The 57,671-nt window shown below is 62.1% G+C and carries 47 protein-coding genes and 7 pseudogenes (1 of these 54 only partly in view); 27 read left to right on the top strand and 27 right to left on the bottom strand.

What is annotated here, in order from left to right:
* Positions 1 to 228 carry the 5' portion of an IS5 family transposase gene (locus K5658_RS22260; protein ID WP_221063606.1) on the bottom strand. The gene continues 600 nt to the left of window position 1, outside the view, so 228 of the gene's 828 nt are visible here — the first part of the coding sequence; its start codon is at positions 226 to 228; the stop codon falls past the left edge of the window.
* A 583-nt stretch (positions 229 to 811) separates the two neighbouring features.
* Between K5658_RS22260 and K5658_RS22255 the strand changes: the two genes are divergently transcribed.
* From K5658_RS22255 to K5658_RS22235, 5 genes are all read left to right on the top strand, one after another.
* Positions 812 to 1,816, top strand: coding sequence for a glycosyltransferase family 2 protein (locus K5658_RS22255; RefSeq protein ID WP_221067278.1), 1,005 nt, complete (start codon positions 812 to 814; stop codon positions 1,814 to 1,816).
* Positions 1,817 to 1,872: 56 nt separating this feature from the next.
* Positions 1,873 to 3,357 (top strand): NAD(P)/FAD-dependent oxidoreductase, encoded by a 1,485-nt coding sequence (locus K5658_RS22250; protein ID WP_221067277.1) that lies wholly within the window; start codon positions 1,873 to 1,875, stop codon positions 3,355 to 3,357.
* Complete coding sequence (locus tag K5658_RS22245; protein WP_221067276.1) at positions 3,354 to 4,136, top strand: glycosyltransferase family 25 protein; 783 nt, start codon at positions 3,354 to 3,356, stop codon at positions 4,134 to 4,136. Before K5658_RS22250 ends, K5658_RS22245 begins: the two co-directional genes overlap by 4 nt.
* Before the next feature lie 34 nt (positions 4,137 to 4,170).
* Positions 4,171 to 4,995 (top strand): hypothetical protein, encoded by an 825-nt coding sequence (locus K5658_RS22240; RefSeq protein WP_221067275.1) that lies wholly within the window; start codon positions 4,171 to 4,173, stop codon positions 4,993 to 4,995.
* 134 nt (positions 4,996 to 5,129) lie between these two features.
* Positions 5,130 to 5,906 carry a glycosyltransferase family 25 protein gene (locus tag K5658_RS22235; protein WP_221067274.1) on the top strand — a complete coding sequence of 259 codons (777 nt, stop codon included), beginning with the start codon at positions 5,130 to 5,132 and terminating at the stop codon, positions 5,904 to 5,906.
* Between the two features lie 17 nt (positions 5,907 to 5,923).
* On the opposite strand, the gene K5658_RS22230 is transcribed toward K5658_RS22235, so the two are convergent.
* From K5658_RS22230 to K5658_RS22210, 5 genes are all read right to left on the bottom strand, one after another.
* Positions 5,924 to 6,676 carry a glycosyltransferase family 25 protein gene (locus K5658_RS22230; protein WP_221067273.1) on the bottom strand — a complete coding sequence of 251 codons (753 nt, stop codon included), beginning with the start codon at positions 6,674 to 6,676 and terminating at the stop codon, positions 5,924 to 5,926.
* 27 nt (positions 6,677 to 6,703) lie between these two features.
* A complete protein-coding gene (locus K5658_RS22225; RefSeq protein ID WP_221067272.1) occupies positions 6,704 to 7,594 on the bottom strand; it encodes a glycosyltransferase family 2 protein in 891 nt (296 codons plus the stop codon).
* Between the two features lie 23 nt (positions 7,595 to 7,617).
* Entirely contained in the window at positions 7,618 to 8,520 is a 903-nt protein-coding gene (locus K5658_RS22220; RefSeq protein WP_221067271.1) for a glycosyltransferase family 2 protein, read from the bottom strand.
* Entirely contained in the window at positions 8,517 to 10,343 is a 1,827-nt protein-coding gene (locus tag K5658_RS22215) for an ABC transporter ATP-binding protein (protein ID WP_221067270.1), read from the bottom strand. The genes K5658_RS22220 and K5658_RS22215 overlap by 4 nt, the downstream gene beginning before the upstream one ends.
* Before the next feature lie 100 nt (positions 10,344 to 10,443).
* Positions 10,444 to 10,581, bottom strand: a complete 138-nt coding sequence (locus K5658_RS22210) for a hypothetical protein (RefSeq protein ID WP_221067269.1) — start codon at positions 10,579 to 10,581, stop codon at positions 10,444 to 10,446.
* 35 nt (positions 10,582 to 10,616) lie between these two features.
* Here K5658_RS22210 and K5658_RS24270 point away from each other — a divergent pair, with 35 nt between their 5' ends.
* On the top strand, positions 10,617 to 10,910 hold the full coding sequence (locus K5658_RS24270) for a transposase (RefSeq protein WP_221067268.1): 294 nt from the start codon (positions 10,617 to 10,619) through the stop codon (positions 10,908 to 10,910).
* Positions 10,911 to 11,072: 162 nt separating this feature from the next.
* A pseudogene (locus tag K5658_RS24265) lies at positions 11,073 to 11,489 on the top strand (DDE-type integrase/transposase/recombinase); the annotation flags it as partial.
* Positions 11,490 to 11,512: 23 nt separating this feature from the next.
* Here the strand turns inward: K5658_RS24265 and K5658_RS24260 are convergent.
* Entirely contained in the window at positions 11,513 to 11,845 is a 333-nt protein-coding gene (locus tag K5658_RS24260) for a transposase (RefSeq protein ID WP_425515956.1), read from the bottom strand.
* 88 nt (positions 11,846 to 11,933) lie between these two features.
* On the opposite strand from K5658_RS24260, the pseudogene K5658_RS22195 reads away from it, so the two are divergent.
* Positions 11,934 to 13,510, top strand: a pseudogene (locus K5658_RS22195) (IS3 family transposase).
* A gap of 27 nt (positions 13,511 to 13,537) precedes the next feature.
* Positions 13,538 to 13,750, top strand: a complete 213-nt coding sequence (locus K5658_RS22190; protein ID WP_221067267.1) for a hypothetical protein — start codon at positions 13,538 to 13,540, stop codon at positions 13,748 to 13,750.
* A gap of 160 nt (positions 13,751 to 13,910) precedes the next feature.
* Here the strand turns inward: K5658_RS22190 and K5658_RS22185 are convergent, their stop codons facing one another.
* The 4 genes from K5658_RS22185 to K5658_RS22170 form a co-directional block, all read right to left on the bottom strand.
* A complete protein-coding gene (locus K5658_RS22185; protein ID WP_221067266.1) occupies positions 13,911 to 19,967 on the bottom strand; it encodes a non-ribosomal peptide synthetase in 6,057 nt (2,018 codons plus the stop codon).
* 56 nt (positions 19,968 to 20,023) lie between these two features.
* Complete coding sequence (locus tag K5658_RS22180) at positions 20,024 to 21,091, bottom strand: radical SAM protein (protein ID WP_221067265.1); 1,068 nt, start codon at positions 21,089 to 21,091, stop codon at positions 20,024 to 20,026.
* Positions 21,092 to 21,159: 68 nt separating this feature from the next.
* On the bottom strand, positions 21,160 to 22,224 hold the full coding sequence (locus tag K5658_RS22175; protein WP_221067264.1) for a TauD/TfdA dioxygenase family protein: 1,065 nt from the start codon (positions 22,222 to 22,224) through the stop codon (positions 21,160 to 21,162).
* A 203-nt stretch (positions 22,225 to 22,427) separates the two neighbouring features.
* Positions 22,428 to 22,703, bottom strand: coding sequence for an acyl carrier protein (locus K5658_RS22170; RefSeq protein ID WP_221067263.1), 276 nt, complete (start codon positions 22,701 to 22,703; stop codon positions 22,428 to 22,430).
* Positions 22,704 to 22,803: 100 nt separating this feature from the next.
* Here K5658_RS22170 and K5658_RS22165 point away from each other — a divergent pair, with 100 nt between their 5' ends.
* Positions 22,804 to 23,538: an ISAzo13 family transposase gene (locus tag K5658_RS22165; RefSeq protein WP_246628692.1), complete on the top strand. Its 735-nt coding sequence runs from the start codon at positions 22,804 to 22,806 to the stop codon at positions 23,536 to 23,538.
* A 185-nt stretch (positions 23,539 to 23,723) separates the two neighbouring features.
* Positions 23,724 to 24,320 (top strand): type 1 glutamine amidotransferase domain-containing protein, encoded by a 597-nt coding sequence (locus tag K5658_RS22160; RefSeq protein WP_221067262.1) that lies wholly within the window; start codon positions 23,724 to 23,726, stop codon positions 24,318 to 24,320.
* Between the two features lie 24 nt (positions 24,321 to 24,344).
* Here K5658_RS22160 and K5658_RS22155 read toward each other — a convergent pair whose 3' ends face one another.
* Entirely contained in the window at positions 24,345 to 25,172 is an 828-nt protein-coding gene (locus K5658_RS22155) for an IS5 family transposase (protein WP_221067261.1), read from the bottom strand.
* A 488-nt stretch (positions 25,173 to 25,660) separates the two neighbouring features.
* On the opposite strand from K5658_RS22155, the gene K5658_RS22150 reads away from it, so the two are divergent.
* The 3 genes from K5658_RS22150 to K5658_RS22140 all read left to right on the top strand — a co-directional run bounded on the left by K5658_RS22150 (position 25,661) and on the right by K5658_RS22140 (position 28,515).
* Positions 25,661 to 26,260, top strand: a complete 600-nt coding sequence (locus K5658_RS22150; protein ID WP_221067260.1) for a type IV toxin-antitoxin system AbiEi family antitoxin domain-containing protein — start codon at positions 25,661 to 25,663, stop codon at positions 26,258 to 26,260.
* Positions 26,257 to 27,171, top strand: coding sequence for a nucleotidyl transferase AbiEii/AbiGii toxin family protein (locus K5658_RS22145; RefSeq protein ID WP_221067259.1), 915 nt, complete (start codon positions 26,257 to 26,259; stop codon positions 27,169 to 27,171). Before K5658_RS22150 ends, K5658_RS22145 begins: the two co-directional genes overlap by 4 nt.
* A gap of 318 nt (positions 27,172 to 27,489) precedes the next feature.
* A complete protein-coding gene (locus K5658_RS22140) occupies positions 27,490 to 28,515 on the top strand; it encodes a replication protein (RefSeq protein WP_221067258.1) in 1,026 nt (341 codons plus the stop codon).
* A gap of 196 nt (positions 28,516 to 28,711) precedes the next feature.
* Here K5658_RS22140 and K5658_RS22135 read toward each other — a convergent pair whose 3' ends face one another.
* The gene (locus K5658_RS22135; RefSeq protein WP_221067257.1) at positions 28,712 to 29,038 is read right to left on the bottom strand and encodes a hypothetical protein; all 327 of its coding nucleotides are present in this window, start codon (positions 29,036 to 29,038) and stop codon (positions 28,712 to 28,714) included.
* A 98-nt stretch (positions 29,039 to 29,136) separates the two neighbouring features.
* Between K5658_RS22135 and K5658_RS22130 the strand changes: the two genes are divergently transcribed.
* On the top strand, positions 29,137 to 30,192 hold the full coding sequence (locus tag K5658_RS22130; RefSeq protein ID WP_221067256.1) for a transposase: 1,056 nt from the start codon (positions 29,137 to 29,139) through the stop codon (positions 30,190 to 30,192).
* A gap of 361 nt (positions 30,193 to 30,553) precedes the next feature.
* On the opposite strand, the gene K5658_RS22125 is transcribed toward K5658_RS22130, so the two are convergent.
* The 6 genes from K5658_RS22125 to K5658_RS22100 all read right to left on the bottom strand — a co-directional run bounded on the left by K5658_RS22125 (position 30,554) and on the right by K5658_RS22100 (position 33,913).
* On the bottom strand, positions 30,554 to 31,063 hold the full coding sequence (locus tag K5658_RS22125) for a TPM domain-containing protein (RefSeq protein WP_221067255.1): 510 nt from the start codon (positions 31,061 to 31,063) through the stop codon (positions 30,554 to 30,556).
* Positions 31,063 to 31,893 (bottom strand): TPM domain-containing protein, encoded by an 831-nt coding sequence (locus K5658_RS24045; protein ID WP_221067254.1) that lies wholly within the window; start codon positions 31,891 to 31,893, stop codon positions 31,063 to 31,065. Before K5658_RS24045 ends, K5658_RS22125 begins: the two co-directional genes overlap by 1 nt.
* Positions 31,894 to 31,941: 48 nt before the next feature.
* The gene (locus K5658_RS22115) at positions 31,942 to 32,559 is read right to left on the bottom strand and encodes a LemA family protein (protein WP_221067253.1); all 618 of its coding nucleotides are present in this window, start codon (positions 32,557 to 32,559) and stop codon (positions 31,942 to 31,944) included.
* Positions 32,560 to 32,617: 58 nt separating this feature from the next.
* Positions 32,618 to 33,100: a PHB depolymerase family esterase gene (locus K5658_RS22110; RefSeq protein WP_221067252.1), complete on the bottom strand. Its 483-nt coding sequence runs from the start codon at positions 33,098 to 33,100 to the stop codon at positions 32,618 to 32,620.
* A 46-nt stretch (positions 33,101 to 33,146) separates the two neighbouring features.
* Positions 33,147 to 33,572: a hypothetical protein gene (locus K5658_RS22105; RefSeq protein ID WP_221067251.1), complete on the bottom strand. Its 426-nt coding sequence runs from the start codon at positions 33,570 to 33,572 to the stop codon at positions 33,147 to 33,149.
* A gap of 107 nt (positions 33,573 to 33,679) precedes the next feature.
* A complete protein-coding gene (locus tag K5658_RS22100; protein WP_221067250.1) occupies positions 33,680 to 33,913 on the bottom strand; it encodes a hypothetical protein in 234 nt (77 codons plus the stop codon).
* A 120-nt stretch (positions 33,914 to 34,033) separates the two neighbouring features.
* Between K5658_RS22100 and K5658_RS22095 the strand changes: the two genes are divergently transcribed.
* The 4 genes from K5658_RS22095 to K5658_RS22085 all read left to right on the top strand — a co-directional run bounded on the left by K5658_RS22095 (position 34,034) and on the right by K5658_RS22085 (position 39,060).
* Complete coding sequence (locus tag K5658_RS22095; RefSeq protein WP_221063785.1) at positions 34,034 to 35,362, top strand: transposase; 1,329 nt, start codon at positions 34,034 to 34,036, stop codon at positions 35,360 to 35,362.
* An 87-nt stretch (positions 35,363 to 35,449) separates the two neighbouring features.
* Positions 35,450 to 35,935, top strand: coding sequence for a helix-turn-helix domain-containing protein (locus K5658_RS23780; RefSeq protein ID WP_221064728.1), 486 nt, complete (start codon positions 35,450 to 35,452; stop codon positions 35,933 to 35,935).
* Between the two features lie 29 nt (positions 35,936 to 35,964).
* Positions 35,965 to 36,345, top strand: a complete 381-nt coding sequence (locus K5658_RS23775) for a transposase family protein (protein ID WP_221063574.1) — start codon at positions 35,965 to 35,967, stop codon at positions 36,343 to 36,345.
* 456 nt (positions 36,346 to 36,801) lie between these two features.
* Positions 36,802 to 39,060 (top strand): fibronectin type III domain-containing protein, encoded by a 2,259-nt coding sequence (locus K5658_RS22085; protein WP_221067249.1) that lies wholly within the window; start codon positions 36,802 to 36,804, stop codon positions 39,058 to 39,060.
* Between the two features lie 40 nt (positions 39,061 to 39,100).
* Here K5658_RS22085 and K5658_RS23770 read toward each other — a convergent pair.
* Positions 39,101 to 39,313 (bottom strand): annotated as a pseudogene (locus tag K5658_RS23770) (ISNCY family transposase); the annotation flags it as partial.
* A 145-nt stretch (positions 39,314 to 39,458) separates the two neighbouring features.
* Between K5658_RS23770 and K5658_RS22080 the strand changes: the two are divergent.
* Positions 39,459 to 41,020, top strand: a pseudogene (locus K5658_RS22080) (IS3 family transposase).
* Positions 41,021 to 41,064: 44 nt separating this feature from the next.
* On the opposite strand, the pseudogene ltrA reads toward K5658_RS22080, so the two are convergent.
* Positions 41,065 to 42,313: pseudogene (gene ltrA / locus K5658_RS22075) on the bottom strand (group II intron reverse transcriptase/maturase).
* A gap of 1,019 nt (positions 42,314 to 43,332) precedes the next feature.
* Between ltrA and K5658_RS22070 the strand changes: the two are divergent.
* From K5658_RS22070 to K5658_RS23765, 3 genes and pseudogenes are all read left to right on the top strand, one after another.
* A complete protein-coding gene (locus K5658_RS22070) occupies positions 43,333 to 43,551 on the top strand; it encodes a hypothetical protein (RefSeq protein ID WP_221067248.1) in 219 nt (72 codons plus the stop codon).
* A gap of 312 nt (positions 43,552 to 43,863) precedes the next feature.
* Positions 43,864 to 44,364: pseudogene (locus tag K5658_RS24255) on the top strand (LamG-like jellyroll fold domain-containing protein); the annotation flags it as partial.
* Between the two features lie 13 nt (positions 44,365 to 44,377).
* A complete protein-coding gene (locus K5658_RS23765; RefSeq protein WP_246628691.1) occupies positions 44,378 to 45,007 on the top strand; it encodes a hypothetical protein in 630 nt (209 codons plus the stop codon).
* Positions 45,008 to 45,112: 105 nt separating this feature from the next.
* Here the strand turns inward: K5658_RS23765 and K5658_RS22060 are convergent, their stop codons facing one another.
* On the bottom strand, positions 45,113 to 46,147 hold the full coding sequence (locus K5658_RS22060) for a DUF8189 domain-containing protein (RefSeq protein WP_221067246.1): 1,035 nt from the start codon (positions 46,145 to 46,147) through the stop codon (positions 45,113 to 45,115).
* Positions 46,148 to 46,434: 287 nt separating this feature from the next.
* Between K5658_RS22060 and K5658_RS22055 the strand changes: the two genes are divergently transcribed.
* Entirely contained in the window at positions 46,435 to 47,706 is a 1,272-nt protein-coding gene (locus K5658_RS22055) for an MgtC/SapB family protein (RefSeq protein ID WP_221067245.1), read from the top strand.
* Between the two features lie 431 nt (positions 47,707 to 48,137).
* A complete protein-coding gene (locus K5658_RS22050; RefSeq protein ID WP_221067336.1) occupies positions 48,138 to 49,259 on the top strand; it encodes a beta-propeller fold lactonase family protein in 1,122 nt (373 codons plus the stop codon).
* On the opposite strand, the pseudogene K5658_RS22045 reads toward K5658_RS22050, so the two are convergent.
* A pseudogene (locus tag K5658_RS22045) lies at positions 49,232 to 50,808 on the bottom strand (IS3 family transposase). The gene K5658_RS22050 and the pseudogene K5658_RS22045 overlap by 28 nt on opposite strands.
* 141 nt (positions 50,809 to 50,949) lie before the next feature.
* Here K5658_RS22045 and K5658_RS22040 point away from each other — a divergent pair.
* Positions 50,950 to 51,420 (top strand): hypothetical protein, encoded by a 471-nt coding sequence (locus tag K5658_RS22040; RefSeq protein WP_221067335.1) that lies wholly within the window; start codon positions 50,950 to 50,952, stop codon positions 51,418 to 51,420.
* Between the two features lie 171 nt (positions 51,421 to 51,591).
* Positions 51,592 to 53,349, top strand: coding sequence for a choice-of-anchor Q domain-containing protein (locus K5658_RS22035; protein WP_221067334.1), 1,758 nt, complete (start codon positions 51,592 to 51,594; stop codon positions 53,347 to 53,349).
* Positions 53,350 to 53,427: 78 nt separating this feature from the next.
* On the opposite strand, the gene K5658_RS22030 is transcribed toward K5658_RS22035, so the two are convergent.
* From K5658_RS22030 to K5658_RS22015, 4 genes are all read right to left on the bottom strand, one after another.
* Positions 53,428 to 54,471: an IS1595 family transposase gene (locus tag K5658_RS22030; protein WP_425515886.1), complete on the bottom strand. Its 1,044-nt coding sequence runs from the start codon at positions 54,469 to 54,471 to the stop codon at positions 53,428 to 53,430.
* A gap of 154 nt (positions 54,472 to 54,625) precedes the next feature.
* The gene (locus tag K5658_RS22025) at positions 54,626 to 55,786 is read right to left on the bottom strand and encodes an IS4 family transposase (RefSeq protein ID WP_221063449.1); all 1,161 of its coding nucleotides are present in this window, start codon (positions 55,784 to 55,786) and stop codon (positions 54,626 to 54,628) included.
* 656 nt (positions 55,787 to 56,442) lie between these two features.
* On the bottom strand, positions 56,443 to 56,823 hold the full coding sequence (locus tag K5658_RS22020; RefSeq protein ID WP_221063574.1) for a transposase family protein: 381 nt from the start codon (positions 56,821 to 56,823) through the stop codon (positions 56,443 to 56,445).
* A 29-nt stretch (positions 56,824 to 56,852) separates the two neighbouring features.
* Positions 56,853 to 57,338: a helix-turn-helix domain-containing protein gene (locus K5658_RS22015; protein ID WP_221067333.1), complete on the bottom strand. Its 486-nt coding sequence runs from the start codon at positions 57,336 to 57,338 to the stop codon at positions 56,853 to 56,855.
* Positions 57,339 to 57,671: the final 333 nt, after the last annotated feature.

Raw genomic sequence — 57,671 nt, 5'->3', positions numbered from 1 at the left:
CACGCCGGCGGCAACCCATCTCTGAAAGTGCTCGTGGACCGCGCTTTTCGAGCCGTAGCAGGCCGGCAGGCAATCCCATTGGCAACCGGTCTTGAGCACATACAGAATCCCGTTCATGACCGTCCGGAACTCCAGCGGCTTGGAGCCGCCCGGCCTGCGCCGCTTGAACGGCTCCAACAATGGCTCCACGTGCTCCCACAGCCGGTCCGAGATTTCCAGGCAACTCATGGGTCTCCTCCGCTTCCGCTTCGCAAAAGACGGGTCTTTTAAGCGTTCGCCGCGCAAAGCACAAGATGTGCCGGATGTCCTCTAAGCTGGCGTCGCCTAGAAGCCGGGCGTTTTCGATGTGGATAGCCAGGGTCCAGGCGAGCAAGGCACCGCAGGCCAGGACGAGCGGGAGCGGTATCCGCAGGAAGGGAGCCAAGAAAAAAGCGCGTCTAGGCATATATCAGCTCGGGGAAAGAAGCCATAAGGCAGGGTTGTATTGTGTCGGCCATGGAAGCAGGCTTTTTATGGACGCCCTATCGAGCGGCCATTCGCTGCCCGGGGTCCTTGGGTGGCCGGTCGTTGGGGAATGCCGCCCGACCGCGTTGCGGTAGGTCTCCGAAAACGGCGGTGTCGGGCATGGGCTCGATGCGGGAGCATCCGGGAATGCCGGGGTCGGCCTGAATCGAATCCAGCCGGGGTATCCTGGTGGCATAGTACCCGTTCCTCCCGGCCCATGCGCCTGGACACATGACGCCGTACCCAATGATTCCGGGAAATTATTTCCGGCCATGTCCCCAGCGATCCATCGAACCGGATGATACCCATGGAATCCATGCTTCCTACCGTCGCCGTGCTTGTGCCCGTCCACCAAGGCGGCGACGAATTCCGGCAATGCCTGGCGGGCCTGCAATGCTTGGTACCGCCGCCGGACGAAGTAATCGTGGCGGTGGACGGGGCGGACGATGGCTCGGCGGCCAGGGCGGCGGCCATGGGGGCCAAGGTGACGCATTTGCCAGCGCGTTCCGGTCCCGCCGCCGCCCGCAACGCCGCGGCGCGGCTGGCCCGCAGCGATATCCTGTTGTTCCTGGATGCGGATGTGGTGCCCACGCCGACAGTGGTGGCCCAGGTCCGCGCCGTTTTCCACAATGGGCCGGACTTGGCCGCGCTGTTCGGCTCCTACGACGATGCGCCGGGACATCCGGGCTTCCTGTCCCAATACCGCAATCTCTTGCATCATCATGTCCATCAAACCGCACGGGAGGACGCCCATACCTTCTGGACCGCTTGCGGCGCGGTCCGGCGCGGGATATTCACCGCGCTCGGCGGTTTCGATGCCGGGATCGATATTCCGGCCATGGAGGATATCGAGTTCGGCTACCGCCTGGGCGCGGTCGGCCACCGCATCCGCTTGTGCAAGGACATCCAGGTCAAGCACCTCAAGCGCTGGGATGTGTGGACCCTGCTCCGCACCGATATTTTCCAACGGGCCATTCCCTGGACGCGGTTGCTCCGGCGGCATGGAGCGTTGCGGAACGATTTGAACCTGAGCCATGCGGCCCGGCTCAGCGCGGTACTGGCCTGGGTGTTCGCGGGGGGCTTGGGCAGCGCGGCGCTATGGCCCTGGGCGGGGCTTCTGGCCGGGCTGGCGGCGGCGGGGTTACTGGTGTTGAACGCGCCGCTGTATCGGTTTTTCTGGCGTGTCCGAGGCGCTTGGTTCGCGGCGCGGGTAGTGCCATGGCATTGGCTGTATTTCTTGTACGCTAGCGGCGCTTTCGCCTACGTCGCTATCGTGGATGGCGCGGACCACCGCCACAATCGCGTAAAATGAGGTCGCCTACGCCATAGAACACTAAAAATCAAAACCGCTCTCCCTCGTTTAATCCCATGTCTTACCCTCACACCATCGTCATCGGGGCTGGCCCCGCCGGGCTGACCGCCGCCTACGAATTGGGGCGGCAGGGTGCCGCCACCACCGTCCTGGAAGCTTCCGCGGAAATGGGCGGCCTCTCCCGCACCGCCACCTACCGCGATTACCGTTTCGATATCGGCGGCCATCGCTTCTTTTCCAGGCTTCCCGAAATCAACGCCCTCTGGCGCGAGACGCTGGGCGAGGCATTCCTCGAACGGCCCCGCCTCTCCCGCATCCATTACCGGGGGCATTTCTTCGACTACCCCTTGCGGCCTCTGAACGCCCTGTCCGGGCTGGGGGTGCTGGAATCGATGCGGGTGGCCGCCAGTTATGCCCACGCCCATGTTTTGCCCCGCCGCTCACCCGACCGCAGCTTCGAGGAATGGGTCAGCCGGCGTTTTGGCAAACGGCTATTCGAGATCTTTTTCAAGACCTATACCGAAAAGGTTTGGGGCATCCCTTGCGACCATATTTCCGCCGATTGGGCGTCGCAGCGGATCAAGGATTTATCGCTGAAGAAAGCCTTGCTCAACGCCTTGCCCTTCGGGCGCGGGGCGGGGCCGGTGCCGACTTCGCTGATCGAGCGTTTCCATTATCCGCGCCTGGGGCCGGGCTTGATGTGGGAGTGTTTCCGCGACCGCATCCGGGCGCAGGGCAATAGCGTCGCCACCGGCGTCCGGGTCGGCGCCGTCTGCCACCGCCACGGACGGGTGGAATGCGTGCATGGCCGTGGCCCGGACGGCGAGCGGGTGGAATTCGCTGGCAGCCATTTCATTTCCTCCATGGCCCTGCGCGATTTGATCCTGGCCTTGGACCCGCCGCCGCCCGACGAGGTGCTGCGGGCGGCCCATGGCCTGCGCTACCGGGATTTCCTCAGCGTGGTGCTGATCGTGGACCGGGCGGACGTGTTCCCCGACAACTGGATTTACATCCACACCCCGGAAGTCAAGCTGGGCCGCATCCAGAACTACAAGAACTGGAGTCCCCACATGGTGCCCGACCCCTCGACTACGACCCTGGGCCTGGAATATTTCCTGTGGGACAGCGATCCCGAATGGAACTGGCCGGATGAGCGATTGATCGACCTGGGCATCCTCGAATGCGCCCGGCTGGGCTTGATCCGGGCTGGCGAGGTGCGGGATGGCACGGTGGTGCGGGCGGAGATGGCCTATCCGGTCTACGACCACGAATATCAACGGCTGGTCGGCATCCTCCGCGACTACCTGGCCCATTTCGGGAATTTGCAGACCATCGGCCGCAATGGCCTGCACCGCTACAACAACATGGACCATTCCATGCTCACCGGCATCTACGCCGCCCGCAACGTGCTGGAGGAAGCCTGGGATGTGTGGTCGGTCAACACCGAGGACGGCTACCACGAGGAGGATGGCGCGGAATCCAAAGCCAAGGGCGGCGACCGGCTGGTCCCGATACCCCTGGAAATGCCCGTCTCCCCATGAAGCAGGCCGGTTTCCCGCCCATCTGGGTGGTCAATCTGGCCCGCTCCAGCGAGCGCCGCGCCCATATCCACCGTCATTTGCAGGCGCTCGGCCTGCCCTTTGAAATCGTTCCCGCCATCGACGGCGCGACGCTCGGCCCCGCCGACTTGGCAACGGTCTACGATCCCAGGCAGGCGGTCGCCAGCCTCGGGCGGGAGCTGACGCCCGGCGAAATCGGCTGCGCCCTGTCCCATCTGCGGCTATACCGGCGTATGGTGGACGAGGATATCGAAGCGGCGTTGATCCTCGAAGACGACGCCCAGCCCGGCCCCGCCCTGTGCCGCCTGCTGGCGGCGCGGGCGGATCTACCGGACGATTGGGAGGTGGTGATGCTCTACCATGTCGATGGGCAATTGTCGCGTTGGGGACGGCGGCACTGGGTGCCGGGCTACCGGATTGGCCGTTTCGCCCATCCCGCTTTCAGCACGCTCGGCTATTTGGTCCGGCGCGGCGCGGCGCTGAAATTGCTGGCCCAAACCCTGCCGCTCCGGGCACCCATCGACCACTGGACCGGCGGCAGCCTGGCGGCGGGACTGCGGTTGTACGGTGTCGATCCCTTGGGTATCCGGGAAGCCGCGCCGGAGGACACCGGCGGTTCGATCATCGCCGCCGACCGGGAACGTTACTGGAAACAATGGGGCTTGCCGGAACTCCCCGCCGGCCTGGGGCTATACCTTTATCGCCTCAAGGTTTGGATGATCAAGCGCTACCGCAAATACCATCCCGGAAAACGCCTCTAGGCCCGGACCGCCCCCATGCCACGGAATCACGACTATGGGTAAACTCATTATTGGTCTCGGTACTGGCCGCTGTGGCACCCTTTCCCTGGCGCATTTGCTATGCGACCAACCGGGTATCACCATGCTGCACGAAGGTGGAATCGACGACACCACTAAGCGCCCGCTGAAATGGACGGGCGACCACGACAATCTGCTGGCTTGGATCGGGGAATTGCGCTCGCGTTATGGTTCGGGGGAATATTTTGGCGACATCGGCATGTATTACCTCCCTTATGTGGAATTCCTGCTCGGGGAAGTCCCCGAATGCCGCTTCATCTGCCTGGAACGCCCGCGTGAACATATGGTGGCAAGCTATCTCAAGAAAACCGAAAATTTCAACCACTGGTATGAGCATGATGGCGGCGTGTGGCAGAAAAACCCGTTTTGGGATGCGTCGTTCCCCAAATTTCCCGAGCCGGACAAAGCCCGGGCGCTGGGGTTATATTGGGATGCTTACCATGCCGAAATAGAGCGGCTGGTCGCCCAATATCCCCGGCATGTCGCCTGTTTCCAGACGGAGGTTTTGAACTCGTCGGCGGGGATGAATGCCATTTTGGATTTCATGGGTTATTCAGGGCCACGGCATATCGCTGCCAGCTATGCTTTCAACCAAAAGCGCTCCCGGCTGGGCCAATGTATTTCCAAGTTGGCCTTGCAGGCGATGGATATCGCCATGGCCGTCGGCAAGCCGCTCCTGCCGCAACCCCTCCGGCATTTCCTCTGGACTCGGTTCGCCAGCACCATCCATGAAAGACTCCTGCATAAAACCCCCATCCACCCGTATCGCCGGGACGAGCTGGATACCGTGCCCAACGAGTGATTCAAATCCCCATGCCAAGACCGCTCAAAATAGCGTTTACCCGTTTCTGCCCCGGATTCGATGCAAATAAAAAATGCTTTTATCGGGTGGTATTTGCGGTTTCCGATCCACAGCCTGATGAGGGCCGATCGAACATGGCGGTTTTCCCTCCGGTCTGGGTCGTCAACCTGGACCGTTCCCCCGAACGCCGCGCCTGCATGGTGGAGCAACTGGAAGCTTTGGGCCTGCCGTTCGAGATCGTGCCCGCCGTGGATGGCCGCCGGTTGTCCGGGGCCGATTTGGCCGGGGTCTACAGCCTGGAACGGGCGCGGCAGCGCCTGGGGCGGGAATTGGCGGCAGGGGAAATCGGCTGTGCCCTGTCCCATTTGCGGCTGTTGCGGCGCATGGTGGATGAAAACATCGAGTCCGCGCTGATCCTGGAGGACGACGCCGTGATAACGCCCGCTTTGCCCGGGCTATTGGCCAGGCGCGATGGCTTGCCCACCGACTGCGAGCTGTTGTTGCTTTACCACGCCGGGGGGGAATATTCCCATTGGCAGCGGAAAACCCTCGCACCGGGCTGGACGGCGCGGCGGTTTGTCCGTCCGCCTTATTGCACCGTCGGTTATCTCGCCACCCAGGCCGCCGCCCGCAAGATTTTGGCGCGGGCCTATCCATTGCATGTCCCCATCGATCATTGGACCGGCGGGCACGAGGCGGCTGGCCTCGGGCTGTACGGCATCGACCCTGTTTTGGTCCGCCACCGCTATACCTTGGACGACCCCGCGCACAGCACCATGCCGGAACGGGAAGCGCTGCGTCGCCAATTGGTTTATCCGGCCCTGCCCACGGGCATCCGTTTATGGATTTACCGGGCTCGGGTTTGGGGGACCGATCAATACCGGCGGTGGCATCCGGGCAAAATCATTTGAATCCGGGGCGGACGCCGTTACGGGACTGGCCAACCCACCCGGCGTTTGGCGCGGGCGATGGCGTTGCCCAGCCAATGGCGGCTTTTCCAGCGCCACGAGGCGGTGCTGCTGACGTTCATATACTCCTTCTGGAAAGTCGCCAGTGAGGGGCTGTGGGTTTCGATCATCACCACCGGCTCGCGCATGGCCCGGTCCACCGCGAACCAACCCTGGCGGCGGGCATCTTCGATCAAGGCCGCCGCCGCGTGGGGTTGGATGGCGTAGGCATGGCAGCACGGCATGCACACCAACTCCGGCAACTCGGATGGGCTGAATCCCAGCCGATAGATTCCGTGGCCGGTTTCCATGCGGTCGTTCCGCGCCCAATCGGCCCCGAGCCGGGTCAAATTCCCCTCGCACTCCATATGCAATACGTCGCGCCACCCGATGGCAGGGAACGGGGCCAGCGCCAAGGCATCGTGCTCGAACACCACGATGGGTTCGCCCAATTCGACGGACCGCCGCCACAACCGGAAATGCGAGGCATAGCAGCCCAGGGTGCCGGGTTGTTCCAGCCATTCCCGCTGATGGCGGCGCAAGCTGGCCGTTCCACCGCCGGTGGCGGTGATGGGTCGTATCCCCTCCTCCTGTAATACTGCCCGCCCCGTGGTTCCGGTCGAGGCTTCGAAATAGGCCACGTCGTAGCCCTGGGCCAGGGCGCTGGCATGGCAGTTCCGCGCCGCCGCGGCGGAGCTTGGGTTGCCGGACAAGGTGATGATGTAGGCTTTCATGGTCGGGGCGGGGATTCCGGGTCTGGTTCAGGTGGGATCATGGGCCTGCTCGAACAGATAGCCAGCCAGGTTCGCCACGTGGGTCGCGAGGGCCAAGCCAGCCAGGGCCAATTTGCGGCCCGGGCCGGGTTCGGCGCAGGGATAGCGGGACACGCTCGCCCACATCCAAGCCCGGTCGCCGGGCAGGGGCGGCAAACCCCGCCGCCGCCGCGCCAGCCGCAGCCGGTAGGCACCCCGTCCATAGGCGAAATGCTGCCGCCAGAACCGCACCGGATCCAGGTCGTGATAATGCCGGACCATGGCGTCCGGCACATAGCCGAGCGCCCCGCCCGCCGCCAGCCAGCGCCCGCAGAATTCCCGGTCCTCCGAGGCGAACCGCAGGGTCGCGGTGTCGAAGCCGCCCAACTCGCGGAACCGCGCCGTCGATAGGCCCAGGTTGTTGGAGGCGAAGAACCGCAACGGCGAAGCGCAGCCCGCGCAGTGGTCGTAAAACCACGCTTGCAGGGATTGGCTGGCCTCCGAATAAAGATTCCCGGCCAACCCGTTAAGGGTACGGCCACCCAGCAAATCGCCGGGCCGGACGGCGAAACCCACTGCGAAAGCCCGCAGCCAGCCCGGTTCGGGGCGGCAATCATCATCGGTGAAGGCCAGGTATTCGCCATCGGCCACCGCCGCGCCAGCGTTGCGGGCCGCGCCGGGACCGGCGTTGTTCTGGCGGAGCGAACGCAGCCGGAACCGGGTGTCCAGTCCGGCGACGGCCTCATCCAAAGACCCGTGCCCGCCATCGTCCACCACGATCACTTCGTAGCATTCCGCCGGATAATCCAAGGCCGCCAATGCCAGCAGGCATTGCCGGAGCGGTCCGGGCCGGTTGTAGGTGGGGATGACGATGGAGAACCGGGGTAAATCGCTATGCATCGCGGACCCTTACAATCAAAGCGTCAATCAACCGCGCCAAACCACAGCCCCACGGCCTCGCCCAGCGCCCAGGCCAACACCGCCAACGCGGTATAAGGCAAGCTCAGCCAAAAACGGCGGCGGTAGCACCCGGCTTGGGATACCGCCCGCCCGATCCGGTATAGCAGCACCCACGGAACCAGCGGCGCACCCAACGCCTGCCAACGCCGCCGCGCCCATCCCCAACCCTGGGTTTGGGCACGTAGCACCGCGAAAGCCGCGCCATGGCGGAATTTGCGCCGCAGCACGGGACCCAGCGCGTCGATGCCATCGTGGCGGACCCGCAAGCCAGGATCGAGTAACAGCGCATGGCCCGCCGCCTGGATTTGCCAACACAACAGGGTGTCCTCGCAATAGCGGGCTTCCGCGAAAGGCCCGTATCGCTCGAAGGCCCAGCGTTTGATGGAATAACACGGGGTCGCCAAATCGGGCACCGGGATGGGCTCGTCGGCGGGCCGGACCAGCCAGGGGGCGACGCTGGCGAAATAGTAGCCCCAGCCCGCGCCGGTGGCGGTCTCGCCTTGATCGGCACAACCACCGATCACGGGCGCTGCATGCTGGGCATGGCCCGCCACCACCCGCGCCAACCCATCCTTGGCCAAGGCGCAATCCGCATCCAAGAACAAGAAGATATCGCCTCGCGCCACTTGTGCCCCCAGGTTGCGGGCCGCGCCGGGGAACCTGCGCCCGGCGGACAGCAAGAACCGAACTTCGGGGAACCTTGCCGCCAGCGGGGCTTCCGCCGCCACCTCGCCACTGGCCACGACGATGGTTTCAAACGCGACCCCGCCCGACTGCTTCCGCAACGCATCCAGGCAGCGGGGCAAGGCCTCCCAAGCCCGGTAGGCCGGGACGATGACGGAAACGGCTGGTTTGATGCCGGTCATGCCGACACCTCCGCTGCCGGTTCGACCAAGCCCAGCCGGTGGCCCCGGTACAAAGTGGCGAACAAGCCCCCCCGCTCCAGCAATTCGTCGAAACGGCCCTGTTCCGCCACCCGGCCTTGATCCAACACCACGATGCGGTCGGCCCGCTCGATGGTGGATAGGCGATGGGCCACGACCAGCACTGTGCGGCTCCGGCCCAGCGCTTCGATGGCGGCTTGGATATGGGTTTCGGAGACGGCGTCCAGGGCGTTGGTGGCTTCGTCCAAGATCAAAATATCCGGGTCGCGCAAGATGGCGCGGGCGATGGAAATCCGCTGCCGTTGTCCGCCGGACAACAATACGCCCCGGTCGCCCAGCAACGTGTCGTAACCTTGGGGCAAGTCGGCGATGAAATTATGGGCATGGGCGCGGCGGGCGGCGGCGACGATATCCGCCGGGCCGGCTTCCAACCGGCCATAGGCGATGTTGTCCCGCACCGTGGCGTTGAAGATATGCACATCCTGGCCGACCAGGGCGATACGTTCCCGCCAGGAAGCCAGATCGAATTCCGCCAAATCCCGCCCATCGACCAGGATGCGCCCGCCGCTGGGTTCGTAGAAACGGCACAACATATGGATCAGCGTCGATTTGCCCGCGCCGGACGGGCCTACCAAGGCAACGGTCTGGTCGCGCCCGATCCGCAGGTCGATGTCTTGCAGAGCGGGCTGTTCCTTGCCCTGATAGCCGAAACAGACCCGCTCGAAATGGATATCGCGCCGGAATCCCCCGAAACGGGCGCTCCCCGCCTTGGGATAGAGTTTGCCGCGCCCGTCCAGCAAGTCCAATACCGAGCACACCGCCGCGCTCCGCGACAGGATCACCGTGATTTGGGTATTGGCGCTTTGGATGTGCGGCAACAGCCTGAGCAGCATGAATACGAGGGTGGCCAGTATCGGCAAGCTCAGGCCGGTCCGCAACGCTAGGATGACCAAACCCATCAGCACCATGGCGGCCAAACCTTCCGACAAGGGATGGGCCAAGGCCACCATGCGCTCCTGCTTGAACTCCAGGCGGTGGCTGGCGAGGTGCGCCGCCTCGAAGCGCCCCAGCTCGTAGGTTTCCCGGCCAAAGGCGTGGATGGTGCGGAGGCCGGCCAGGGTTTCCTTGATGAGATGGCTGATTTCGTTGTAAAGCCCCAGGTTGCGCTGGCCCAGCGCCTTCACCCCGCCCAGCGCCGCCCGCACCAACTTGGAAAGCAGCAACAGCACGGCCAGGACCGCCAACGTCGTTTTCCAGGCGATGGCCGCCAGCAACAGGGCGAACACCAATACCGCGCTGATATTGAGCGCCAACCACAGCAGGCAAGTTGCCGAGTAAGCGGTTTCCGCCGCGTTGGTGGTGAGGGTCTGCAACAAGGTGCCTGTCGGTGCCGCGTCCAGGTATGCCTGAGATAGCGCCAGGATCTGGCGATACATGCGGATGCGGAGGTCGTAAACCACCCGGCTCCTGATCCAGGCCGCCAAGCCGGTGAACAGGTAGGCCAGCACGATCTTGACCAGGATCGCGGCGAACACCAGCCCCATGAGCGTGGCGCTGCGCGATTCCGCCGGGAAGGCTGCGGCCAGGCGTTCGAGCCCATCCAACAGCGGGCCACCGCCATTGCCTGCGGGGACGGCATAGCCCTGGAGCAAGGGAATCATCAAACCGATGCCCAACCCCTCCAGTAGCGAAGCCAGCAGGCCCAGCACCACGAAGCCGGCCACCGCCCAGCGATAGGGCGCGAGCAAAGGCAGCAAGGCGCGGAAGGTATCCAATTCGCCGGAAAAAACGTTCCGAAATGCCACGGTGACTCATATCCAATGAACAATCCGCCAAGGATACTAAATCTGAAGGTTCTGTTACGTTATTTTCCGCTGAGCGCGGCCGGGCTTTCGGCGGGCGTAATCAGGCCGCCAGGGAATAGAACTGCTCGGCGGCGGACAACGTCCGTCCGCCGGCCTGGATCATCTGGCCCTTCTTGACCAAGATGAGTTTCGAGACCTTCCTGACGACTATAGTGGACCCCGGTTTCCGGACAGTCATTTAAGAGGGTGACGGTGGAGAAATCGGAGCCCAAAGTGAGCGAGAAGAAACGCAAGGTATTCAGTGGGGAGTTCAAGGCGAAGGTGGCCTTGGAGGCGGTCCGGGGGGTGAGTACGGTGAACCAGATCGCCCAGGAATTCGGGGTGCACCCGACCCAGGTGGGCGTGTGGAAGAAGGAACTCCAGGAGCAGGCGGGAAGCCTGTTCGAGGCCAAGCGCGGTCCGAAAGTCGCCGATGAGTCGGCGAGCGCCGAGTGGCTGTATTCGGAGATCGGGCGGCTGAAGATGGAACTGGACTGGCTGAAAAAAAAGTCCGGGATTGGCCGCTGAGGGAGCGCCAGGGCTGGATCGACCGGGAGGAACCGTTGGTGCAGAGCCGCCAGTGCGAGTTGGCCGGGGTGTCGCGCTCGGTGCTGTACGCGCCCCGCCGCGAGCGCGGGCCCAGCGCCCGGGATCTGGAACTCCTGGCGCTGATCGACGCGGAATACACCCGGCAGCCGCCGGATGGTGCGCCACCTGCGCCACCTGCGCGACCTGGGGCACCGGGTCAACCGCAAGCGGGTCCAAAGGCTGATGCGGACGCTGGGGCTGGCGGGCATGGCGCCGGGGCCGGGGCCGGGGCCGGGGCCAGACACCAGCCGGCCGCATCCCCGGCACAAGGTCTATCCCTATCTGCTGCGCGGCATGGAGATCGGCCGTCCGAACCAGGTCTGGTCAGCCGATATCACCTACGTGCGCCTGCCAGGCGGGTTCGTCTACCTGGTGGCGGTGATCGACTGGTATTCGCGCAAGGTGCTGGCGTGGCGGGTCTCGAACACCCTGGACGGCGGCTTCTGCGTGGACTGCCTGGAACAGGCGCTGGGCGCCTACGGTACCCCGGAGATTTTCAACAGCGACCAGGGCTGCCAGTTCAGAAGCTGTCTGGCAAAAATTCAGACGCATTTTGCAAGGGTGGTCCTCAGCATGGCGATGCGGATGACGTTCTCGGCGGTGCCGGTGAGGGTTTCGAAATCCTTGCTCAAGCGGCGGAACGAGCCGAACCAGGCGAACGTCCGCTCGACGATCCAGCGCTTCGGCAGGGCGGCGAAGCCGTCCACGATCCGTTCGGAGATGTGCAGCACCAAGCCCAGCTTCTCGCTCACGAACCGGACCGCCGTGCCGCGATAGCCCGCGTCGCCGGAGAACGCCTCGATGCCGGGAGTGCTTCTCCGCCGCCCGGCGCAGCACCTCGCACGCCCCCACCGTGTCGTGCAGGTTGGCGGCATGGACCTGTACATGCAGCAGCCCCCGGCGTCAGAATAGTTGTCGCCTCTAATTTTCCGAATGTAAGAGGAAAGAAGAGGACAATTGCCCATGATTACGACGTATTCCGCAGAGTTCAAAGAGCAAGCGCTTCGGAAGGTGTTTGCGCGTGGCCGCCGGTCGATAAAAGAGGTGGCCGAGGAACTGAACATGAACCACTTGACCTTGAAGGGCTGGATGAAAAAGAAATTACCCGAGGCGGTACGCGGCGCGGTGAAGCGGGAGAGGCGTCCCGGGGACTGGCGCCCGGAGGAACGGTTGGCGGCGTTGCAGGAGAGCCATGGCCTGGAAGGGGAAGCTCTGAATGCCTGGTGCCGGGAGCGCGGCCTGTTCGCCCACCAGCTGGACGGTTGGAAGCGGGACTTTTGCCGGGATCCAGGGGGCACGGGAGAGGCATCGACGAACGCCCGGGAACTGCGGGTCCTCAAGGAGCGCAACCAGAGCCTCGAACGGGAATTGGCGCGTAAGGACAAGGCGCTGGCGGAGGCGGCGGCGTTGCTGGTCCTTCAAAAAAAGTACCGGGCGCTCTTGGGGGGAGGGGAAGAATGACCCCGCCGCAAGAGCGCGAAACCGTGACCGCCCTGATCGACGAGGCCACCGCCGCCGGCGCGCGCCTGGAGCGGGCCTGCGGGGTGCTGGGGTTGTCCGCCCGCACCGTCCAGCGCTGGCGATCCGGGGACGGCGTCCAGGCCGACCGGCGGCCCGCGCGGGTGTACGTTCCACCCCACAAGCTGAGCGAGGCCGAGCGGGCCAAGGTGCTGGCGGTGGCCAACTCCCCCGAGTTCGGCCATTTGCCGCCGTGCCAGATCGTGCCCCGGCTGGCGGACCGGGGGGAATACCTGGCCTCGGAATCGACCTTCCACCGCATCCTCAAGGCCGAAAACCAGTTGGCGCACCGCCGGGCCGAACGGCCGGGACAGCCGCGCGGCAAGCCCAGGGCCCTGTGCGCCACGGCTCCCAATCAAGTCTACTGCTGGGACATCACCTATTTGCCCGCCGCGATCCGGGGCCAGTTCTTCTACCTCTATCTGTTCCTCGACCTGTTCAGCCGCAAGGTCGTGGGCTGGCAGGTCTACGGCGAGGAAAGCAGCGCCCTGGCCGGCGAACTCCTGCGCGACGTATGTCGGCGCGAGGGCGTGGCCCCGGGCCAGGTCGTCCTACATTCGGACAACGGCGGGCCCATGAAAGGCTCGACCATGCTCGCGACCTTGCAATCCCTCGGCGTCGCGGCGTCCTTCAGCCGGCCCGCCGTCAGCAACGACAACCCCTATGCCGAGGCGGTGTTCAAGACCCTGAAATACCGGCCCGACCATCCGGTCCGGCCGTTCGACGACCTGGCGGCGGCGCGCCGTTGGGCCGAAGGCCTGGTCCGGTGGTACAACCACGAGCACCGCCACGGCGCGATCCGCTTCGTCACCCCCGCCGAGCGGCATGCCGGCCAGGACGCCGACCTCCTGAAGCGGCGCCGAGCCGTCTATGAGGCCGCCCGCGCACGGCATCCGCAACGATGGACCGGTGGCCTCCGCAATTGGCGGCCGATCCCGGCCGTACACCTGAACCCGGAACGATCAGCCGCGCCAGCCAAGACCCAATCCGAGGTTCACGCCACGCCTCCAAAAGCGGCCTGAACCCACAACGGCGAGGCGACAACTACATTGAAATCTTCCGCCCCCAAGTTCAACCCGGCCGAATACCTCATCCGCCTCGTCAGGAAGAACTCCCTCTACCACCTGCCCCATGCCATGACGGTCCAGCAGCGGGCCGAGCGCGTCCATCGGCACTTGGCCCAGGCCACTCCCCAAACACCCCAGCAGGTCAAGAACATTCTCAGCCATATCTACCGCCTGCCAAAAAGTGGGGGGTCTTAGGGCGGGAAGGGAGTAATACGTGAATACCGGAAAAGAATTGGAAACCGCCCGCTCCCTGACTTTGGGTGAAAAGTTTGTTGTTTTCTTCATGGCTCCATACTCTCAAATGTTGGAGCCTCCGAGAAACCCGGGGCGGTTCAAACCGGCTTTCCCTGCAAGCTTACTGAAACTCCGCTCCTTCTGCTAACGCAATACAACTGTTCAGAGCATCTCTGATCCATTTCGTATCAGGACTTATCTCTATGGCCCTCAGCAGGTCTTCTTTCGCCTTATCAAATACCCCGCGTCTTTGCTGTAGCTGTCCACGTTTCGCCAAGAAATGCACTGGTACCCGGTCGCCTAATCCTTCGATCGCCCGGTCGAAAGCCGCTAAGGCATGATCCAGCTCACCTAATTCAGAGAGGCATTCCCCTTTATACCCGTAAAACACGAACCGATGGGGTTCCCGCTTGAGTACGGCGTCACAAAGGCTCAATGTCTTTTTAGCGTCATGGTCTATACGAAGTGTGTAATGGACTAGCAGAAGTAGCACCGCAGGCTCATCGGGCAGCCGTTCCATCAACTCTGTGATCAGCAATCTAGCTTCCGCCAGCATGCGCCGTCCAATGATTTTCCAAATGATCTGCACCACCGGGCCGAATTGGTCAGGACGTAGCGCGATCAGCTTATGAACCGTTGCGACTACGGCATCTGGCTCGTTCGATTGCAATTGCACCTGGGCCACCAGGGCAAGCAATTCCGTATCCTGAGGAGTCTGTTTCAGTGCGCGGTTAACTAAAGCAGCCACCTCGGCGATCCCCTCATGCGCGGATTGCGCCAACTCGAACAGTGGTGTCAACGCCTCCACCGGACGCATCAGGCCTCTCTCGTATGCCGTTTTATAGGCGCTCACGGCCTCATTCGAGTTGCCAAGCGATTGGCAACTCAGCCCCAGTCCCAGCCATAAACGACCGTCATTCTGGTTGAGCGCCAGGGCCTGACGCCAAACTCGCTCGGCCTCATCATAGCGATGTTGACGGTGGAAAGACTCCGCCAGGGCCGGTAGCAAGCGGTTGACCCGGTCCAGAGCCGGGTTCAGTTGTTCGATGGCCCGATCATATTCTCCCCGTTGGAATGCAATGAGTCCTGCATCGTAGAGGTCTGGCTGAGCGGGTAACGATGGGATTCCGTCAACTGGTTTTCCTCCATCCAGATAGCCAAAGCGCGCCAATCCTTCCCGCCCGGCGTGTTCGACCTGTATTAGCCAGTCCTTTGCCTGCTGTCGCCAGCGACCGATACCGGGACTCGGTTGTACCTGTTTGACCAACGCCTCGGCATCTCCCTCCAGACCGAGAAATTTCATCAGGCGTTCGATCTCCACCCTGGGCTGAGCGCACAGGTCCTCGTAGCGTATACGCAAGTATTGTCCCGGCATCTTGGCCTCGGCGTACTCAGCCAACCACAGATTAAGGCGATCCCACAGGCGAATACTGCGTTGCGCCTTGTCCAGCAACAGTTCATCGCTTTGCAGGACCACGGGGGCCAGATAGTTCAACTGCTTCTGGTTGTGAGACAGCGCCATGTCACGCCCGTCCCGCACCACATGGATGCAACGCACGCCCGGCCAGAGCCGGTGCCAGAAGGGTGCGAAAAAGACCGTCGGCGGCAATTTCCACCCCCACTGGCTGTTCTTCGCCACGCCATCCAGAAATACCGCGAGCTTCGCGCCCAGGGCATGGACAATGGCGGATTCGATCTCGATGGGGAGTTCTGCCTTCCAATAGGGCAACAACCGCGCCCACCACTCGCCCGCCAACTCGATGCTGTCGTCGGAGGGATTGAATCGCGTCCCCAGATGTACGCCGAGTTGTTGCAGAATTCGGGATATGACACGGGTGCCTGATCCGCCGGTTCCACCAATGAGGATCGGGGGGCTATATTGGTTTCCCAATTGCGCCACCGACGCCACGGTTGCTTCAGTGTTTGGAACGATTTGAACCGATAGTTGCAGTGGCTCATAATCGTGCCTTAACCAAGTGAACACACCCTCTTCCACCACTTTCAACCGTAGCTGAAGTGCCTCCGATGTCTTCGGAGCGCGAATGGGTAGCCATTGCACCGTCTCCTCGCCACTGGCCAGGGCTGGCAGGGGGATGCCCCCGTCCTTGAGCATCAAAGGCTTGCCATCGCCTTTACACCATTGGTTGACCAGGAACAGCCCCAATTCCCTGCCGTCTGGCCAGGAAAGCGGGCTGGTATTGGTAACCCGTACCGCAATCAGGCACCGTTCTCCCGGCCACATCCGCAGTGGCGGTTCATCGACGGCTATCGTAGCCTTCCTGCCTTCGGCTGGCAGTAGATTCAAAGGGATATTCCGCGCATCATCGATCAGGCGTGAGACCGCCCCCGCCAGGCTCTGCACATTGGGCTCACGGAAGAGTTCACCGTATGCGCCAGGGATAAATTCGACCCGATGCCGGGGCCAAGCCCGCTGCCACATCAATTCTGGTTGCCGGAAATGGCGATATGGATTGGTGACATCGCTTTCACGCCCGAAGATCAGCCCCACTGGGCCGGCATAGGGTTGTGCCGAAAAGGTCCATTCCATGAGGATAAGCAACAGCACATGGCATTCCCGGCGCATCAGGTGCTGGGCAATAGCCATGGTAATAAGGGTTCCCTGGCAGTTACCCCCCAGGACCAGCGCCCCGCGAGGGCGCAGCGCCTGGATCTCCCGCACATAATCGAGTGCCAGGGCTTGAATATTGTCCTCGGTATAATCCATGACCAGGTGCCCGGAGCGCATACCATAGAGGGGTTGATCCACGCCCAGGTAATGGCCAAGTTGGGCAAATTCCTCTTGGCCTTGAAAGACCCAAAACAGCGGCGGGCGGGTGCCTTCCAGATTATGCCCAACAATCAGGCTTTCCGGACCGGCCCGTTCGCCCTGCCAACTCATCACATAGCTTTGTAATTGATGCCAAATAGCTGGATCGAGCAACCTGCGTACTCCAGAACGCAGATGTTGTTCTGCTTGCCCGATCCCATCCCCGTTGGCGGGCTGTTTTAGCAACTCAGCCAGACTGGCAATTGTCGGCGACTGAAAGAAATCCCGCAGGGACAAGGCCAGACCAAAGCCAGTCTTGATGCGGCTGACCAGTCTCGCGGATAACAACGAGTGGCCCCCTAGGTTAAAGAAGTTGTCGTGTATCCCCGGCAACTCATTGAGCATCAGGATTTCCTGCCACAGTTCTGCCAGGGTCTCTTCTATCGGGTTACGCGGCGCGACATAGGCAGTGCCGAGCGCCGCTCGATCAATCTCCGGTGCCGGCAGGGCCGCACGGTCTATCTTGCCATTCGGTGTCAATGGCAGACTGTCCAAAGGCACAATGGCGACTGGGATCATGTAGTCCGGCAACTGTTCCGCCAAGGCACCGCGCAGATCCGGCCCGATTGGATCGCTTTCCTGGTCGAGAACGACGTAAGCGACCAGTCGTCGCTCACCTGGATGATCCTCTCGAACCATCACCACACATTCCTTAATTCCCGACAAAGAGACCAGTGTCGCTTCGATCTCGCCCAGTTCGATGCGGTAGCCGCGCAGCTTAATCTGGTGGTCCAGCCGTCCTAGGAACAGCAACTGTCCGTCCTCCTGCCAGCGCACCCGGTCGCCCGTGCGGTACATCCGCTGCCGCTGGCCAAACACTTCCAACTCGACGAAGCGCTCCGCCGTCAGCTCGGGACGGTTCAAGTATCCCCGCGCCAAGCCCATTCCACCAATGTACAGCTCGCCGGGAACTCCAATGGGCACGGGCTGCCCCTGTGGGTCGAGGACGTAAATCTGGGTGTTGGCGATAGGTCGACCTATGGGCGGAAAGGTTGCCCAACCCTCTGGAATGCCCTCCAATGCATATGTGGTGACAACATGGGTTTCTGATGGGCCATAGTGATTCCAGAAATGACAATCTGGTAGCACTGAAAAGAATTGCTGTATTGATGAAGTAACGCGTAATTGCTCACCGGCCGTGATTACGGCGACAAGACTGCTGGGAGGATTTTTTGCGGCAATTTCCGTTAGCTGCGTCAAGCCCGCATAGGGCAGAAAAAGCCGCTCGATTCGATGTGCTTCCAGGTAACCGCATAGTAATTCACTATCCCGCCGTGTAGCTTCATCGATCAATACTAAACAGCCTCCGGTATCGAACGTGGAAAAGATTTCCTGTAAGGAAACATCGAAACTCAACGATGTCTGCTGTAGCGTTCTATAGGCTTTCCCAAGCCCAGGCTGTTGACGACTATAGGCTATGAGATTGGCTAATACACCATGAGGCAGCATGACACCCTTGGGCCGTCCAGTGGAGCCGGAGGTGTAGATCACGTAGGCCAGATCATTCAGTCCGGCCCATCTGACGGGATTTTCCACCGAGACCGGCCATTCCTCCGTTTCATCCAGGCACAAGACTTCTACGCCCTCACCCTGCGGGATCCACTCCCGCAGGCCCCGCTGGGTCAGCAATATCCGCACCCCGCTGTCTTCCAGCAGATATTTGATCCGCGCCTGCGGATAGTCCGGATCGATGGGTACATAGGCCCCTCCGGCCTTGAGGATGCCCAGCAGGCCCACGATCAGCTCGATCGAGCGCTCGCAGATCAGGCCCACCAGTATATCCGGGCCTACGCCCCGGCCCATCAGGCCATGGGCTACGCGGTTGGCCGCCTTGTTCAGCGCCCGGTAGCTGAGTCGCCGTTCGCCAAACTCCAGGGCCGTGGCCTCGGGACGACATGCCACCTGTGCCTCGAACAGCCCTACCACGGTATGTTGCAGGGGAGCGGTGCGGGGGCCCTGGCCCCAGGCATGTAATTGCGCCACCTCAGACTCGGGTACCAGGGAAATCAGGTCGAGCGTGCTCCTCGGTTGCTTGGCAACGGCCTCCAGCAGATATAACAGATGGCTTTGCATAGCCGCCAACTGTTGGTCGTCGAAGTAGGCCCGATTCGTGACAAAATCCCAACGGGCATCCGAGTGGAGGTGGAAATCTCGAAAATACAACGCCAATGGAATCTGTTCCGCATCATTCTGCACGCCTTCTGTGTAGCTAACGATTTCCCCAAAAGAGGTATCGTAGTCCCGCCTTTCGTAGGAAAGAACGATATCGAATAGTTGCCGGTGAGCCGCGACCGGCCTAACCTCATGGTAGATGGCACCGATGGGATAGCGCTGATAGCGGTAGCGTTGCATAAGCTGCTTAGCAATCCGCTGTAAGAAAACATCGAAAGATTCCCTGATATCGACCTGTAATCTGAAGGGGAAGACCCAGGCAAAGAGTCCCGCAGTTTGCTTGAACTGGACACTGGACCGATTTTGCATCGGAAGACCAATCACCAGTTCATCCACGCCTCTGGTGCGTGTGAAATAGATTGCCAGGACGGCGATCAGAACGTGAAAAAAACTCACCTGATAACCCTTAGCCAAGGTCTCGAGTCGTTGGATCAGCGCTCTCGACACCTGCGCGCTGCGACAATCGCTGGGTGCTGGTAAATGGCTTCCCGACTTGGGTATCAACAAAGGTTCGGGTGGATAAGTGAATTGCCCTTTCCAGAATTCTCCGTGCTTCTGGTATTGATCGGAACATCTGTACTCTTGATCGCTAGCGATAAAATCGAGGTAGGATGGACCCCATAGGTCAGGCGTCTCTCCGCAGGCCAAGGCCGTATAGATCCCTCCAAGCGAGCAAACCAGTAGGGAACTACTCCAACCGTCCGTGATTAGATGATGGTATTGCATCAGCAAATAGTAGTCAGCCTCGGCTACCCGGACCAGGTCGTAGCGGAACAATGGAAAATCGTCGAGTACAAACGGTTCCACGAAACGTCGCTGCATCCACTGCGTTGCGGCAATCAGTGGCTCAGCTTCTTCACGGAAATCATGTAGGGTCACCTCAGGCTCAAAGGGCGGGGCAATGGTCTGTTGGGGGACTCCATATTCATCCCAGCGTTGGGTTAATTGAATACGCAGGCAATCGTGTTTCAATACCAGTAAGCGGACAGACTCCCGAAATCGCGCAACATCCACTGTACCAGGTAGATGCACCTTTACGCCGATGTTGTAGAGTGGCAGTTCCTCATGCAATATTTGATGGAACCAGATATCTTGTTGGGCCTGCGTCAAGGGATAAAGCGGCGTGGGGCTAGGATGAACCAGAAAAGGATGGGTTTGGGGTGCAGATTTATTACCCATAAATTTAGTCAGCCATTCACTAGCATAGAGCGGAATATCCGGAAGCTTCTACTTGCTCAGTCCAGGGTATCCCAGCTTCTAATATTCAATTTGCACCAGGTCTCATAAACCTCCAGCCATTTTTCGAATTGGTTAATGCTGTCAAGATGGTTATGAAATTCGCCCATGATCTTACTGTAATTAGCAACATAATGGCGGCAGGTAGCACAATCGGTATTAGGAATACAGCAATCGGCGTCATCCCAGGTTAGGTCGGTTCGATATTCACGATGATGAGTGGAATTGAGTATGGCACAATTCGTCGCAACACCCGTTTGTGAGTTAATATTGAAAAGGACATCAGGGCTGTTGATGCGCTCGTTGTAATAAGATGAATAAATCAGGGTATTCGGATAACGGATAAGCAGTTCCTGTATGTGATCTTTTATAATTTTCAGGTCTTCGATACGTAAAGCAAGCTGGTCGTCAGGGCCACTGAAACGTCCTTTGCCTCTGAAACGTATTTCGTTGGGCATCTCAGTGCCTGACGATCCGTACCAGCGCGTAGGACTATAGTGATTGAACGAGAGTTTAGTCCCATGCTGGGCGCAGATATCTGTCACCTCCGCCATTTCACCGATATTTTGGCGGTTTATGGTAAAGATAAACACCGCCCGCGCATCCCGAGAGAAGTTATCGAGCGCACTTCTGAAGGCATGCTTCCCCCTCAGGCGCGCATCCGTTTCCTCCGCCCCCCAAAGCGAGATATGCAGCATAAAGGGCAGATCCGGCGCGATGGGCAAGGTGCCATTCGTATAGATAACGCCTCGATTCCAGTATTTGGCGGCTAATGCGAGCCTCTCCGGAACTTTTGCCGGTTCTGCCCCGGCAAAATGGGGCATGGTCACACCACGCTTGACTTCACTGGCAAAAAAAGCGTCGAACTCATCCAGGGTCCGGTCATCATTGAATCTGGAGGAGCGTTCGCCTTCAAAGAAGTAGCACCCTTTGCAGCGGAGATTGCATCGATTAGTAATGTCATAGCCTGAAATGATCAGACGATTGACATGCTTCTTGATTTTCTTATAGCGCCTTTGCAGAGATGGATTGTCCAAAAGGTAATGATCGAGACGGCTTCTTTGCATTTTCAAATATACCTGACACAGATATTACGATGAACGCCCAAGATATATATTTATCTGGAATCGCTTAACTAGCCGACTTGAGGCAACTTAAAACTCTGGATGCCCAGTGTCTCGACAAAGTCTGTGATTGCTTCCTTGTATTTATCCGCAAACTCTTTCTGGAAGTAAGGTTGCCAGAAATCATCCTGCAACTCGCTGTAGTCGTGCTGGATGCGATAGGCGAGACGACCAGTTACATTCCCAAGACGTCTATGCAGTGTGATCGAGTTGTCAAACAACAGGAGGTCGCCGTCATTTTTGTACCAATGATCGTAAATATAGTGATCGACGTACAAATGTTTGTCGATTTCTGCGAAGAGGCTATCGCTTTCGGCCTTATTCATTCCACGAACCCCATAAACCGTATTTAGTGGGTAGTGCAACCCCTTAATGCCCCCAGGACTCATGATGACCATCGGAATCTCCACATCATCGACTGGACACATGTTTAAACGCTCCATATTGTCATTGAGGGCCGGGTTTATCTTTCCCTCCGTATGGCGGTGAGTCAAAACCATCTCATCCAGTTCCGAGCGGAATGATTCGCTGACCGATTCATAATAATCCGCGGTTTGCAAAAAACCCGTTGACGAACCCACCATGCACTTCCCACCCAGCAACGCCACGCCGGGGGCAAAGGTCAGGGTAGCCGCCTCATTAGAATGCCAAAGCAATTCACCATCATTAAATAGTCCGATCGACCTCCCATTGTCATCCTTGATCCCACTAACCCGCGTGACGCCCGAACCTTCGGAGGAAGGCTGGTGATATCGGATATGTTCCCGTATCACGCTTTTATCTTCTTCATCCATCGGGCTACTCGCGCTCAGACCCAGTCGAACAATAAGCCCCAATGATGTTATGCCGTATTTCCTCATCAGCCTGTAATACAGGCCATGTCTGGGTTCGCCAAACTTCCTGATCCATCCCAGTTGGTTCTCGCAGGTTAGATTGCAGTCACGAATAATGGTGACCAGACTCTTCATGTGGATATGGCCGATCTCTCTCCACTGCTCGTCGGTTAGATACTCAAAATCCACGCCATCTATATAAACGCCATAGCTGCCCATTCCATCAATGCTAGTAACCTTCATCGGAATATCCTTAGATTGTGTTGACGACCAGTTGCAGGATGCTGCATGTTATATAAAGCCAGAATTGCATTAAAAATGCTCCCTCACGCTGTATATCTTCTCAATACGACTACTAGCCCCTTGGGCCACGTTGTCCCAGATCATGGGGGCCGAGTGCCCATTGTGGTCAATCGCTCCCACACCGGTAATGACAACCCTGCGTTTCATCCGTTGGTTGGAATGCTGTGATAATCGATGGATACCACATAGCTTTCCATGAATTCGGCGAGCTTGGCAGGTGTACCCAGGAGTGCAATCGTGTCGTCCTCAAACCGGACGCCCAGTTTGTCTTCAATTCTGACCAGAATCTCCGTCATTTCTAGGGAGTCGGCACCCAGATCTTCAATGAGATCGGTGTCATCACTAATCGCATCGAGTGGTTTTTCAAAGCGATCAGCGATTTCTTGCTTAATAAAATAGGTCAATTCGGATTTCGTCATGATGTTCTCTGAGTGGGGTAGAGAGTTGCCAAGTTTTGTTAATAGTAGTGCACTCGGGCGTTTTCGTTCAGGTCTGCGTACCGCTTTGACGCACACGGAGATGGGAAGCCCGGCGAGCCGCCACACGGTCCGCAAGCTGATGAGGCGGCACGGCCTGGGGCAGCGCAAGGCGCGCAAGAAGAAGTCGCTGGGGGCCCATCCCGACCGCGACGCGCAGTTCCGCAACATCGCCAAGCTCAAGGCGGGATACTTGGCGGCGGGCGACCCCGTGATCAGCATCGACACCAAGAAGAAGGAACTGGTCGGCAACTTCGCCCGGGAGGGCCATACCCATACCCAGGTGCCCGTCGACGTTCTGGACCATGACACCAGCGAGTTCTGTTGCGACAGCATCGCCCATTGGTGGGAGCGGCACGGTCGCCGGAACTATCCCGGCCGCCGCCGGTTGCTGCTGCTGTGCGATGGGGGCGGCAGCAACGCCTCCAACCGGCATGTGTTCAAGGACGCCCTGCAACGGCTCGCCGACCGGCTGGGCCTGGAAATCCGCGTGGCGCACTACCCACCGTATTGCTCGAAGCACAACCCCATCGAGCACCGGCTGTTCCCGCACATCACCCGCGCCTGCCAGGGCGTGGTGTTCCATTCCGTCGCCATCGCCCGGCAATTCATGGCGCGGGCCAAGACCTCCAAGGGATTGAGGGTGACGGTGGATATCCTGGCCGGGACCTACGCCACGGGGAAGAAGTGCTCCGCCGACTTCCTCGAAACCATGAGGATCGTCTTCGACGACTTCCTTCCCCGATGGAACTACCGCGCCATTCCCATGGCTATCTGATTCCGGGAAGTTATTCCTGGCCAAATCCTTAGACGGCTAGCTGCGCAATTGCGTGAGCGGACTTTAACGCACGCTGTGATGCCCGTCCAAGGCAATCCCTCCCCGAAAATTCCCCCGGGTGGGTGGGACATATCCGGCTAATCCGCAGTCCTAAGTCAGACATACCCCACCCAAGGAGAAACGCCATGGCCCAGCCACTGCAAGGAAAGAGGGTCGCCATCCTGGTCGAGAACGGCTTCGAGCAATCCGAATTGATGGAGCCCCGCCGGGCGCTCGAACAAGCGGGCGCGGAGGCTTCTGTGGTCTCGCCCACGGCGGGCCGGGTCAAGGGCTGGCGCGCCGCCGACTGGGGCGAGGAAGTCCCGGTCGATGTGCCGCTAGATCGGGCCAGCCCGGACCAGTTCGACGCGCTGCTGCTGCCCGGCGGGGTCATCAACCCCGACAAGCTGCGGATGAACCCGGAGGCCGTCGCCTTCGTCCACGGCTTCTTCGACGCCGACAAGCCCGTGGCGGCGATCTGCCATGGGCCGTGGACGCTGATCGACGCGGGCGTGGTGCGGGGGCGGCGGCTGACTTCCTGGCCCTCGCTCAAGCGGGACCTCCAGAACGCCGGGGCGGAATGGGTGGACGAGGCCGTGGTCGTGGACCGGGGCTTGGTGTCGAGCCGGAAACCGGACGACCTCCCGGATTTCAACCGGAAAATGATCGAGGAGTTCGCGGAGGGACGGCATCCCAGACAGGCCCGGCCCGCCGGGGCCACCGAAACCCGTGCGACCCATTAAGAGGACATCCGGCACATAAACTGCTTACACGGTTTTGGCCTCGATCCGTCTTCCCAGGATCAGGGCGCACGCCAACTGAAGGAAGGCCAGATAGTTGGCTCCCCGGCAGGTGTAGCGGGTTCGGATGGCCCGGAAGCCCTTGAGCCAGGCGAAAGCGCGCTCGACCACCCACCTCCGCGCGGGGTGGGTTGGCTCGGAGTCGCAGGAACGCTTCTCCTCGCCGATCTTGCGGATATGGGGGGTGTAGCCCAGTCCCGCGACTTCCCGCTCGACCCGTTCGTAGCCATACCCTTTGTCCAGGCAAAGATGCCTGGGACTTTGCCCGGCGTCGGCGGGTGCCTCGATCACGGCCGCCTCGACGGTGACCGTCACCAGGCGGCTGTCGTGCACGTTGGCCCCGGCCTGCGCGACGGCGAAAGGCATCCCCTTCCCGTCCACCTGAAGGTGGATCTTGCCACCGCTGCGCCCACGATCCGTGGGATTGCGCCCCAGGCCCTCGTCCTTCTGGCAGCGGGCTTGGCGGACCGGGGCCTGCACCAGGCTGCCGTCCATCGACTGCCAAGCCAGGTCGAACCCCTCGAGTTCCTCGTACTCCGCCGCCGACCAGCGGAACATCTCCTTGAACACGCCGGCGGCAACCCATCTCTGAAAGTGCTCGTGGACCGCGCTTTTCGAGCCGTAGCAGGCCGGCAGGCAATCCCATTGGCAACCGGTCTTGAGCACATACAGAATCCCGTTCATGACCGTCCGGAATTCCAGCGGCTTGGAGCCGCCCGGCCTGCGCCGCTTGAACGGCTCCAACAATGGCTCTACCCGCTCCCACAGCCGGTCCGAGATTTCCAGGCAACTCATGGGTCTCCTCCGCTTCCGCTTCGCAAAAGACGGGTCTTTTAAGCGTTCGCCGCGCAAGGCACAAGATGTGCCGGATGTCCTCTTAAGATTTTTTTCCCAGATAAGCCGCCGTCTGGAGCCATAGGCTTGGGACGTTCCTCGATGATGCCCGCCCCAAAAGGGCAACCCGAAATCCATTGCCAACGGGAGGCAGCATTTATTTCTGGCGGGACAGCACCCGGCGCGGGGTGGATTTGTTCGGGAAAGGCGGGAAGGCTCCTCGCCCTGGAAATCAAATCCGGCACCACCTCTGGTGGGCGGAGGCCTTGCGCAAGCGGCGTTCCCCGCAACTGGCCTGAAGGCCGCGATACGGCGCCATGCAGTCAATGGATTGCGCACGGACGGATCAAGCGGTTGGATCGCGGCATCGGCGGGCAAGGGCAATCATACCGGTTGTATTTTGTCGGCGGTCATTGACATCTACCGACGTAAGACAACATCATGGCGGCATGCAAAGCTCGCATCAGACCATTCTGGACCTGGCCGATGAGCGCGGCCTGATCCGCCCGCGCGACCTCGCTGCGCTTGGGCTGCCCAGTGTCGCCCTCACCCGGCTGGTCCGGCAGGGTCGGCTCGCCCGGGTGGGGCGCGGCCTGTATGGCCGTCCCGACCGCGCCGTGTCGGAGCATGGCACGCTGGCCGGGGTCGCGCGCAAACACCCGCAAGGCATCGTCTGCCTGCTGTCGGCGCTGCGCGTGCACGACCTCACCACGCAGTCACCGTCCGAGGTCTGGTTGGCCATCCCCAACAAGGCGCGCGCGCCGAGGATGGACTATCCCCCGCTGCGCATCGTTCGCTTCTCCGGCGCCGCGCTGACCGAAGGGATCGAAGAACACGTCATCGACGGCGTGCCGGTGCGGGTGACCAACGTCGCCCGGACGGTGGCCGACTGCTTCAAGTTCCGCAACAAGATCGGTCTCGATGTCGCGCTGGAGGCGCTACGGGAGGCGTGGCGGGCCAGGCGGTCCAGCATGGACGAACTGTGGCGGTTCGCGGCGCCGTGCAGGGTGGCCAATGTGATGCGCCCCTACCTGGAAAGCCTGCCATGAGCGAACGGAACCTAGCGGCATCCGTGCGGGCACGCCTGCTCAACCGCGCCCGCGAAACCCGGCAGGACTTCAATCTGGTCCTGACCCGCTACGCGCTGGAGCGCCTGCTGTACCGGCTCAGTGTTTCCCCCCACGCCGACCAGTTCCTGCTCAAGGGTGCCTTGCTGTTCGACCTGTGGTTCGACATCCCGCACCGCCCGACCAGGGACGCCGACTTCCTCGGATTCGGCCCGGCCGAGTTGCCAAGCCTCGAAGCCGTCTTCCAGGAAGTCTGCGTGGTCGACGCCGACGACGGGATGATGTTCCGGCCGGACACCGTCCGGGCGGCGGAGATCCGGAAGGAGGCCAACTACGCCGGCGTGCGCGTCACCTTGCTCGGGCTGATCGACGGCGCGCGCTGCCCCATGCAGATCGACATCGGTTTCGGCGATGCCGTGACGCCGGGGCCGGAGGACGCCCAGTACCCCGTGATGCTCCCGGAGTTCACGGCACCGAGGCTGCGCGTCTATCCGCGCTATACCGTGGTGGCTGAAAAGGTGGAGGCATTGGCCTCGCTCGGGATCGCCAACAGCCGGATGAAGGATTATTTCGACCTCTGGATCCTGTCGCGCCACACCGGATTCGACGGCGACACCCTGCGCCGCGCCCTCCGGGCAACCTTCGATCGCCGCAAGACGGGGTTGCCCCCGGGCGCCCCCTTGGGCCTGACCGACGGTTTTGCGCGGGACGCGCAAAAGCGGACGCAGTGGCGGGCGTTCCTGGGAAAGAACAGGCTGGAAGCGCCGCCCCTGGAGGACGTCGTGGCATCGCTCCGGGATTTCTTGCTTCCGGTCATCGCGGCGGCGAGCGCCGACGCCCACCCCCCGCGACACTGGCCGGCTGGCGGGCCCTGGACTCCGGTGGTGGGTTGAAGCGGGTCGAAGCCCCTTCGAGCAGCGCCCGAAAGCCGCCTTTCAAGGAAATCATCGGTTATCGAAGCGGCAGGCCCACCCGAGGGCACCCGCTTATCGGCCGACAGATAAGAGTTCTTGCTTCGCGCTTTCGAGAACTTGACAGTGCCCTCCCGGGCGTATTGGTGCCTCCACGCCACGCAAGGGTAAGGGCAAGGATGAGGAATGATTGTCCCAACCGACGGATAACGGCATGGATCCATGCCGAAATAAAAGGACATGAACATGATCAAAAATAAACCAAACAGCATCGTCCCCCGGCCATCCGAAGGCGCCCACATGGACCCTCAACTGGAACTTTTCCAAAATTTCCTCTGCAACACCGAGCTTGAACGCGACCATTTGTCGAATACCATCGACCTGTGGGACAGCATCCCGCGCTACTCCCTCTCACGGCAGGCCATGATCAAGCTCCGCTCCGAGAAAGGTTTCCTCGACTTATTGGAGATCGACTTCAATTACCGGGGAACGGGCTTAAAGGCCATCATCCAGCCTGCCCGTATCCGCGAAGAGGAGGGAACGACCCAGGACTACTATCCCAGCGCCAACGAGGAATTGGTCGAAGACGCCCTGCGCAAAATCGCGACCGACCAGAACCACGGCTATTTCGACCGGGCCAACTACCGCAGTGGCGTGGTGTTCTCGCTCTATATGCTGCGCGAGGAACTCAACAAACGTGGGCATACGCGCTCTTATCAGGAGATCATCAAAAGCCTGCGGATCCTGTCGGGCAGCCTCATCGAAATCCGAACCGACGACGGATCCTCCATGGAAGGCTTCTCGCGCACCAACTACCTACCGTCGCTCACCGCCGTTTCCCGCAAGAAATTGCGCGACGATCCCAAGGCGAAATGGTCCGCCCAGTTCCATCCCCTGGTCACCCAAAGCATCGACGCGCTGACCTACCGCCAGTACAACTACCACCAGATGATGGCCCACAAAACCCAGCTAGCCCGCTGGCTGCATAAGCAACTGAGCCTGAAGTTCACCTTTGCCAGCATGTTGACCCATTTCGAGATGCGCTACAGCACGGTCAAGCGCGACAGCGCGCTGCTCAACTACGCCCGGGAACGCGACTGCATGGACGCGCTCGGCAAGGCCCTCATGGAACTCCAGGACCAAGGCGTCCTGCAAAGCTGCACCAAGCAAAATATCACCGGCCTACGCGGCAAGATCGAAGACATCAATTACGTCCTCACGCCGACACCCGAGTTTGTCAAGGAGATGAAAGCCGCCAACAAACGCTACGCCCTGGCTGTGGATAAACCTGTGGATAAGTTGGGGAATGCGCCCAAGGTTCGGTAGGTATAGGTCGCGGGTTATATTTGCAACAGTTTGTTTTTAAAGAAAAAAACATCGGTTTTTCCATCCCTATTCTTCTATTCTTTGTTTTAATCTTCTTTGTATTATTCTTGCCGAAGCCAAGCGGACCCTGTAGGCGCGGATCCCGGCGAGGAAGGGCTGGGTCTCCTCCGCTTCCGCTTCGCAAAAGACGGGTCTTTTAAGCGTTCGCCGCGCAAAGCACAAGATGTGCCGGATGTCCTCTAGGTGGTCGATGAGGTCGTGGCCGGGGTAGCCCCGGTCGAACAGGATGACGCCGCCGGGCGGGCGGGATGTGGGGGAGCAGGGCCTTGGCCTCCTCCCGCTCGTCGGCCCGCGCCATCGGCTGGACGGTCCGGGCGATGGGTATCCGGCGGAACATGTCGTGGGCGGTCGAAACCAGGCAGAGCGGATAATGCCCCCGGCCCGGCCGGTCCAGCCCGCCGTCGGGGTCGAAGGCGGGCAGGCGGTACTTGGAGCCGTCGATGGCGAACACGGACAAGCCCATCCAGGTATCCCCCTCGGCACGCGGCCAGGCCTCGTCTCATCACCTAATCAATTTTCGGGTAGGCTTGAAGGCCGGAACGAATTTCGACTGACGAAGCGATGGGAACTGTAAAGAAACTGGCCGAGGAAGTAGGGCGTGGGCTGGAACAGGCCCTTCCTGGACTGCGCAAGACGGTGGTCGGGAAGCTGGCGCTGGCGGTGGGGGCGATGATCGAGGGGCGGACGCCGAACACGGTGGAGTTGGCGAACCTGCTGCCCTTGCCGACGGAGAGGCAGGACATGCGCGAGCAATGGCTGAGGCGCTTGTTGAAGAATCCGCTGCTGGGGTCGGCGGTGGTGATGGAGCCGTTCGCGCGGGCCGAACTCGCCCGGGCCGCGCGGAACGGCCAGACCGTGCAGTTGAGCCTGGACCAGACCGACCTCGGGGACCGGATGGCGGTGCTGATGGTGGGCGTGCGGGTCGGCGACCGGGCGCTGCCCTTGGCCTGGGTGGCGGAAGAGGGGCCGGCCAATATCGGTTTCGAGGGCCAGGAGCGGGTGTTGGAGCGGGTCCTGGCCTGGCTGCCGCCGGGGGCGGACGTATTGCTCTCGGCGGACCGGTTCTACCCCTCGGTGGCCTTGTTCGATTGGCTGGGCGCGCGGGGCTGGGGCTATCGGCTGCGGTTGAAAGGCAATGTGCTGGCGGACACCGGCGAAGGGGAGGAAACCACCACGGGCGGACTGGCGCGGGGCGCGGAGGAACGCTATCTGCCGGGAGTGCGGCTGTTCGCGCACGGGGTGATGACCCACGTGGGCATCCTCCACGAACCCGGCCATCCCGAGCCCTGGATCATCGCGATGGACTGCGCCCCCACGCGGGCGGCGGTGTTGGACTACGCGGCGCGCTGGTCCATCGAGCCCATGTTCTCGGATTTCAAGGGCCGGGGCTTCGGGTTGGAGGATTCGCAACTGGAACACGCCGACCGTTTGGAACGCCTGATCCTCGTCATGTCGCTGGCCATGTGGTGGTGCGTCCAGGTCGGGCGGGACGACGCCTCCAACCGCCCGACGCCGCTCGAAAAAAAGCCTGGTCGCAAACCGATGCCGGACACTGGAGCTTCAGGAAGCTCCGCCGCAGCTTGGTCTCCTGGTTCACCCGGGGCTTGCGCTACCTAAAGCGACGCCTACAAAACGACATGCCTTTGCCCGCCTTTTGCGCGGCCATGCGAAATTGATAGGTGATGAGGGGCGGCTTGGCAATAGCTTGCTATTTTGGTAACGGCATGGTGGGACCGAAGTTCGGCCATAACGGTCACCCAGCTTTCGCGGAGATCAGGCGTCGGGAATGACTGCTTTCACGCGTTCAAAATTATTGCCGCCGCACCTGAGCGGTCATTGAAGCCATGTCGTAAAGGCGATGGGCTTCGCTGCCACGAAATCGGTTCCTGATAGCTCTTCAGGTTTCCCGGTCGACGGGGGAGCAAGGCGCGAGCGGATTCACGCTGGGAATTGACCGCCCATCGCGTATATCCGGAGGTTACCCTTCGACGATGCTCGGCCGGTCGGGCAATTCGTTACCCTGGACATCCGCGCCGCCAAAGTGCCGGATCATATGGATGCCCACCGCCTCGACGCCGGCAATGATGCCCGCTTCGAAGTCGCCTTCCCGGAAGGCCGATTCCATCCTCCGGCAAATCCCTTCCCAGTCGCCCGGTTCGACCCGCCGATCGATGCCCCGGTCGGCGACGATTTCCACGCTCCGGTCGGCGAGCAGGAGATAAATCAGCACGCCGTTGTTTTGCTCGGTGTCCCAGACCCTCAATTGGGAGAACACCTCGACCGCCCGTTCCCTCGCCGACAATCCGCGCAGCAACCGATGCCAGTCCAGCCCGGTTTCGACGGCGAAATGGATTTCCCCGGCATGATGCCGCTCGCTGTCCCGAATTGCCCCCGTGATGGCTTCCAGGGACCGCCGCGGCAGAACCCTCCGCAGCCGCCAGGTCGGAAAGCAGAGGTGTTTGAGGGCGCGGACGGGATTCCCGTGCATCACCACCGACCCGAGGCGCCGCCGCCGGCGAACCCGCCTCCGCCTCCGGAGAAGCCGCCGCCCCCAGGGCCGCCCGAGAACCCACCGGAGCCTCCGTACCAGCCGCCAGGGGAGGAACGTCCGCCCCCCGCGGCCACCGCGAAGAACACACATGCGCCCACGAATAGCGAAAACAGCGCTGGCAGGCCGAACCACAGGGCCGCTGCGGCCGCGCCCACGGAGGCAATCAATCCACCCAGAAAGGCGCCCAACATCGCGCGGAGAATTCGGCCGCCGAATAGGCCTCCGACGAGCGACAACGACAATCCCGTGGCGGAATCCGGGGTTTGCTCCCGACCGTTGGCGGGCGACGGCAATGGCTCGCCGCGGATGAGCCCGGCGATCCGGTCAAAACCCGCGGAGAGTCCGCCGTAGAAATCTCCCCGTCTAAAATACGGAATCATTCCGTCCTCCACTATATCCTTGGCAACGGCATCCGGGATCACGCCCTCGAGTCCGCGACCAACCTCGATCCGAGCGGCGCGGTCCTCTTTGGCGAAGATCACGAGGACGCCGTCGTCAACGCCTTGACGGCCTAGTTTCCAGGCATCCGCCACCCTCATGGAATATTGCTCGAGGGTTTCCGGTTGCGTGGTCGGAACCAGCAGCATGGCGACCTGGCTGCCCTTCTCGGCTTCCAAGGCGGCCAGAAAGCCCTCCAGGTGGGCGCGCTGATCGGGCGTGAGCGTGCCCGTCTGGTCCGTGACCCGGTTCGCCAGCGGCGGCACAGCGACCTCCGGGCGTAGCGGCGGGGCGGTTGCCGCCACCAGGAAAACCAAAATCCAGATCATTCCATACCAGGATGAGCGGCCGCGATTCGACGCCGTTCTCATGGCCGCTTACCGGATCGGTGCCGTGGCGGGAGTCGGCGAGCCGAAATCCACCTTGGGCGCGCCGGAAATCTCCTTTTCGTTCTCCACCGTGAAGTTCGGCTTCACGTCCAACCCGAACATCTTGGCCGTAAGGTTGGTCGGGAACGAACGCACGGTGATGTTGTATTCACGCACCGTCTGGATATAACGATTCCGGGCCACGGCGATGCGGTTCTCGGTCCCCTCGAGTTGCGCTTGCAAATCCCGGAACAAGGTGTCGGCCTTGAGTTGGGGATAGTTTTCCGCCACCGCCAGTAGCCGCGACAGCGAGCCGGAAAGCTGGCCCTGGGCGGCCAGGAACGACTGGAACGCCTTGGGGTCGTTGAGCAATTCCGGAGTGGCCTGGACCGAACCCGCCCGCGAACGGGCATCGGCCACCTGGGTCAGCACATCCTTTTCGTGGGCGGCGTAGCCTTTGACCACGTTGACCAGGTTGGGCACCAGATCGGCCCGCCGCTGGTATTGATTCACCACCTCGGACCATTCCGCCTTGATCTGTTCGTCTTGCTGCTGGAGCGTGTTATAGCCGCATCCGGCCAGCAGGAGCGCCTGCATGAGCAACAGGCTGAAAAGTAATTCGCGCATCTCCCTGCCTCCTTAATCCATTGGGCGAAATAGGATCGAATCCGTGCGGCGGTGCCATTCAAGGGGCCATCGGATAGTCCCGCCTTGCCCCGGCCAAGCGGTCCAGCATCGCCCGTACCGCTTTGATCTGAGATCCATTCCGGGTGGGGTAGTCGTCGCCGTCGTAGCCCCACCAATCCCAGCACGCATAGAGGTTCCAGACGAAGTTCAGGGTCCAGAACGGGAAGCCCCAGCCATACCGCGTGGTGGTCTGGGGGTACAGCACGATGATATCGTTGCTGTCGGCCCACCGGTTATAGCCCCCATGGCGATAGAAGGCGTCGCCGACCTCGTCGGCGTTCTGGCGGCAGGCATGGAACGCGATATGGACCCGGCAGGTTCGCGAGTCGCAACGCCCCGGGATATAGGCGTAGCCGGTATCGCTCAGGCCATGGGCGTAGGCGCTGCCATCGGCAAAGAACTCCCGTTGGTCGAAGGCGACCCAATGGCCGTCGGCCCGGTCGCTGGGCGCGTTGAGCCTGCCATAGATCTGGCCCAGCAAAGCGCCGGCCGAATCGAAACCGCAGTCGTTGATGTAGAGCGGGCCATTAGGGATTCCCGTGGCCTTCGGTGATCAGGGCATGGCCGGCGGCGAGGTCGGTCTTGTAGACGATCCGGTCCCCGTCCAGGAAATATCGGTAATAACGGGCCACGGCGTCCATCACCGGGCGGTGGATGGTCGTGTCGGCCTTCCCGGAGAACAACCAGACGCGGGAATCCCGCAGATTTCCGGGGTCGTCTATCGCCCCCGCCTTGGCCAAGTTCCAGGTCACCGACTCCAAGTGTTCCGCATCGGGCGGGGGGTGGTCGGTATCGGGCCTCGCGCAGTTCGTAACCACCCGGCGGCTATCGTTCCCGGCGCAGTCATAAGGGGGACCCGCGATGATCCCGGCACCCCGGACGGTCGCCGAATGGGTCACATGGAATTGCATGGCCATGGCGGGGTCGGCCCCATAGGCGGGAAGTTTCGCCAAGCCGTGGTCCCGGATCGCGCAACCCTGCAATGCCCACAACAGGAGCAGGCCGACCGTAAGCCGCTTCCGGGGCCGCTTGGCCAGCGGGGGAACATGGTGGGCCCGCCCTAACCAGCGGTCCGGCGCAAGGCGTTCCCGAGCAGCCGCCACTGTCCTCCGTCCAACCATTTTCCGCACCACGCGGCAATCCGTCCGGGATCGGATTGTGCGGCCTCGAATTCCGCCTGGGCGCGGGCGGGCTCCGCGGCGGGCCACCACGGGCGGGTGGCGAACTGGCGCAGGATATACGCCCTGACCTGTTCGCTATTGGCAGCGTCGATGTCGAAAATGTGACCGGCCATGGGGAACCTCCTGGGAATAATCCACTTATCCCGGCTGAGTCCCTAGACACAGCCCTTTCAAACTGAAATAACCGATAGTATTATCGGCGCTCAACATACCAACACCAATAGTCGAGATCAATGCTAGAGCTATTCCGCCAGAAAATGCCCCTGTCCTGCCTGCTGCACGGCCTACTGGAACGCTGCTTTGCGGCGGAGAGGCTGGACAGGATTTTCCTGGAGAACGCGAAGGAGCAATACACGCGGGAAATCCTATTTTCGACGGTGTGCGACCTCATGCTGAGCGTGGTCCTCAAGGTCCATCCCTCGATCAACGCGGCCTACCAGAAACACCCGGAACCCCTGGGGGTAACGGTATCCGCGCTCTACGAGAAACTCAAGGGCGTTGAATTATCCGTGTCCCAAGCCCTGCTGCGCGATACCTCGGAAGACCTGTCGGATATTCTCGATGCCCTGGGTTTCACCCCCGAACCCTGGTTGCCGGGTTATCCGGTCCGCCTCCTCGACGGCAACTGTCTGGCGGCGAGCGAGAAACGCCTCGCCGTCCACCGCGAGGTCGGCGGTGCCGCGTTGCCGGGCAAGTCGCTGGTGGTGTTCGACCCGGAGCGCCGCCTGATGCGGGACGTGTTCCCTTGCGAGGACGGACATGCCCAGGAGCGCCGCCTGCTCGACGCCGTGGCCGGTATCCCCAAGGCCGGCGAACTGTGGATCGCCGACCGCAACTTCTGCACCGTGGGATTCCTCGACCGGCTCCAGGGCCGGAACGCCCACGCCTTGATGCGCTTGCACCTGAACCTGCCGCTGACCGAGGAAACCCTGTTTTCCCAGGCCGGGGAACAGGGCGGCGGGCGGCTTTTGGAAAAGCGGGTCGGCGTGGCCGGGCGGCCCTATCGCCTCGTCCGCGTCGAACTCGAACAACCCACCCGCGACGGCGATGCCTTCGTCGATATCCTGACCGACCTCCCGGCGGACATACCCGCCGCCACCGTCGCCGACCTCTACCGCAGGCGCTGGACCCTGGAAACCGCGTTCCAACACGTCGAAAAACATTTCAAGTCCGAGATCGAAACCCTGGCCTATCCCAAGGCCGCCCTGTTCGGATTCGCCCTGGCCCTGGTCGCCTATAACCTCTTCTCGGTCATGATCTCGGCGCTGGACTGCGCCCATGGAAAACCCGTGTCCAAGGATATCTCCGGGTATTATCTCTCCCACGAGATCGCCGCCACTTTCCTCGCGCTCATCCAACTCAGCGGGGTCGGCGACTGGCTGTTCGTCTCCGAACAAACCCCGGCGGAATTCGCCGCGTGGCTGCGCGAAACCGCCCGGAACATCCCGTTGCGTACCCTCAAAAAGCATCCGCGCGGCCCGAAAAAGCCCATCGACAAACCGCCCTACGACCCGAAACAGCCACATGTCTCGACATATCAATTACTTAGGAAGAAGAAGTAGTCACTTTGAAAGGGCTGGTCCCTAGACATTATTAAAAACCACTAACTTAGTTGGTATCATAAAAATAAATATTTTTAATTACGTGATATGTTTTCATACGAAACTGCAAAACAAGATGAAAGGACGTTTCTCAGCTTGACGAGTTTGACGGTCCAAGAGTTTTCTGAGCTATGCGTCTTATTCGGAAGGCATTGGAACGAGTTCACCAAGCAAAGCGAGAGGAATCCCGGCAAGGGAGGACGACCCCATGCGCTGAAAACCATGGAGGATCGCCTGCTTTTCATCCTTTTCTACCTGAAAACCTACCCGCTCCAGGAAGTCATTGCCTATTCCTTTGGTATTAGCCAGGGGGCCGCCAATATTCTGATCCATCAGTTCAGCCATATACTCAAACTTGCCTTGCAGGAAGGCGGTTTTGTCCCGCCAAGGTTAACCGATGAAATGTTGGAAAGACTCAACCAGGAACATCCTCAAGACTACGGCATAGACGGCACCGAAAGGCGTATTGTCCGGCCCTCCAACGCGGATGCGGAAAGGGGAGTTTATAGCGGTAAAAAAAAGCCCACACCCTGAAGAACAACCTGGTTGCCGGTCTGGAAGATATGCAAATCAAGGGGTTGAGCGGAACCCACGAAGGGAAGAAGCATGATAAGAAAATCTGCGACGAGGAGGGTATCCTCTTGCCGGAAGGCAGCGATCTTTACCGGGACACCGGGTTTCAAGGCCACGAAATGGAAGGGGTGAATATCCATCAACCCAAGAAGAAACCGCGCGGCGGGGAACTCACGGATGAAGAAAAGGAAAACAACCGCCTGATTTCCAGTATCAGAGTCGTTGTTGAGCATGTGATCGCCGGGGTGAAACGTTGCCGGATTGTGAAGGACGTGTTCCGTAATACCTTGTCAGGATACGACGACGATGTGATGGAACTGGCCTGTGCGCTACATAACTTCAGGAGTTATCAGCGCCGCGTTTCCTACTGAGCGCCAGGAAACGGAATAATAGTCATATCGGCCTTTAGTCCGGTCATTCTTCGGCCATAGATAACCAGAATCTATGGGTTCACATCCTGATTCACAGATAGGCCATCTGATGATGGTTGAGACGTTTGCCATGCCGGATTTCAGCATGAGTTTGTGAATCTACGTAACAATTTGGTTTTTAATAATGTCTCATCAGCGCCGCAAAAATTTTTTTTGCCAATCATGCCGTGATTGCTGGTTTTGGATCGCCAAAAATATCCGTTTCCATCGCCTCGCAAGTATATATGGCCGTGTTTTGTGGAATATTTTAATCTTCAATAGAAAAACAAAATGACATGCCAATAGGATTGGCATCGTATTCCGCCTATAAAAACTGGCAAGTTTGACTATTGGGTCTACGATTGTTCAGGTCGCCGAATGGATTTTCGCAAGGCCGATAACATCGAGGTCCCCGCCATGAACATTTACCCGCCGCGCCTCGTCCCCGTTGTTTTCCTGCTGTCCTTGTTCGCGCACAACCTCCAGGCCGCGAGCCCGGTCCAGATTTACGCGACCACCCAAAAGACACCCGCGCCACAAATCACGCTCAACCTCTCGGAACCCAACGCGTGGTGGGGCCAGGAGACCTACACCATTTACCGGACCACCGCCATCGGCAACTTCAAAGGAAGCTGGGGCATGCCGGTCGCGACCATCGACACCACCCCGGCCGCGACCTGGACCGATACCCAGGTGGCCGCGGGCACGGCCTATGAATACCGGGTGGTGCCCGCTTGGTCCGATGTGGACGAGGCATACATCCTGGCCGGGATCGAACTACCCCAGGTGGAAAGCCGCGGGAAAATCGTGCTGGTGGTCGATAACCAGTTTTCGGCCGGTTTGGCCTTCGAGATCCAGCGCTTGGAGCGGGACCTGGCGGGGGATGGATGGACCGTGCTGCGCGTCGATGTCTCCCGCGACGAACCGGCCACCAAGATCAAAGGACGGATCAAAGCCCTATACCGCTCCGACCCGGCCAACACGGTCGCGGTGTTCCTGCTCGGCCATATCCCCGTGGTCCACTCGGGCTGGATGAATCCCGACCAGCATGGCAGCCGCCCCGCGCCGACCGATGCCTTCTACGCGGACATGGACGGGGTATGGACCGATACCCGGGTCAACGGCGACAACCGCGCCATAGGCGGTTATGACTGGTGGATCAATGTGCCGAGGGATGGGAAATTCGATCAAACCCTGATCCCCTCCGACCTCGAACTCCAGGTGGGCCGCGTCGATTTCTACGATATGACCGCCTTCTACCGGCTCGGCGCGACCGAGCAGGAAATGCTGCGCACCTATCTGGACAAGGACCACGCCTTCCGCGCCAAGGCCTTCGCCGTGGAAAACCGCGCCGCCCAGATGGGCTCGGAAACCGGCAAGTACAATTTCCAGCAGATGTTCGGCACCGCGCCGACCTTCATGGTCCCGGATTCGAACGACAGCGCGGCATGGTTCGGCCTCTTCGAGGACGACAGCTATCTCTGGCTGCTCAAGGGCGGCGGCGGCGGCTATTACGACGGCACGGTCGGCATCGGTTCCACCGCCGATTTCGCCCGCTCCCCCGGCGTCAAGATCGTCTTCAACAGCTGGTTCGCCAGCTTCTATTCCGAATGGGACGTGGAGAACGCCTTCCTGCGGGCGCCCCTGGCCGCGAAGGGCTATGGGCTGGTGAATTTCTGGTCCGAGAACCCCGATTGGGTGCTGCACCAGATGGCGCTGGGCGGGACGATAGGCGCGGCCGCCCGGCTGAGCCAGAACAACGACCTCTACTATGCCCTAAAGGGGTATCCCGTCGAGAACGATCCCCCGATGGAACTGAACCGGCGCGGCGTGCATTTGAACCTGCTGGGCGATCCGAGCCTGCGGATGCATATCGTGGCCCCGCCCTCGAACGTGAGGGCGGGGCCGTCCGGTCTGGTGACTTGGGACGCTTCGCCGGAAGCGGGCTTGTTGGGATACGACGTGTACGGCGGGCGGTCCGCGACCGGACCCTTCGTGAGGTTGAACGCCACCCCCGTTTCCGGCCCGGCCTACGCGGTCGGCAATCCGGTCCGGGGGGCGCGTTATCAGGTCAAGGCGGTGAAGCTCGACGCCTCGTCCGGCAGCGGCACCTACCTCAACACCAGCGTGGGCGTCCTCGATGAACAAGCGCCCAGGGCGCTGCTGGCCGAACCCCTCGCCAGCAACCAACTGCGGATCGTGTTCGATAAGGCGTTGGATCAAGCCTCCGCCGAAACCCCAGGGCATTACGCGATCAACAATGGCGTCGCCGTTTCCTCCGCCACCCTGCAATCCGACCGGCACACCGTCGTCCTCGGCACCACGCCGCATACCAGCGGCATGGCCTACGCCTTGACCCTCCAAGGCCTCGCCGATTCCCTGACGCCGCCCAATAGCTCCGCCTCTAGCCAACGGTTGCCGTATCTGTATGCGGAACGTCCCGAATATTCGCCCGATGGCGATACCACCGCGCTTTGGCCCCTGAACGGCAACGGCGACGACGCCAGCGGCCATGGTTATACCGTGACGCTGGGCGGCGATGCCGCGTTCACCGCCCCCGGCAAGGGCGTGGCCGGGCCGTCGCGGGAATGCCTGAAGGTCTCCAGCAATTCTCATTTTGGCCGAATCGCCCGGTTTCCGGGGATGGCGGGAGGGGTTCGAAGCTTTTCAGCATGAAGTCCATCAACGCGTCCCAGGACTGGAAGCATAGGTAGCTGGTCAAGGCGCGGATATCGTTGAACATGCGCTTGCGCGAGGGCAGCTTCTGGCGCAGCAGGCGGTACTTGCCGTCCATCCAATCCAATACGGTGTGGGTTAGGAAAGCCAGGATGATGAGGCTGGCGAGCAAGGACGAGGGGTGTTCCCGGCCATGGCCGTAGTTGTGCTGGAAATGGTAACCCTGGGTTTTCAGCGTGTTGTTGTTCTCGTGGCGAGTAGGCCGGAGGAATTTCACCCCCGGCCTCTCACAGAACGGTGCGTGAACCTCTCGACTCACACCGCTCCCACCCCCGGCGTCAGAATAGTTGTCGCCTCTAATTTTCCGAATGAAAGAGGAAAGAAGAGGACAATTGCCCATGATTACGACGTATTCCGCAGAGTTCAAAGAGCAAGCGCTTCGGAAGGTGTTTGCGCGTGGCCGCCGGTCGATAAAAGAGGTGGCCGAGGAACTGAACATGAACCACTTGACCTTGAAGGGCTGGATGAAAAAGAAATTACCCGAGGCGGTACGCGGCGCGGTGAAGCGGGAGAGGCGTCCCGGGGACTGGCGCCCGGAGGAACGGTTGGCGGCGTTGCAGGAGAGCCATGGCTTGGAAGGGAAGCCCTGAACGCCCGGTGCCGGGAGCGCGGCCTGTTCGCCCACCAGCTGGACGGTTGGAAGCGGGACTTTGCCGGGATCCAGGGGGCACGGGAGAGGCATCGACGAACGCCCGGGAACTGCGGGTCCTCAAGGAGCGCAACCAGAGCCTCGAACGGGAATTGGCGCGTAAGGACAAGGCGCTGGCGGAGGCGGCGGCGTTGCTGGTCCTTCAAAAAAGTACCGGGCGCTCTTGGGGGAGGGAAGAATGACCCCGCCGCAAGAGCGCGAAACCGTGACCGCCCTGATCGACGAGGCCACGGCGCCGGCGCGCGCCTGGAGCGGGCCTGCGGGGTGCTGGGGTTGTCCGCCCGCACCGTCCAGCGCTGGCGTTCCGGGGACGGCGTCCAGGCCGACCGGCGGCCCGCGCGGGTGTACGTTCCACCCCACAAGCTGAGCGAGGCCGAGCGGGCCAAGGTGCTGGCGGTGGCCAACTCCCCGAGTTCGGCCATTTGCCGCCGTGCCAGATCGTGCCCCGGCTGGCGGACCGGGGAATACGGCCTCGGAATCGACCTTCCACCGCATCCTCAAGGCCGAAAACCAGTTGGCGCACCGCCGGGCCGAACGGCCGGGACAGCCGCGCGGCAAGCCCAGGGCCCTGTGCGCCACGGCTCCCAATCAAGTCTACTGCTGGGACATCACCTATTTGCCCGCCGCGATCCGGGGCCAGTTCTTCTACCTCTATCTGTTCCTCGACCTGTTCAGCCGCAAGGTCGTGGGCTGGCAGGTCTACGGCGAGGAAAGCAGCGCCCTGGCCGGCGAACTCCTGCGCGACGTATGTCGGCGCGAGGGCGTGGCCCCGGGCGAGTCGTCCTACATTCGGACAACGGCGGGCCCATGAAAGGCTCGACCATGCTCGCGACCTTGCAATCCCTCGGCGTCGCGGCGTCCTTCAGCCGGCCCGCCGTCAGCAACGACAACCCCTATGCCGAGGCGGTGTTCAAGACCCTGAAATACCGGCCCGACCATCCGGTCCGGCCGTTCGACGACGGCGGCGGCGCGCCGTTGGGCCGAAGGCTGGTCCGGTGGTACAACCACGAGCACCGCCACGGCGCGATCCGCTTCGTCACCCCCGCCGAGCGGCATGCCGGCCAGGACGCCGACCTCCTGAAGCGGCGCCGAGCCGTCTATGAGGCCGCCCGCGCACGGCATCCGCAACGATGGACCGGTGGCCTCCGCAATTGGCGGCCGATCCCGGCCGTACACCTGAACCCGGAACGATCAGCCGCGCCAGCCAAGACCCAATCCGAGGTTCACGCCACGCCTCCAAAAGCGGCCTGAACCCACAACGGCGAGGCGACAACTACATTGAAATCTTCCGCCCATCAAGCAAACGCCCCTACCATTTTTCTTTGCCAATGCACGAAGAGGTGAGGCTGTTTCTCGGAAAGTCCCTCAAGAAACCTGCTCGCCCGTGTCTTGCGGTCCTTCAGCCGCTTGTACTTCCTCATCGCCCAGGCCACCAGCGTCCTGTTGAAGTGCCTTAGGACCGGGTACATCGCCGACCGGCAGAACTTTCCGTAGTACTCCAACCAACCCCTCAGGATCGGATTGTGCAATCGGGAGATGTCCGCCAGGCTCAGTTCCGTTCGATTCCGATAGTTCAGCTTGCGTGTCGTTTCCCGCATGGCCTTGACCGCCGCCTTGCTCGCCGCCGGGGTGAAGCTCACGAACATAGTGTTGCGCTTGCGGTTCTTCACCAGCCTGGGGCGGAAGGTATAGCCGAGGAAGTCGAACTGCGTGTTCGGATATTTCCCCTTCCGGCTGCCATCCTTGCAGTAAACGACCTGGGTCTTGTCCGGATGCATTCGCAGCCCGCACTGGCCAAACCTTGCTTCGAGCGCCGCCCGCAGGGCCTGCGCTTCCCGCTCGGTCCGGCAATGTACCGGGCCATCGTCGGCATACCGGCACCATGGATTGCGGGGATGGGTTTTCGCCATCCAAACATCGAAGGCGTAATGAAGGAAGAGGTTGCTCAAGACGGGGCTGACAACACCGCCCTGGGGTACGCCCCGCGTGCGTTCGACGCAGGCACCATCCGCCAGTTGTAGCGGCACCGTCATCCAGCGCCTGAGGTAGAGCTTCGCCCATCCGCACTTCACATGCTTCTCGATGGCCTTGTCCAGCAGCGAATGGTCGATGTTGTCGAATAGGCCCTGGATATCGAACTCGAGCACCCAGTCATATTTCCAGCACCGCTCACGCGTGACCCCCACCGCGTCCAGCGCCGATTTTCCGGGCCGGTAACCGTAGGAGTCGGGCAGGAAGCACGCCTCGATGCCGGGTTCGATGACCTTCTTGACCACCATCTGCGCCACCCGGTCCGCCACCGTCGGCACGCCCAGGATGCGCTCCCCGCCCTTCTTCTTGGGAATGGCGACCGCCTTGACCGGCGGGGGAAATAGCTGCCCGACGACATCCGGTTCCAGATCCTGTGGAGGTTCCCTTGAGGTCGGACTCGAAGTCCTCGAGCGTTTGCCGGTCCACGCCCGCCGCTCCCGCATTGGCCTTGACCGCTTGGTACGCTTCGTACACCAGCCATTTGTCTATGGCATAGGGTTTTGCCACGCTCATCCGTTTCCTCCTGTCGCCAGTTGAACGCCAAGCGCGGCGGCTTGATCCGGTCCCTTCGCTCCGGCCGCATTACCGGCCTTCCCGCTACTACGGACCGGTCCGTCCCAGTGCCCCGCATCGGTACTCTCGCCTCGTGGTTTCTGCCACTTGTGCTTCTCCCTTGCCATCGGGGCGACTGGTTCCCGCAGTTCCACACAGAAGCCTGGATCAGCTTCACGCCTCCTATACGCCGACCGCCGCCCGCCCAGTAATCAGGTATCCGGCAGACTTGTCCCAGGGGATAGAGACGCCCCTGGTTTCGACGGCAAATCTCTGGCTTACGGCGCGTCATCGAAGGTTCACTTTCGTTCGTCTCTCTGATCCATACCTGCCCGGGGTATAGCCCCGACGCTTTGACCCCAACGCTCACCACCGACGGCTCTTGACCGCAGCGGCTTGGGGTGGTTTGAAGCCCGCTCCTGAAAGCCGACTCCGAGGGGCCTGCCCTCATCTTCCATGCAGCTTCTACACGGTTCGGCGGCTCTTCCCGAACCCCCTTTCCGTGTGCCTGCGGCACACGCTCGACCTTCCAGCGGCAGCGCCCGGCCTCGACGGTCGCGGCGTCGGTCGCGGCGTCGATGGGCCGGTCGGTGGCGAAGGCGTTGCGGTACAGCACCTTGCCATGGTCGTCCGTGGTGACCAGTTCGCACCAGTTGACCATCAGGGCGTCGTCGGCGTCGCGCAGGGGGACCGAGGCGGCGTAGCGGTAGGTGTCGGTCTCGTGGCGGCGGCCGGTCCAGCGCCGGTGGGCCACGGTGCCGACCGCGCCCTGGCGTTGCAGGTCGCCGAGCCATTCGTAGGTGACCGGGTGGGAGTCGGGCTTGCAGACCAGGACGAAGCCGAACCCCGAGGCCCGCAGTTCGCGGCAGAACGGCTCATGGCAATAGAGGTCGTCGCCGAGGACGGTGGCGCCGCGCAGGGCGGGGTCGGCCCCGTGTTCCGCCAGCCAGCGCTTGGCGGCGTTGAGCTCGCAGTCCTGCTTGTCCGCGCCATCCTGGGGGCGGATGAATTCCGGGGCCAGGGGGATCACCTTGTCGCCGCCCGGCTTGACCAGCACCGGGGTCAGCACCGTGTGGAAGTGCGTCTCCTTGCCGTTGGCGTGCCGACGGGTCGAACAGTGTTCGCAATGGATCGCCTGCGAGGAGAAGTACTCCGTCCCGTCCAGGGCCAGCAGGAGCGATCCCCCCGGCGTGCGGTAGCCGTCCAGCACGCCCGCCCGCGCCAAGGCCTCGGACAGGAAGCCGTAGACCGGCCCCAGCCGCTCCGGCGGGGTGGCGTCGAGCAGCGTGCGGATCTGGTTGTCCGAGGGAACCTCGTGGACCCCGAACAGCGTCCGGGCATTGTTGGTGCCGTGCGCTTGTTCCAGGCTGCGCTGGTAGTCCAGGAACGAGGGGCTCTGCGTGAAGAACACCGAGAACGCGCTCAGCGCCGCGTCCACCATCGTGTAGGTCTTGTTCCTGCCCCTCCTCGGGTCGGTGAACTCCCCGAAGGCGCCGCGCAGCCGCTTCGTGATGTCGTCCAGGGTCAGGACGAAAGGGCCAAAAGGGATGCTCATCGCAGGGACTCCGGTCAATCCATCAACGATGACGATAGCTGTTCAGCGCCAAAATGAGAATTGCCTGAAGGTCTCCAAGATCAACCCCCAAACCCAGGCCGGTGGTTACGCGGCCGCGACGATTCCCGACGCCGATATCCTGCCGAACTCCGGGAACGCGTCGCTCACCTTGGAGGCGTGGATTTATGTGGACGCCTGGTTTTCCTATGACAGCGGTTCCGCCCCGCTCATTTCGCTGCGGCAGACGTACAACTCGTATTTCGAATACCGGCAGAATATGTGGCAACTCCCCACCACCGGGTATTTCGGCACCGGCACCTGGGGGCCGGACAACTATAAGACCCTCCTGGCGGCCGCCGAGGTGAAGGAATTCATCCAGCCGGGGCGCTGGACCCATGTCGCGATGGTTTTCGATGGGGCGACGGAAAGCCATTCCGTGTATATCGACAAGAAGCTAAGGGCGGGGGCCGGTGCATTCGCCGGTCAACTGGGGGTATTCCAACGATTTCACGGTCACCCTGGGCAATTTCGATGGCTATATCGACGAGGTCCGCATCAGCAAGGTGGCGCGGGCCTTCAAGGCCGAGCAACGCATCGCCCAGTTCACCGCCGCGCCGTTCGCCGGAACCTATGGCGGCACCGCGGCCTTGCACGCCACCGGCGGGGATTCCGGCAATCCGGTTCGCTTCGCCGCCGCGACCCCGGAGGTCTGCGCCGTCTCCGGCAAAACCGTGATTTTCTTGGCGGCGGGCACCTGCACCGTGACTGCCGACCAAGCGGGCAACGCCGTTTACGACGCGGCCCCCCAGGCGACCCTGAACATCGGCGTGGGCAAGCTCGGCCAGACCATCGCTGCCATCGGCTTCGCCCATGCCCCGCTGATCGTGGGGGGCACCACCCAGGCCAGCGCCACGGCCAGTTCGGGATTGCCGGTGAGCTTCGGCACCACCACGCCGTCCATCTGCGCCACCGACGGGAACGGCCTCGTGACCGGCATCGCCGTCGGCAACTGCGCCGTCGTCGCCAACCAAGCGGGCAGCGCCGCCTATGACGCCGCGCGCCCACGGATCAAATATCTCGCGGTCAGGAAGGCGAACTAGGCCGAGGCTTCCGGCCCCGTGGGGATGGCAAATCGTCGGAAGTCCTGGATTCGGCGGTTTTTGGCGCGGCTGCAACCGCCGCGCCCGCAGGCCATCCCCCGTGATTCAAGGCCCGACGACGCTGGTCAGTTTGTTGTTCACGCCCCGGACCACGCAAACCACCTGCCCCGTGCCTAGGGCCGCGCAGGAGGGGGTGCCCACCCCGGTCCCGCCGACCTTGGTCCATCCCGACCAGCCGGTTCCGTTGTAGACGTTGGCCCAGAACGCGTTGTCGATGGCGACCACCCCGCAGACCAATTCGCCCGCGGCCTGGGTGGTGCAATCGGCGTTCTCGTTCACGCTGCCGCCGATCCCGGCATAGCCGTTCCAATCGCCCAGGGTCCAAGCGCCTCCTTTGAACAGGGCGCCATAGATTCCCGAGTTATAGGCCTTCGCGAAACAGACGACTTTCCCCCCCGAATTCATGGAGGTGCAATCGGGTTCGCCGCCGGCCAATCCGCCGAGCTTGAGGAATCCGGCCCACGCGTTCCCCGAGAAGCGGTTCACCACGGTGCCGCTCCCGGTCGTGAATATGGCGCAGACCACGCCGCCCACGCCGTCGGTAGTACAACCCGGAGCCGAGACTGCGGATGTCGCCAGATTGGCGAACGGGGTCCACGAAGCGCCGTTGAAGATGGACCAGGCCATCCCGCCGCTGGCGTTCCGGGCGGCGCAGAGTACACGGCCAGCGGTGAGTTCGGCGCAACTCGGGGCCGAATAGAGCGCCCCGGCGACGCTGGCCGGGGCGCTCCAGGTCGCGCCGTTGAAGAGGGTCGCCAGCAAGCCGCCATTGGTGGCCGTCGCGGCGCACACCACCTTGCCCGCGCCATCGCTGGCGCAACTGGGATCGGAGCCGACCGTTCCCGCCAGGTTGGTCCATGCCCCCCACGATGCCCCGTTGAACCGGTTCACCATGAGGCCGGACGTCCCGTTGCGGGCGGCGCATACAACGACCTGCCCGGTCGAGACCTGGGCGCAAGACGGATCGCCCTGGGCCGTGGCGGTGCCGGTCGGGATGAAACCACTCCAGGCCGCCGATACCGGCAGGGCCGGCATCGTCAAGCCCATAACAACGCCAATCACGAATCTGGATTTGAGCATGGTCGCGCACTCCTGTGCTGTGGGGTCCATGAGAAGTTGGGCAAGCTCCGGCGGCTGCTCTGCTTGGACCAGCGCCCGCTGCCGTGATTCCCCCGCCCATCGCTTCCGGGTCGGCCTTTAAGCCGCGCCCGGGGTTCCCGTGATGGCCGTCGATTCCCATGCGGAAACCGGCCTTGATCGTGGCGATCCCACTATTTTCGGCAATCAACGCGATGGCGGCACAAGCCCGGGCCGGTTCAAGGGCTGGTATATTCTCCGCCGCCCCTGGCCCCACGCCCGATCCATCCATGCCCCCGGATTTTATGGAAGACCTCGTTTCCAGCTGGTTCCCGCCGCTATTGGTCGATTTCCTCCTGACCGGCGCGTTGTCCTTGCTCATTGGCCTGGGCCTGCGGGAATACCACATCGCCGCCCAAAAGAACCCGGTTTTCGGTAGCACGCGGACCTGCGTGTTCATCGGCATGGCCGGTTTCGCGCTGTTCCAACTCGACCCGCTACGGCTTTCCTTTCTAGCCGGGATGTTGTTGATCGGCGCGTTGCTGGGCCTCTACTACCGGGCCAGGGTGGCGGAGGGCCAGTTCGGGATGATCAGCATCCTGGTCGCCTTCCTCTGCTACCTGCTCGGCCCGATCACCGAGACCTTTCCCAAGTGGTTCCTGGTGCTGTTCGCGATGGTTACCCTCTTGACCTTGAACGCCAAACCCAGAATCGCCTGGCTCGCCCGGACCATCGCCAACGACGATATCCTGAGCCTGGCCAAGTTCCTGGTGTTGGCCGGGGTAATCCTGCCGCTCGCGCCGGACGCGCCCATGGCGCCGCTGATCCCGGTTTCGCCCCATCAGACCTGGCTGGCGGTGGTGGTGGTCTGCGGGATTTCCTTCGCGGGCTACCTGCTCCATGCCTACGTGGCGCCGGGCAAGGGCTTGCTGCTGACCGGAGCCATCGGCGGCCTGTATTCGAGCACGGCCACCACGGTGGCCATCGCCCGCCAGTCCAGCCTCTCGCCCGGCGGCGACGGCGCGGCGGCGATTATCCTGGCGAGCGCGATCATGTTCTTGCGCCTGCTGGCCATCGCGGCGATTTTCAATGCGGCCTTGTGCTTGAGGTTGCTGCCGGTATTCCTGGTATTCGCCGGACTGCTGGGGGGGATGGCCTACCGGGTCAAGCGCCGGGGCGGTGGCGATGGGGCCGCGTCCTTGGAGCCACACGCCAATCCGTTGGACATCGGTTCCGCCCTCGTTTTCGCGCTGTTGTTCGTGACCATGACCGCCATCACCCATTGGGTCCTGCAACGCTATCCACATACGGGCCTGCTTTGGCTGTCCGGCGCGGTCGGCTTCGCCGATATCGATCCGTTCGTGCTTTCCCTGGTCCAGGGCGATTTCGCGGGGGCGGAGAGCCTCCTTGCCAAGGCGGTCGTCATCGCGGCCTCCAGCAATAATTTGCTAAAGGCCTTCTACGCATGGCTCTGGAGCGGCCGGGAAACCGGGAGGACGGCGGGGGGCGCGTTGCTGGGCTGCGCGGCGCTGGGATTCTTGACCGCGGCCTTGCTGCCCTGACCCTGCCCTTCGGGCCACCCCGCCTGGTTTGATGGGGCCTCGCCGAACCCGATCTTGATCGATTGCCAAACCGGTCGGCCCGAAGCGTTTGACCGAGGCCGTGAATTCCGCCTCGGGCATTCCGGTGGGCGCGGAGCCGGGTATTGGATGTAGCGATGAATATCGTTCAGTGCGCCATCGGAAATCTCGACCGATATGCTTCGTTGAAGCCGGAAAGCCCAGGGTGTAGAAAAGGACCGGGAGGGTGGCGCGGATCGATTATGCCTATTGCGAATAGGGGCCGGAACCACGGTTTTGGAACGGTTCTAGGCCGCCCTTGGGCCGGGCCGTTATCACCCGCCCATTGGAATTCATGCCGGGGTCGTCGGCGGGGTTGCCGGTTTTTCCGGCGATGGCGGGGAATGGGAATTCATCCCAGGGAGGATGATGCGATGAATGGATACCGCTCAGAATGGACCTCGATGATCCTCGGGGGCTTGTCCGTTATGGCTTTCGCGGCTTCCGGCCTGGGCACGGCGGAATCCGCGCCTTTCGCCTATATGGCGAATTATGTCAGCAACACCGTATCGGTGATCGATACCGCCAATAACACCGTGGTGAAAACCATCGAGTCCGACCAGTTGAACACCCCATGCGGGATGGCCATCAACCCCGCCGGAACCCAAGCCTATGTCCTGAATTGCTGGGTTTGGGGGTTCATAACCCTCATCGATATCCCCGCCAACACGGTCGCGGGCCAGATCCCGCTGGACGCCTCCCCGACCGGCGCGGTCTTCGCCCCCGACGGCACCCGCGCCTATGTGGCGATGACCTCCTATATTGGGTTTGGCAGCGTCGCGGTGGTCGATACGGCCACCCGGGCGGTGGTGGACACCATCCCCATCGGGGACCTCTCCCAAGGGATCGCCATCGCCCCCAACGGGAAGCGCGTTTACACGGCCTATACGGGGACGGGCGTGGAGACGGGCAATATCGCGGCGATCGACACGGCCACCGACACGGTGGTGGACACCATCCACACCGCCAACACCAATCTCTACGGCATCGCCATCGCCCCCGATGGAGCCCGCCTATACGCGACGAGCCCCGTCTCCGAATACCACACCGTTTCCGTGGTCGACACGGCCACGAATCTAGAGGCGGGGCCCCCGATCCCCGTCGGGTATTCGCCCCTCGGTCTGGCGATCACGCCGGATGGGAAATCCGCCTACGTGGCGAACAATGACTCCGATACCGTTTCGGTCATCGATACCGTCGGCCACCGGGTGGCGGGTCCTCCGATCCCCGTGGGGAGCAACCCCCGCCAGGTGGCCATCACCCCGGATGGGCGGTTCGCCTATGTGGCGAACTTCGGTTCCGGCACGGTATCGGTCATTTCCACGGCCACCCACACGGTGGTGGGTCCGCCGATCCGGGTGGGAACCTGGCCCAGCGGGATAGCCATCACGCCCGCCCCCGCCGCGCTCGACAACTTCAACCGCCCGGCGGAAGATTTCAATGTAGTTGTCGCCTCGCCGTTGTGGGTTCAGGCCGCTTTTGGAGGCGTGGCGTGAACCTCGGATTGGGTCTTGGCTGGCGCGGCTGATCGTTCCGGGTTCAGGTGTACGGCCGGGATCGGCCGCCAATTGCGGAGGCCACCGGTCCATCGTTGCGGATGCCGTGCGCGGGCGGCCTCATAGACGGCTCGGCGCCGCTTCAGGAGGTCGGCGTCCTGGCCGGCATGCCGCTCGGCGGGGGTGACGAAGCGGATCGCGCCGTGGCGGTGCTCGTGGTTGTACCACCGGACCAGGCCTTCGGCCCAACGGCGCGCCGCCGCCAGGTCGTCGAACGGCCGGACCGGATGGTCGGGCCGGTATTTCAGGGTCTTGAACACCGCCTCGGCATAGGGGTTGTCGTTGCTGACGGCGGGCCGGCTGAAGGACGCCGCGACGCCGAGGGATTGCAAGGTCGCGAGCATGGTCGAGCCTTTCATGGGCCCGCCGTTGTCCGAATGTAGGACGACCTGGCCCGGGGCCACGCCCTCGCGCCGACATACGTCGCGCAGGAGTTCGCCGGCCAGGGCGCTGCTTTCCTCGCCGTAGACCTGCCAGCCCACGACCTTGCGGCTGAACAGGTCGAGGAACAGATAGAGGTAGAAGAACTGGCCCCGGATCGCGGCGGGCAAATAGGTGATGTCCCAGCAGTAGACTTGATTGGGAGCCGTGGCGCACAGGGCCCTGGGCTTGCCGCGCGGCTGTCCCGGCCGTTCGGCCCGGCGGTGCGCCAACTGGTTTTCGGCCTTGAGGATGCGGTGGAAGGTCGATTCCGAGGCCAGGTATTCCCCCCGGTCCGCCAGCCGGGGCACGATCTGGCACGGCGGCAAATGGCCGAACTCGGGGGAGTTGGCCACCGCCAGCACCTTGGCCCGCTCGGCCTCGCTCAGCTTGTGGGGTGGAACGTACACCCGCGCGGGCCGCCGGTCGGCCTGGACGCCGTCCCCGGATCGCCAGCGCTGGACGGTGCGGGCGGACAACCCCAGCACCCCGCAGGCCCGCTCCAGGCGCGCGCCGGCGGCGGTGGCCTCGTCGATCAGGGCGGTCACGGTTTCGCGCTCTTGCGGCGGGGTCATTCTTCCCCTCCCCCCAAGAGCGCCCGGTACTTTTTTTGAAGGACCAGCAACGCCGCCGCCTCCGCCAGCGCCTTGTCCTTACGCGCCAATTCCCGTTCGAGGCTCTGGTTGCGCTCCTTGAGGACCCGCAGTTCCCGGGCGTTCGTCGATGCCTCTCCCGTGCCCCCTGGATCCCGGCAAAAGTCCCGCTTCCAACCGTCCAGCTGGTGGGCGAACAGGCCGCGCTCCCGGCACCAGGCGTTCAGGGCTTCCCCTTCCAAGCCATGGCTCTCCTGCAACGCCGCCAACCGTTCCTCCGGGCGCCAGTCCCCGGGACGCCTCTCCCGCTTCACCGCGCCGCGTACCGCCTCGGGTAATTTCTTTTTCATCCAGCCCTTCAAGGTCAAGTGGTTCATGTTCAGTTCCTCGGCCACCTCTTTTATCGACCGGCGGCCACGCGCAAACACCTTCCGAAGCGCTTGCTCTTTGAACTCTGCGGAATACGTCGTAATCATGGGCAATTGTCCTCTTCTTTCCTCTTTCATTCGGAAAATTAGAGGCGACAACTATTCTGACGCCGGGGGCCGGCGGGCGCGCTGGGAGCGAACTGGGGCGGGTCCTCCGGGATTGGCGGCTACGCGATCCTCAACCACCAGGTGAAGGTCCGCTCCGGCGGCCCCATCTACTGGAAGCCGAACCGCTTCGGCGTCGACGAACGGGCCTCCGTGACGCTGTCCAGGGTGAACCCCGGCGGCTTCGAGCATGGCCTGGTCCTCAAGGCCCAGTCCACCGACTACCGGCGCGGCGTGGTCAACGTGGACTACCGCGCCAGGGAGAGGGCGGTGCTGGTATCGACGCTGCTGCCGAACGGGCGCTGGAAGGACTACCCCTTGCTCCGTTCCCAAGTCTTCAGGAACGGCGACCGGCTCGGCGCGTCGGTCTACGGGACCGGCCCCAGGGCCGGGACGGTCCGCGTCTACCGGAACGGGGGCGAGATCGGCGCGGTGGCCCTGGACCGGGCCGACAGGGCCTTCTTCGACCCGCGCGGCGGTTACGTCGGGCTGTGGTTCGGCGATGCCGCCGGGGCGGAATTCGACGACTTCGGGGGCGGGAATGCCGCGCCATAGCCCGCGCGGACCGGACGGGGCTTCCACAGCCATGAAGAAAAAAGTGGCCGCTTTTATCGAGGAGGGCCTCCTTTGGGAGGGCGCTCGTTTGGCAACAAACATCAGGGAGGATGGATCATGGCTACAGCTTGGCTCATAAGGCACCTTCGTTGCCGATCATTTTTCGCGGCCATGCCGCTGCTATTCGCGGCCGGATCCGGCTCCACGACCGCGGCGACCATCATCGTCAACGGCACCACATGCGGCCTGGTCGACGCCATCGCCGCCGCCAACCGCAACGCCGCCACCAACGGATGCCCTGCGGGCGACGACCGGAATGGCGGCGGCGATATCATCGACCTCCGGGTCGATGTCTCTTTGACGGCGGTGGACAACACCGACCCGGATGGCGTCGGCAATGGCCTGCCCGCGGTCGTCGGCACCCTCACGGTCAACGGCAACCACCACACGGTCGCCCGCGCGGCGGGAGCACCACCGTTCCGGCTGTTCGACTCCACCAGCGCCCAACTCACCCTCAACCGGATCACGGTGAAGGGGGGCGACGCGTTCGGGTCCGAAACCGGCGGCGGCGGAATCAAAGGCACGGTCACGCTCAACGAAAGCACCGTCACCGGAAACCAAGCCACCTGGGGGGGCGGCATCTACGGCTCCGGGCCGGTCGTCCTCATCAACAGCACCGTCTCGGACAATCTCTTTTTGGATGAAGGGGGCGGCATCTACGGTGCCGGGCCGGTCACCCTGCAAGGCAGCACCGTCTCCGGCAACAAGCCCTCCGAACCCGGCTTCAATTGCGCATACGCGGGCGGCGGCATCTACGGCGTCGGGGCGGTCACCCTGACCAACAGCACGGTCTTCGGGAACGAGGCCTGCGCCTACCGCGGCTTGACGGAGGGCGGTGGCGTTTACGGCGAAACAAAGGTTACGCTTATCCATAGCACCGTCACATTCAACCAGGTCTATGCGCCGGGTCTTTATAGCTATGCCACCGGTGGCGGCGTTTATGCGCGCGAAGGCGGTGTCGGCAAGTTGATCAATTCGATCGTCGCGGACAACTCACCGAACGATATCGACGGGGCCTGCGAGTTCGCGGGGCTCAACCTTGTCTCGGACAACAGTTGCAACGCCGCCGCTTCCGGCCAACTGACCGGCTACGCGGGGCTCGCGGGCCTGGCCGACAACGGCGGCCCCACCCAAACCCAGGCATTGACGTCCGATAGCCAGGCGGTAGACCGGATCGTGTTCGTTCCGGGTCGGGGCTGCGCCAACACCGGCGTGACGGCCGACCAGCGTGGGTTGGGCCGTCCGCAACCCCCCGGCGGCAAGTGCGATATCGGCGCCTTCGAATACATCGACGTGCTCGACGACTTCAACCGCCCGGACGGCGCGTTGAGGGTCCATTGGAGCGGATCCGTGGGACCCGGGGACTACATGATCCTGAACGGCCGGGCGAAGGTCCGCTCCGGGGGACCGGCCTACTGGAAGCCGACCCGCTTCGGCGTCAACGCGCAGGCCTTCGTGACGCTGGCCAAGGTCAACCAAGGCGGCTTCGAGCATGGACTGATGCTCAAGGTCCAGTCGACCTCCAAGGCCATCGACTACCGGCTGGGCGTGATCAACGTGGACTACCGCGCTAGGGACAAGGCGGTACTGGTCTCGACGCTGCTGCCCAACGGGCGCTGGAAGGAATACCCATTGCTCCGCTCCCGTGCGTTCGGGAACGGCGACCGGCTCGGCGCGCTGGTGTACGGGACCGGGTCCAAGGCCGGGACGGTCCATGTTTACAAGAATGGCGTCGAGGTGGGCGCGGTGGCCCTGGACCGGGCCGACAGGGCCTTCTTCGACCCGCGCGGCGGTTACGTCGGGCTATGGTTCGGCGACGCCGCCGGGGCGGAATTCGACGACTTCGGGGGTGGGAATGTCGCCCCATAGCCCAATCAAAAACCGCCGGGTTAATACGTCGTTTTGAGCATTGAACTGTCAGGCATAAGCATGAGCTGGGCTCTCCACTTAACCGGAGTTTCTCCATGGGCGGTTTGCGGATGGGCGCTCGAGGCTCGGTGGATGTCCGTTTGCCCTCGGCGGGGTGGGCGCAACTTTACGTGGCCTCTGCGCGGCCATGATGTCCTTGTAGCGCACGGGGTCGTGGGCGACGGCGAGTTCAAGCACCCGGTAGAACACCATACCGCGACTCCGGGAACGGCGGCGGTTGAAGCGGAACACGAACTCGTTCAGGTAGCTTTCCAGGTGCGCCGGATCCACGGCGCCCTGGTGGGTGCCCAACAGCCAGCGCTTGACCAGCGAAGCGACCCGGTGCACTCCGGGCAGCAACTTGTCGGAGTCCCCGCCGCAGGCCCGGGTCGCCCGCTGGCTGCGGGGTTGATGGATGTAGCCGGATAGGTTCAGCCCGCAGTAGCCTTGCCAGCCGTCGGTGATGACCGTCGCCCCCGGCTCGACGGCCCCCCTGACGAAGGGGTGCAGGGAAGCCGCCGAGGCATCGGCCAACGGCTGCATCCGGCATCGACCGAACCCCTTCGGTTCCAGGACTTCCACGGCAATGCCGGTCAGTATCTTCTTGCCATGGGCGCGGCCGCCGGGCAGTCCCGCCTCCTGCCCGCCGATGTAGGTCTCATCCACCTCGACCCTGCCCCCGAGCCGATCCCGGCCCGGCCTCACGAGCGCGGACCGCAGTCGATGCAGCATGGCCCACGCAGTCTGGTAGGAGCCGATCGCCAGCGTCCGCTTCAGGCTCAATGCCATCCCATCCTTGCCGGTGGCGAACAGCCAACAAGCCGTGAACCAGACCGTCAATGGCGTGCGCGTGCGGTCGAAGATCGTGCCCGCAGTGACCGAGGTGCGGTCGGCGCAGCCGCCGCACATGAATCGACCATCGCCCAACCGCCAGCCACCCGGGAGGCCGCAGGCCGGACAGACAAAGCCCGTCGGCCATCGAAGCCATTCCAGGTAGTCCAAACAGTCGGCATCGGTTTGGAACCAAGCCTGGAACTCGCCCACGGACCGAGGGTAATGAACGCCCGCACGAGGATGATCCATCCCCTCATTTTACTCCGGTTAAGTGGAGAGCGCGGAGCATGAGAAGTTTGCTTATCTGGGGCTAAAAATCAAACGGGAACCATGAAGGATTATTGAAAACCTAAAAAGCATCATCACGGATGCCGACCGGAGGGACGGGGCCAATGCTGTTGAATTAACCGCTGGCGATGCGTTTGGACTTATCGACCTGCCATTTGCTGACGGGCTTTTTACAGACCCGTGGCTGCGGGGGCTTGGCGGTTCTAGGGCGGTAATAGCGTACCCGCGCGATCTCGTCGAGGAGTTCGCCGAAGACGAGCAGCGCCAGTTCGGGGTATCGTGGCGACAGGACGAAGGCCTCCCCGGGCAGTGTGATCATGGTGTTCTTGAACTGTGGCTGGGCGTCGATGGCGGGGTCCGGGTGCGGCGCGAGGGACATCAATATCCGGGAGATGACGGCCATGGTCAGGATGGCGAAGAGTTCCTGGCGGACGCCGTTCTCGGTGCGGGTATGGAAAGTCTCGATGTCCAGCGAAGATTTTTCGTCACGGTAATGGACCTCCAGTTCCCAGCGGCGGAAGTAGAGGCCGGTGACGGCGTGGGCGGGGAAGCGGTTTCCATCCACGAGGTTGGTGATGAGCACGGAAAGTTCGCCGTCCGGGCCGACCAGGCGGATGGCGCGGACGGCGACGGGATCGGACCGGGGCGGCGTCAGGGTGAGGAGTTCCTCGGTCCGGCCGGATTGGGCGAAGGCCTCCACGGCGGCGAAGGTGCCGGAAGCCGGGCAGCGCATCAGCCAGTAGCCGCGATAGTTCCGGGTTAGGTGGTCGATGAGGTCGTGGCCGGGGTAGCCCCGGTCGAACAGGATGACGCCGCCGGGCGGGATGTGGGGGAGCAGGGCCTTGGCCTCCTCCCGCTCGTCGGCCCGCGCCATCGGCTGGACGGTCCGGGCGATGGGTATCCGGCGGAACACGTCGTGGGCGGTCGAAACCAGGCAGAGCGGATAATGCCCCCGGCCCGGCCGGTCCAGCCCGCCGTCGGGGTCGAAGGCGGCCCTCAACTCGGCGGAGGCGGGCAGGCGGTACTTGGAGCCGTCGATGGCGAACACGGACAAGCCCATCCAGGTATCCCCCTCGGCACGCGGCCAGGCCTCGTAGGCCAGCCGCACCGCGTCGTGGTGCAGTTGCTCGAAGGCCCGCCAGGACAGGTGGGCGCGCGCCTTGGTCACGGTGCTGCGATGGACGGCCCCGGCTTCGGGCCATAGCCCGCTCCGGCGGGCCGGGCGGAAGAATGCGCCCGCCTTGCCGTCCACGCCCTGGCTCTTGCCGCTGGCCACCAGCGACAGAAGGAAAACGGTGAGGACGGGAAGGGTCAGCTTGCCCCGCCGGACAAAGGCCTTGGGGGAAAGGACAAAGTCCCGAGAGGAGAGGCAACCGGGGATGAGTTGCAGGAGGGCGTCCAGGACGGCGGCATGCTGCGGGGGATTTTAATAACTTGCGCCATGGCTCACAGACCCTTTCAACCAAATGGCGGGAATTGTGTGCAAGACAGGGATAATTCAACAACATTGAGCCCTGCCCCGTCCGCTGCACGGGGGTCCGGCCTTTTTACAATATATCAGTAGGGCTTTCCCCGCATATACCAAGCCCCCCTCGAAGTGGATTATGGATTCTGCCTCTAACCGTCCCTCTACGGTCACGTGGAGCACGCAAGGATGCGTGGGAGGGCATAAGGAAAAAAACCGACCCAGGTTCCTGGGTCGGCCTTTTTTTATAGAAGTGGCCCCCGGTTGTTTGAACAGGAGACATTATTAAAAACCAAATTGTTACGTAGATTCACAAACTCATGCTGAAATCCGGCATGGCAAACGTCTCAACCATCATCAGATGGCCTATCTGTGAATCAGGATGTGAACCCATAGATTCTGGTTATCTATGGCCGAAGAATGACCGGACTAAAGGCCGATATGACTATTATTCCGTTTCCTGGCGCTCAGTAGGAAACGCGGCGCTGATAACTCCTGAAGTTATGTAGCGCACAGGCCAGTTCCATCACATCGTCGTCGTATCCTGACAAGGTATTACGGAACACGTCCTTCACAATCCGGCAACGTTTCACCCCGGCGATCACATGCTCAACAACGACTCTGATACTGGAAATCAGGCGGTTGTTTTCCTTTTCTTCATCCGTGAGTTCCCCGCCGCGCGGTTTCTTCTTGGGTTGATGGATATTCACCCCTTCCATTTCGTGGCCTTGAAACCCGGTGTCCCGGTAAAGATCGCTGCCTTCCGGCAAGAGGATACCCTCCTCGTCGCAGATTTTCTTATCATGCTTCTTCCCTTCGTGGGTTCCGCTCAACCCCTTGATTTGCATATCTTCCAGACCGGCAACCAGGTTGTTCTTCAGGGTGTGGGCTTTTTTTTACCGCTATAAAATCCCCTTTCCGCATCCGCGTTGGAGGGCCGGACAATACGCCTTTCGGTGCCGTCTATGCCGTAGTCTTGAGGATGTTCCTGGTTGAGTCTTTCCAACATTTCATCGGTTAACCTTGGCGGGACAAAACCGCCTTCCTGCAAGGCAAGTTTGAGTATATGGCTGAACTGATGGATCAGAATATTGGCGGCCCCCTGGCTAATACCAAAGGAATAGGCAATGACTTCCTGGAGCGGGTAGGTTTTCAGGTAGAAAAGGATGAAAAGCAGGCGATCCTCCATGGTTTTCAGCGCATGGGGTCGTCCTTCCTTGCCGGGATTCCTCTCGCTTTGCTTGGTGAACTCGTTCCAATGCCTTCCGAATAAGACGCATAGCTCAGAAAACTCTTGGACCGTCAAACTCGTCAAGCTGAGAAACGTCCTTTCATCTTGTTTTGCAGTTTCGTATGAAAACATATCACGTAATTAAAAATATTTATTTTTATGATACCAACTAAGTTAGTGGTTTTTAATAATGTCTAATGTCTATTGGGTTAATCTTTGATTCAGGATCGGTATCATAGACTGTTCGCCAATCCAGATTCATTCAAGCTTTGCGGAGGAATAACCGGTGCCCAGCGTTGAACGCCATACCACGGCCTCTATGATCCAGCCCCGCGATGTGCGGGCTGTGGAGGACGAATCCCCGCTGGATCGGCCATGGTGGGCTTCCGGCAATTTGCTTGAGAATCGCCCGTTTTTCGCGCCCCCGGTAAATGATGGCTTTCCAGATTATGCCGCCTATGGCGG

It is taken from the genome of Methylomagnum ishizawai (assembly GCF_019670005.1).
In the GTDB taxonomy this organism is placed as follows: Bacteria; Pseudomonadota; Gammaproteobacteria; order Methylococcales; family Methylococcaceae; genus Methylomagnum; species Methylomagnum ishizawai.
This window is presented reverse-complemented; position numbering and strand designations above follow the sequence as displayed.

What these genes read in the sequence shown, in the direction of transcription:
- K5658_RS22155 (WP_221067261.1), bottom strand. Translation starts at nt 25,172, where the DNA reads ATGAGTTGCCTGGAAATCTCGGACCGGCTGTGGGAGCGGGTAGAGCCA.
- K5658_RS22165 (WP_246628692.1), top strand. Translation starts at nt 22,804, where the DNA reads ATGGGAAGCCCGGCGAGCCGCCACACGGTCCGCAAGCTGATGAGGCGG.
- K5658_RS22055 (WP_221067245.1), top strand. Translation starts at nt 46,435, where the DNA reads ATGCCCCCGGATTTTATGGAAGACCTCGTTTCCAGCTGGTTCCCGCCG.
- K5658_RS22125 (WP_221067255.1), bottom strand. Translation starts at nt 31,063, where the DNA reads ATGCACGGGAATCCCGTCCGCGCCCTCAAACACCTCTGCTTTCCGACC.
- K5658_RS22160 (WP_221067262.1), top strand. Translation starts at nt 23,724, where the DNA reads ATGGCCCAGCCACTGCAAGGAAAGAGGGTCGCCATCCTGGTCGAGAAC.
- K5658_RS22170 (WP_221067263.1), bottom strand. Translation starts at nt 22,703, where the DNA reads ATGACGAAATCCGAATTGACCTATTTTATTAAGCAAGAAATCGCTGAT.
- K5658_RS22225 (WP_221067272.1), bottom strand. Translation starts at nt 7,594, where the DNA reads ATGCATAGCGATTTACCCCGGTTCTCCATCGTCATCCCCACCTACAAC.
- K5658_RS22150 (WP_221067260.1), top strand. Translation starts at nt 25,661, where the DNA reads ATGCAAAGCTCGCATCAGACCATTCTGGACCTGGCCGATGAGCGCGGC.
- K5658_RS22115 (WP_221067253.1), bottom strand. Translation starts at nt 32,559, where the DNA reads ATGCGCGAATTACTTTTCAGCCTGTTGCTCATGCAGGCGCTCCTGCTG.
- K5658_RS22035 (WP_221067334.1), top strand. Translation starts at nt 51,592, where the DNA reads ATGCCGCTGCTATTCGCGGCCGGATCCGGCTCCACGACCGCGGCGACC.
- K5658_RS24045 (WP_221067254.1), bottom strand. Translation starts at nt 31,893, where the DNA reads ATGATCTGGATTTTGGTTTTCCTGGTGGCGGCAACCGCCCCGCCGCTA.
- K5658_RS22135 (WP_221067257.1), bottom strand. Translation starts at nt 29,038, where the DNA reads ATGGGCTTGTCCGTGTTCGCCATCGACGGCTCCAAGTACCGCCTGCCC.
- K5658_RS22095 (WP_221063785.1), top strand. Translation starts at nt 34,034, where the DNA reads ATGCTAGAGCTATTCCGCCAGAAAATGCCCCTGTCCTGCCTGCTGCAC.
- K5658_RS22220 (WP_221067271.1), bottom strand. Translation starts at nt 8,520, where the DNA reads ATGACCGGCATCAAACCAGCCGTTTCCGTCATCGTCCCGGCCTACCGG.
- K5658_RS23775 (WP_221063574.1), top strand. Translation starts at nt 35,965, where the DNA reads ATGCAAATCAAGGGGTTGAGCGGAACCCACGAAGGGAAGAAGCATGAT.
- K5658_RS22255 (WP_221067278.1), top strand. Translation starts at nt 812, where the DNA reads ATGGAATCCATGCTTCCTACCGTCGCCGTGCTTGTGCCCGTCCACCAA.
- K5658_RS23780 (WP_221064728.1), top strand. Translation starts at nt 35,450, where the DNA reads ATGTTTTCATACGAAACTGCAAAACAAGATGAAAGGACGTTTCTCAGC.
- K5658_RS22085 (WP_221067249.1), top strand. Translation starts at nt 36,802, where the DNA reads ATGAACATTTACCCGCCGCGCCTCGTCCCCGTTGTTTTCCTGCTGTCC.
- K5658_RS22145 (WP_221067259.1), top strand. Translation starts at nt 26,257, where the DNA reads ATGAGCGAACGGAACCTAGCGGCATCCGTGCGGGCACGCCTGCTCAAC.
- K5658_RS22030 (WP_425515886.1), bottom strand. Translation starts at nt 54,471, where the DNA reads ATGGATCATCCTCGTGCGGGCGTTCATTACCCTCGGTCCGTGGGCGAG.
- K5658_RS22245 (WP_221067276.1), top strand. Translation starts at nt 3,354, where the DNA reads ATGAAGCAGGCCGGTTTCCCGCCCATCTGGGTGGTCAATCTGGCCCGC.
- K5658_RS22100 (WP_221067250.1), bottom strand. Translation starts at nt 33,913, where the DNA reads ATGGCCGGTCACATTTTCGACATCGACGCTGCCAATAGCGAACAGGTC.
- K5658_RS22130 (WP_221067256.1), top strand. Translation starts at nt 29,137, where the DNA reads ATGGGAACTGTAAAGAAACTGGCCGAGGAAGTAGGGCGTGGGCTGGAA.
- K5658_RS22020 (WP_221063574.1), bottom strand. Translation starts at nt 56,823, where the DNA reads ATGCAAATCAAGGGGTTGAGCGGAACCCACGAAGGGAAGAAGCATGAT.
- K5658_RS22140 (WP_221067258.1), top strand. Translation starts at nt 27,490, where the DNA reads ATGGACCCTCAACTGGAACTTTTCCAAAATTTCCTCTGCAACACCGAG.
- K5658_RS24260 (WP_425515956.1), bottom strand. Translation starts at nt 11,845, where the DNA reads ATGCCGCCAACCTGCACGACACGGTGGGGGCGTGCGAGGTGCTGCGCC.
- K5658_RS22210 (WP_221067269.1), bottom strand. Translation starts at nt 10,581, where the DNA reads ATGACTGTCCGGAAACCGGGGTCCACTATAGTCGTCAGGAAGGTCTCG.
- K5658_RS22060 (WP_221067246.1), bottom strand. Translation starts at nt 46,147, where the DNA reads ATGCTCAAATCCAGATTCGTGATTGGCGTTGTTATGGGCTTGACGATG.
- K5658_RS22230 (WP_221067273.1), bottom strand. Translation starts at nt 6,676, where the DNA reads ATGAAAGCCTACATCATCACCTTGTCCGGCAACCCAAGCTCCGCCGCG.
- K5658_RS22050 (WP_221067336.1), top strand. Translation starts at nt 48,138, where the DNA reads ATGAATGGATACCGCTCAGAATGGACCTCGATGATCCTCGGGGGCTTG.
- K5658_RS22185 (WP_221067266.1), bottom strand. Translation starts at nt 19,967, where the DNA reads ATGGGTAATAAATCTGCACCCCAAACCCATCCTTTTCTGGTTCATCCT.
- K5658_RS22235 (WP_221067274.1), top strand. Translation starts at nt 5,130, where the DNA reads ATGGCGGTTTTCCCTCCGGTCTGGGTCGTCAACCTGGACCGTTCCCCC.
- K5658_RS22175 (WP_221067264.1), bottom strand. Translation starts at nt 22,224, where the DNA reads ATGAAGGTTACTAGCATTGATGGAATGGGCAGCTATGGCGTTTATATA.
- K5658_RS22180 (WP_221067265.1), bottom strand. Translation starts at nt 21,091, where the DNA reads ATGCAAAGAAGCCGTCTCGATCATTACCTTTTGGACAATCCATCTCTG.
- K5658_RS22240 (WP_221067275.1), top strand. Translation starts at nt 4,171, where the DNA reads ATGGGTAAACTCATTATTGGTCTCGGTACTGGCCGCTGTGGCACCCTT.
- K5658_RS22250 (WP_221067277.1), top strand. Translation starts at nt 1,873, where the DNA reads ATGTCTTACCCTCACACCATCGTCATCGGGGCTGGCCCCGCCGGGCTG.
- K5658_RS22015 (WP_221067333.1), bottom strand. Translation starts at nt 57,338, where the DNA reads ATGTTTTCATACGAAACTGCAAAACAAGATGAAAGGACGTTTCTCAGC.